The sequence below is a fragment of the Lysinibacillus sp. RU7 genome, from assembly GCF_057837305.1.
In genome coordinates this window covers 81,237-130,654 of sequence record NZ_JBYQFK010000011.1, presented here as the reverse complement: position 1 = coordinate 130,654, position 49,418 = coordinate 81,237, and the positions used below count along the sequence as shown (strand labels likewise).

The window sequence follows — 49,418 nt, the reverse complement described above, 5'->3', positions numbered from 1 at the left end:
CCACCAGATGAACTCGCCAATAAAGTAGACGTGCTCAGTAATGTCCTGCAGCAAATGATGCAAACCGGGCTCTTTCATATGCAACAAGACGATGAAAATGGCGCGATGCAAATTACCCTTAACCAGGACTATCTCGCGCAAAATATCCAATTGCTTTCATTAGAATCCACCCAGCAGCTGAGCGAAATACAGGAAAGAACAGAGAAGCTTACAGAAGAAAGCAAAAGCCTACAACAGCAAATCACAGAATTGAAAGAAGAAAAGGATATCGTTGTAAAGATCCGTGAACGACAAATTGAAAATGAAGTCGTATCCACATTACGTACAGAAGCGTTAGAACAGTTCTCCACGCAAAAAAAGTCCGGTATTTTCGCAAAACTTTTCCGTTCTACGCAAATCGAACTGGAAAAGGAACGCTTTATTAATCAGTATTTAGCTAAAAATCTATCCAAGCGTTTAGAAGAGGCGTTAACGGAGTATCATGAAGCTCCTTACAAATGAACAACACCAAACTGAATTAAGCATACTTACTGAGAAAAAAGACATCGAGCGCGATAAAGCATTAGTAGCACTCGAACGCATAAGCCAGGAACAACTCACAGCAGCCAACGAAAAAATCCGTGCCCTTTACGATGAAATCGCACAGCTAAGAGCTTCATATGAAGAATAAATAGGGGGCTTGAAGCAGGAGATAGAGAAGACTAGGGTAAAGGAAGATAACAACGAATAGTAAAAATGAAGCGTGCCATCACGAAAATTGGCCACGGCTTTTTATCTTCATTTTTGCGACAGTCAGTTTTATTATTAATTATTATAAGTATATAAGAGATGGTCTACGAGACGATTCGCAATGCTCACTCCCTTATATACTTAGATTTCAAGACATCTTATAATGTGTTTGACAACGCTACTTCCATCTGTTGTTATAAACATAAACTGTATATTAATTGTATAATTTTTAAAGCTGTTCACATAGCTACATTCATTCGCTTTCCATCGATTCGTTGGATAGATTCTCGTTTCATTGTTAGACTAGACAAGGTGCTTCTTTTCCCTTCTGCACAAAGGGAAAAGAAGCACCTTTTTGATAAGAAAGTAAGTTTTAGTTGTAAAATATAAACATAAACCATAATTTTATGAAACATTTATTATAATAATGTATAATTAAACTTTACTTTTGGTAAATGATTTGCACTAGTTTTTTGCATGTTTTAATGTCATAGAGTTAAGCCGACCAAAAGGACACAAACATTTTTTAAAATTAAAGATTGAGATCATCACGGCAAAATATTTTTTTGTTCGATATCTCAATAAAAAAACGCCATCTCCCTTGTATAAAAGGAAGAAGACGATTTTGTAACACTACCCGTAATATTCTAACAATAATCATTACAACTCAAAAATTAAGGTTTTAGTCGTTTACTAGATAAAATAAACCATGCTTATTTTTTCACGGAATCACTATTATTACATCTGGTTTATTAAAAAATCTAAAATATAACCTAAAAACATTACTATAAAAAAACTAAAGAAAGTTATGGTGTTCCCTATAATTAAAATGTTAGATTTAACACTCACCGATAAGAGAATACCAATCCCGGAAAAAACAAACGTAAAAATCCATAAAAATGATGCTTTTTGAAACACAATATTAGGTACCCAAAGCAATAAAGAAATGATTATCGTACTTACAGCTAAAACCTTAATAAATTTAACCATACATGTCCTCCCTCGCTATTAGAATGGATTACATAAGGTGTTATTAAAATATGTTTTTAATGCAGTAGCAGCGATTTTTTCTTTAAGACCCATCTTATGGAAATAAGTTTCTATATAAATAACAAGCTCCCAATCACAAGAACAGGTAAAATAACCTTTATCCTCATAACACTTATCATGTATCTGACAACCTCTATCTAATAAATCTTGTGGAGTACCAGAACCATGTCCGGGACCACACCAATTCCCCCAAACAGGTATACTTATTTTAGCTGCCTTTATAGTGTTTGCTTGATCATTAGAGTAACTACTACTAATCTGATTTACCATAAGTCCAATTTCAATATATTCCTCTGCTAAACCATCTGTTTCTAATTTTTCGATATCAACAAACGGTTTTCCATCTTCATAATAAATGTAAGCCCCTAACTGTTCATCAGCATTTAAAAGTTCTTCATTTGTCAAAGATGACTCTTCCCCTGTTGTTGCAAAAGCTTTTGTACCTCCCCACAAAAAAACTGAAGAAATTAAAAATGACATTGCAACAAATAATGAAAATATTTTTTTCATCTAACTTTATCTCCTTTGTATACTTTATTAGGCCCAGTACCAGCGTAGCTGCGTTGAGGAGCAAAGTAATTTATTTCGTAACATAAACGTTCATTTTTGTTACATGAAGTGTTTAAAAACAATAAATTCTATAACCCCTAAATTCGTTGTAACAAAATACTGTATCAAATATAATTCGTAACATTATTCATGTAGCAACTTTTTGTTACTAAAAAACATGTGTATATTAAGCATTTATTTTGCCCTTGGTTACAACAATACCGGTATTAGTCCTATTAGGTATTAATATCATTATTATGATTCAACACCGCAACTTGGGGTTGATCATGTAAAAAGAATTTAAAAGTTTTGCATTTTAGTATAGTAGCGAAAACTTACATATCGTAATTGTTGTCCAGACAAACTATCAAATCTATTTATTACTATAGCAATTCATTTACCCTCGAGTTACTCTGAGTCTATCATTTGTACAACCGACATTACAACCGACATTAAAATTGTCGGTATCTGTCGATATTGTGTCGGTATCCTACACCATTGAAGAAGGAAATTTCAGCTGTAGCTGTTTTCATCACGCAGCTTGGGACAGATTGTTGTTGCGGGCTTTGTAAGGATGTTGTGTGATGGATTGGATTGCGTATTACGGGGACAATTGTTAATTTATTTGTAGGCATAAGAATGACACTTCCTTCATTTGATAAGTCTATAATACCGGAGGTGCCAGGTGTTTTATATACATTATTTGATTACGGGCTTACGGACAACCCCACGACGGCGACGGTTATTCGACTGAATCTCCCATCGATTTTAAGGCTACAGATGATCTTATTGCTAAAAGACGAGTACCGCGTAAAGGGTCTCAAGCGCTTGCTTGGCATCGATGAAAATGGTTATATCGTCAAACAACCACCCGCTGCCACAACAGCAATCGCCCCACCAGATGAACTCGCCAATAAAGTAGACGTGCTCAGTAATGTCCTGCAGCAAATGATGCAAACCGGGCTCTTTCATATGCAACAAGACGATGAAAATGGCGCGATGCAAATTACCCTTAACCAGGACTATCTCGCGCAAAATATCCAATTGCTTTCATTAGAATCCACCCAGCAGCTGAGTGAAATGCAGGAAAGAACAGAGAAGATTACAGAAGAAAGCAAAAGTCTACAACAGCAAATCACAGAATTGAAAGAAGAAAAGGATATCGTTGTAAAGATCCGTGAACGACAAATTGAAAATGAAGTCGTATCCACATTACGTACAGAAGCGTTAGAACAGTTCTCCACGCAAAAAAAGTCCGGTATTTTCGCAAAACTTTTCCGTTCTACGCAAATCGAACTGGAAAAGGAGCGCTTTATCAATCAGTATTTGGCTAAAAACCTATCGAAGCGTTTAGAAGAAGCGTTAACGGCGTATCATGAAGTGCCTTGATTTCTTTCATTACACAAATATACTTTTCAATGGTTAACCTAAGATAACTAGGTTAACCATTGATATAACAATCTTTATAAGTTAACTATAAACAATTAATTCTATCATCTACCTTTCCTTGTTATAAAGGCAGCGCCCCCTCTAAAGAAAAACTAACCCCTTAACTCACGCAAATTCCAACTTTTCATAAAACAATTCATTCTCCCAAACCACTAAACCCTAATATCAAACAAAACACCCTATTTAATGTTTCCTCATTGTTTCCTTTTCCAAAAGAAGGTATAATATAAATAACAAAGGTTAACCATAGTTAACTAGGTTAACCTATTGATATTACTAGTTTTATTAGTTAACTAAAGGGAGGTCATCATATGGCAGATAAAACACTAGGAATCAAAGTAACTGAGGAAGTTTACGACAAAGCCAAAGCAACAATCGAAATGAGTGGTTTAACAGCGAAGGATTGGTTGGAAAAAGCAGTAGCCTTGTATGAATTAAACAGTCTAAAGGACGGCATTTCCGGTGATTATTCGAACGATTTAGCTGAGTTAGAAGTGCATACGACACGTATCTACTCACTTATTAGCAACATGGTCGCTCGTTCCACATATTTAAAGGACCACGCCGTAAAAGAAGTAACAAATAAACTGGAAAGTAAGGAAAGCATCATTACCGAACTCCAGGAGCAAAACAAGCTATTAAAAGCGAACATTAGCAACTTAGAGGAACAACATAAAATAGATACGGAAAATGCCGTAGCGCTAGAAGAAAAGTTAGTATCCATGCAAAACTCGCTGGATAATAACCAGGCGCTTATTAACGAATATAAAGAAAAGAATGATACATTAAGCGGGCTTGTAACGAAATATCAGGGATATGCTGAAGAAAATGAAACATTAAAAAAGAGTTTTTCAGCTGAAAAGGCATCACTTGTACAACAATTAAATGAACAACAAATAGCCTCTACAGAGCAAATTCATCAGTTAGAGCAAGCGCAACAGCAAGCTAACGAACGTGTACGTGAATTAGAAAAGGCTTTAGAAAATGCCCAGTTGAACTATACTCGCGAACTCGAAATCATGCAGGAACGAAAGGACCTTGAACGCGAGAAGGCACTTGTAGAAGTAGAGCGTGAATACCAAGCCAAGTTACAGGCTCAAAATGAAAAGTACAACGATAAAGTAGCTGGAATGCACGCAGAAAATGAGCGAATCCGTGCTAATTATGAAGCGAAATTAGAAGCTATAGAAAAGAACAAACCGAAGCAATAATTCAGAACAGGTAGCAAAACAGCACCATTTTCTCATGAACGTGGTGCTGTTATTATTGTTGCAACGACTGCGCTTTACGCTTTACCTAATATGAAAAATAAGGACAACTCGATATGACATCATTAAAGACTAAAGCACTTGATTGGCTTAATTCTCAATGCGAACTTTATTCCATAACTGATCCAATGAATGTTTCAATGGACAAATCATTTTATTTTAAACTTGAAGGATTTGCTGATGAGCCAGAGGTATATATAAGAGCTACGGAGATAGGGCTTGAATTTGGTTATGAGACGATTCAATGGGAGGGATATATGATTAGTACAACTCCTAGTATTTTTAAAAAGCATACATTAATTTGGGAGGAATTGAATTTTTCAAATAAAATGGAGCAGCTAGATATTATTGTAAACTTCCTAATAAAGACGATTAACTCAAGAAAAAGGCAATACCGAAAATGCCAATTTTGCAATGAAAAGGTTACTTTTGAACACCGTTTTGATAAGGATACTTGCCAGACTTGTGCATCAGATCACTTGGGCGTAGTCTATTAAATAAACGCACTCAAAATCAAGCGTTAGAACAGTTCTCCACGCAAAAAAGTGGGGGATTTTCGCAAAACTTTTTCGTTCTTCGCAAATCGAACTGGAAAAGATAATAGCAAACGGCGCAGAAACAACGCCCTTTGCTATTTTTTATTAGAAAAGAGACAGTACCTGCTGCTGTTTTAAGGTACATCATTAAGAAGTGGATGCAGTATTTTTTCATCAATAAACTTTGATTCAAAGGACAATAAAAATCTTTCATCACTTGTACCTAACTAAAAAAAGCTCTTCATCGTAACGATGAAAAGCTCAGACTGTAGACAAAGTCGATTTTTTCGATTTTGTCTACTATTTTTATATTTAGGGTGCTTTCTTATCGTCATTTGGATTTATAAAGAATCCTGTAATAGCAATGTTTCTGAAAGCCTGTGAATTTTAAAAATCTGCATTAATCAATAAAAGAGCGTCCGACCGTGCTAATTTTCTGCTCAGAAATTAGTTTGTCGACGCTCTGAGCTCTTCATCGTAACGATGAAGAGCTTTACTCTTTTCAGAGTGACAAAGTACATCTATCTTAACACAAAAAATATGAAGAAAACCTTCTATATAGACTTGGATTAATTTCATTAATAGTACCCGTCACTTTACTAAACAATCTTTTCATCAACTAAGCCTATATTCGCTATCATAAATCTTTTTTACATCATTAGACACAGTAAATAGACGCACCAAAGATAAAGATTTTACGGAAAATTGAAATGTTTCTTGATCAGTAAGTAAATCTTCAGGTTTTACAAAGTAAAAATCCCCTAGCACAAGTTTCTAGAGGGCTTCTATCTATATCAATTCAATTTTATCTTCAAGGACTGCGCCTAAAGGTGAGCCATTCTCCCAATTTATATGGACAGTGCCAATATCATCAACATAGCGAACTGTACCCGTTAACCCCTTTTCTAAGGGCGTATACGGGTCGTTCATTCGCTCAGTTAATCGAACCCAACTTCCTGGTACAAAAATTCGTTTACGGGCTAATACAACATCACAATTCATTTCAGCAATCCCTTTCGTAAGAAGTATAGAATAAATAGCAATCTGTATGCTCCGTATCTAAAGCAATCGCCAGTTCTGCCTTCGTCATGCCTTTGTACCAAGCATCATGAACCATAGCCAGCCATGAATCATACCATTCGCCAGTCCATTCATTATAAAAAAGAGAATCGCCATCTTTTAAAAGGCGTTTTGTGTCCTTTGTATAAGTTAAACTGCAATCCTCTAAAACTTGAAATTCCACTTGAACAAAGTTTTCTGTATCCAAAATGATTTCCTGGTTTAAATATTGGTTTTTAATATTAGCAATTGCTTCTTCTCTTGTTTCAGCTTGAACTGAATGAATAGCTGCTAATGTTTCCTTTACTTCGATTTTAAATGTTTTCATATCTATCCCCTACTCACCATCATGTAATTGTTTTAAATGCTTGCGAATATTTGTGATATAGCCAATTTTTTGGCGAAACTCTTGAACAAACGCATAAGCTTGATGTACTTCTGTTGTGACAAGCAAAACCTGCCCAAATTCGAATCCTAACAGATCCACTGATGCTAAAGATTCTCTAAACAAAAGCCCTTTCTTTTCATTAATTAACGAAACAATAAACGTGCAATTCACATTCACAACATCTAAAGCGGTATATTCGATTAATCGTTCTGAAGCTGGTGTGCAATTGAAATAAGTACGTTGCTCGACAAAACAAGTCGTAGCTGATTGGTGTTGCAAAATATAATCAATAACCTTCTCCATCATGCAGCCACCTATTTAAAAGCACTTTCATTTGGAGATACAAATATATGCTCATCATCAATGTCGATAAAATCACATGAGTAGATAAATAACTTTTCGCTTTTACCCTGTAAGACAAATACATATTCGTGTTCAAATACATAGATTTCTGCAGGTGTATCACAGCCAGACTTCTTTAGTTCCTCCATATGTGTATTCCCTAAACGGTAAGCTAGATGCTCTAATTCGAATGGTGTCATTTCAGATGAAAGCCATACGATTAATTCGCTTGCTGATGAGAAGTAAATGAACTCGCCTAAATACACAAAGTATTGCTCTCTCGCTAGTTGTTTGATTTGTTGTTTCAATGACAGATTCATAAGATGTCCTCTTTCTGTTTTTAGATTTATATACTTTTTGTTTTTTAGAAAAAAATAAAAAGGTATTTATAGAATTATCTATAAATACCTCTAGGGATTTTTATCGTACTCGACCTATGATTTCTATATCTAGCTCAGCTAAATCAACAAAATCAGCAGGTTGAAGTGGAACAGTCATCAATCCTTTATATTTACAATACTCATTTCGACCAATTGCAAATCGACCTGCAATTTGTTGAGTAATACCTTGAAATGTAATTTCGTATACAAGATTTTCTGATTTCAATAAACCCTCATCATCAACAATTAAACAAAAATCCTGTGTAAAATCGATGATATCGATTGTATCTACCTCTATCATATTCGCAAACAGCTTATAATGCGGCAATTCTTCACTCACATGACTGTAAAAGAAATCTTCTTCTACGATTTCTACATGGAACATTTGAAGCATTGGAACAAAGCCTAATGCCATAAAAGCTGATTCATTTGAAAGGACTTTATTTAACTTTGCCATATATAAAATGACCTCCTTACAATTTTGTACAACGGAAGCTTTTCGTTAGCTTCTTCGTTGCAATTCGTTGTAAAGTTTCTTCTGACCAAGCTAGCTTTTTAAGAGAGGTAGCAGACACTGACATCATTTCAAATGGATTAAATCCTTCTAAGGCAACCCATTGCATAAATTCCTTCATGTGATCTGCTTCAATTTTCCATGAGATTGATTCTGAATAACCCCATTGAACACCACCTGCTTGTACCTGACCATGCTGGTCTACAAATGCCTTCAGTCCATCTTTCATTTGTTTTAACGTAGACTCAATTTGAGCAATTTCATTGGCTACTTGCTGAGCCTGTTCCATCGTTGTAATTTCCATATATATCCCTCTTTCTTTGATTATATATTTATCTCTTTTTCAAAAAATATCTTTATACCTTTAAATATTTTTAGAAAAGAATATTTTTCTTTTTTTATTTTTATCTATTTTTGTATATTAAGCAGACACGATCACGGTATTACAGCGGCTCTGATAACACGCTATTGAGAACGGACAATAACGACATTTCGAGGATAATTGAGGTAGAAAAACATGCTCGTAATACTCGAAATCTAAACGTCCTAGTTGTTCTTGAATCTCAAGTGCTAAATCTAAAGCCCATGATTTTGCATAAGCAGTCGTTTGTCTGTCATAAACAAACTTACTTTCTTTTCTAAATCGTAAGAAATACATCCGAGCTTTTACTTCGTCATAGCCATACAGCTGTTGAAGCGCATCTGCATATAAAGCCATTTGCGTTGTGTCATGAATAGAAAACATTTGTCGATTAGATTTCCAATCAATAATTTCGTCTGAATTCACAACATCAATAAAACCCTGTAAAAAGATTGTTTCATTATGATTCAAAGGGATTTTGAAATAGACTTCCGTTTCGCCTGTAACCGCATCTGGCACATTCCCTAGCATGAATTCCATATCTTGATAAGGTACTTCTAAATTAAAATCGACAGATGCCATACCTTGAACCAATGCAGATTCAAAACTATCCCCTGCCATTTTACGTTCCACAGCTGCATGAATTGCTTTACCAAGTAATAAAGGCACGGTCTCTTTTTGTTCCATCTTCTCGATATATTGATAATAAAAACGACGAGGGCAATCCTCATACGTTGTTAATCGACTATATGAAAATGTATCCATTAGTTTCTATCCTTCTTTCTCTATTAAAAATAGAAAAAAGCACAATATAGCAGGTTCATGCTACATTGTACTTCCATGATTTTTATTTCAGCCTAAAACGGTAAATCCTGATTCACAGCATATTGTGCATTTGCCGGTTGCTGTTGTTGAATTGGATTCCCTTGTTGCACATACTGCTGTTGTACCGGCTGTTGCTGATACATAGCTTGTTGTGGTGCCATCTGGTATTGTGGCTGTGCAACTGGTGCTTGCTGTACATTCTGTGGCTGTTGCCCATTTTGATTGGTCTGTTTAGACTCTAAAAACTCTACTTCATTCACCACAATATCCGTCGTATACACTTTTTGGCCCTGCTGAGTTTCGTAGCTGCCCGTTTGAATACGACCTTGCACTCCGATTTTAGAGCCCTTTGTAGTATAGTTTGCTACGTTTTCAGCCGTTTTGCCCCAAGCGGTGCAGCGAATGAAGTCCGCTTCGCGTTCTCCTTGAGCATTCGTAAATGGACGGTTTACTGCAAGCGTAAATACTGCTTTCGCTTTTCCATCCTGTAAATACGAAATCTCTGCTGGCTTTGTTAAACGACCTGTTAAAATGGAATGATTCATGATTAGTTCCTACTTTCTTCGATAAATATCTATTTATCTCTTTTTATTTTTATATTTATTTAGAATTATATATTTTTCTAAAAATCTATAATGATTGTTCTCGATGTGGAATCTTTAGTATTTGACACACAAATTCTTCTAAATCCCAACGATCCATATCACTATCTATTCCTTCAGTTGAAAAGTATTGAAGGACCTGTTGCATTAACGGAACTCCAATATCTTGTTCTAGTTTTTTCACATCTGCAAAGCCTAAAGCAATATCCCCCTTTAGCATTTGAAGCCAAAGCTTTCGATACGCCACCTTTACTTGTGCATCAACAAACCGTTGCCAATCATCCCAAACACGCTCTCGATAAGCTACATACAAGTCGTAATCGAATTTACGATTAGCCATCCAATTAATGCGACCATAGCCGATTAATTGAAGTTGTCTTGTCGTAAGCTTTTCTGCATTATGCTTTTGATAATTAGAGCGTTTGTTTTCATTCCGTAATCGCTCTAAGATAGAACCTTCAGCTTCACCAGAAAGCAATGAAAGGAAACGTAGCACGCCACCTTGTTCATTACAGTACCAGCAACGAAAGACGTTCCTATCCTCATTAAGAGATAAATAATACCTTCTCGTTTTTTTATGATGGCCATTATCGCAAAACGGACACTTTCCTAACACCTCACGCTTACCTAAAGTACGGGGATCTATATCGATTTGATATTCCTGAGCTACGTTAACAATGTTTGGCAATATACTCATACAAAGTCCTCCCTCGATACAGGTTTCATATCTAATGATGGAATTGGAATCTGATGCCAATCTAGCTGTAACGTAACCTTTTCTTGTACCCAATTAAAGCCTGTGATTCGCTTTTTATGATGTACCGCCATATACCAAATGATGGACTGAATGATGGGACACTCCTCACGATAAAATCGGCAGCATTGGCATTGATGAGTAATTTCTAACACGCTATCTGCAACATTCTTTGCAATGACTAGCGTATTGCCCCCAAGAATACCCGGATACACACCCACCAATTCATCATTTTTCGTCACAAACATTGCTAACGGTGTCGATCTACTCATGTACATCACCTTTCTTACACTAGGAAGAACATATTATTTTGTTCTTGTAGCGATAAATTGTAATTCGTGCCTATTACTAGACTCTGTGCTTTAGCAAAGTTTTCATCACGAGCTAAAACGGTGAGTGTTTGCCCCGTTGTAGACTGCACTTGCATTTCCATATAGTTTTGACCATTACCAGAAACGCGAGGAATTAATGAAAGCACTTTATAAGCTTCTTTCGATTGATCAAATTCAGGCTGCTGCATCACCTGTGAAGCAGTTTGCACCTGAATAGGTTGAACTTGATTTTGAGAGGCTGGTGATAATGGAGTGACAGGTTGCTGCCCTGCTGCACTCGCTTTTTTCAGCCAATCCTTTACTGCCCGTTTGGCAGCACCGAAATAATCCGTTGTCAGCTTATCTAATGATTTCACTTGGAATTCATAAGAAAAGCGTTCCATTACTGAACTAAAATCAGCCTGACAAACTGTTGCTAATTGATTTAAAAGACCTTTCAATTCATTGACCTGAGCTTCTAAAATATAATCTACTGACAGCTGACCCGATTTCTTTTGAAAAGCATCTGGATCGTCAGAGTCTGTAGGTATATTAAAACTCTTGAGCAGGAAATATTTCTCCCCATAGGTCATTGCTTTACCGACACCTTTTTCTTGGTTGGTATCAATGCCTTGTGAATAGAAAGGAACAACATATGACTCTCCTGATTCACTATCAAACCATGTGAATTCAAAAAATAACTCAGTAAAATAGGTAATCGAATTTTTAATGTTGCCATACTTGTCTTTGTTGCTTGCAACCGTTTGAGTTACCTCGCGTGAAATAATCTTCGGAAACAGAACTAATCCCATTTCATCTAATTTGTCACGTACAGCTGCTAATACATTGGAAGAGCCAACGTACGCATATTGATATCCGTTTTGTGACTTCTGTAAATATGGAACTGCCTTTCTCACTTCCACCAATTTCTGTAATAACTTGGTCGGTGCTATTGTTGTCTGAATCTCTGTCATGCTGACATCTCTCCTTAAAATGAATTTTTTGCAATAAAAAAACGACCATCTATGTATCTACACATAGAAAAGTCGTTTAATATTACGCTATAAAAAAGACGCACTGAAATAAGTACACCGATTTAACAAAAGTTTTTGCAAGTCAATACTCACAAGGCCACTTTACTCCATAAAGAGCTTTCTAAATGGCAAAACAAAGGTTTTCGCTAGAACATTTTATAGATGAAATCCATCTGCCTAGCCATCAGCTATTTCAAATAAATTGAATATCCAAATTGGATAAATAAAAGCTTGATGATAAAGTAAAGTACACTATTCATTTTAACGACTTTTCGTTAAAAGTCAATCATTTTACATTTCTATAAATATATTTTTCTATAAAGGGAAATTTATCTGTGTTTATTTAATTTCAAAAAGGTAATAATATGTACAAACATTTGTACATATTTTGTACATATACTATACTAGGAGGTGAAAACATGAGAGAAGAGGGTGAGTTCATGCCAGCACTTATGGAACAGTTAGACATTAAACGTATCGAAAACGAATTACCGAATCGTAATCGACTTCAAGCTTCTGATTTACGTCACAGTAAGAAGTGGAAAGAATTGTTGCAGGACTATGCGACAATTGAAATCATCTCTAGTGGTGAAACGATTGCTCAACTAAATACACCGGATCTAATCCCTTCATTAATCCATAAAATTAAATTATTGGAGCAAGAAGTGGAACAGCTTAAAATTGAACGTTTATACAGTGAACGATTACAAGAGAAACAATTACTGAACGGAGCAGCTCTTGAAGATGCAGCAAACGCATTATTAGATCAGTATTTACAAAACGGAGAAATAAAATGACAGTTTCTGAACAATCCTTGCGAAATGCAATTTCTACAATTGCGAGCATTAAAGAAATATCCATGAATCCACAGCATTTACTATTAGATATTTTAGCTTTATCGAAAGTACCTGCATTTGCTGAAGATGAAAAATTTAATTCTGTACTTCACACCGTTACAAAGGCTCTACTTGAGATTGTTCAAAATCCCGCAATTGGTGACAACCTGAAAAATGATTTTGCCGGGTTTAAGTCGCTTCATAAAAAATCAGACTATCCAACGGACCCACCACATGATGACTTACGTATCGTTTATCATCCTGAAACAGGGCAAATTTGGATTGTTGCATTTGGTCATCGCTACTTACCAGATGACTTTTACAACCGTATTCGAGCAAGTAAAAGGGTATGACAATTTGACGTCATACCCTTTACTTTTATCTCTTTTTCTAAAAATATATTTTTCTATTTAGATAAAACCCAGCCACCTTCATTTAAGCCATAAAACCCAAACCCGCATACCTGTTCATACAACTGGCTATCTGTAACAGCTCTCACCTTAATATCATTCGTCTTCAAAGCCATTAAAAGACCATTCAAATGATTAATTTTCTCCGCTACTATAAATAAACGTCTTTCCTTACAAACACTTTGGTAACGCTCAATAAAATGCAGAAGCTCCGACGTATCCCCTCGGTCTATATACACCTCATACACATGTTCATTCATTTCAATTTGATAAACAAAGGGTTGAATGCTCGCTAACAGCTTTAATTCAAATGGAAGTTTCTGATTTAATTCATAATAGAAATCGACACCAACTAATCGTTTCAAAACGTCTTCTGTTTCATAGCCCAGCCAATAATTACTGGTATTGGCCAATGTATAGATCAACCATTCCTGCCCATTTTTTAGTAAGCAGTGCTTTACTAATAGCTTTTTACGCACCATATTTTCAATTTGCTTCTCGCCTGCTTTAAATCGATTCCTTAATTGCTTCTGTGTAATCACCTGAAATATTTTCAAGTGTCGCAGTATATGTTCCTCTTTCTCCATACGTCGCTGCATATCTCGATTAATAATACGGTCACTCATGACATTCCACTTAACCGACCACTCATGTCGTCCTAGAGAAAAAGGACTGACAAATGGCTTCTTCCCCATTTACATAGTCCCTTCTACTTTTATTTTTTCTAAAAATCTATAAAAAGAAAAATATATTTATCGCTTTTTATTTATTTCTACCTTTAAACACACCACATACTCACAATACACGCTTACTAGACAGGACTTTAACGACAAGCTATATTGATAGAAAAGGAGGGAGTCGAATGAAAGCAACGACTTGTCGAGAACAAATTTTAACTGCTGCTGAACAAATCACACAGTCTAAAAATCTAAATGAATTTACCATCTTAGACGTCCTCAACTATCTAACACATCAAAATACGCCGTATAAGGAAAGCACCATTCGCACACATATCACTTCAAAAATGTGTAGCAATGCACCGAATCATCATGCTGTTACCTACAATGACCTCACTCGTATTAAACCGGGTGTATACAGTCTAAATAAATAAAATTCTATATTTCTATTTATATTTTTTTCTCTTTTTCTACTGTTAGTATAACGGGCTCATCACTCGCACAATTTTCGCATGAATCTTATTCGAGCCCTTTGATTCTACTTTTGTAATGCGTACAAGCACTTTACTACCCTTCTCAACATGCTGGAACTTTAAATGCTGTGCTAAACAATCGACACCTTCTTCTAACGCCACAAATACACCGTACGCTTGTACACCTGAGACAGTTCCAACATATTCACCATTTGGTACATAACGAGATAAACATTCCGGAAATGGATTCTCCATCAACGGCTTTCTTGATACTTTAATCTTATCTAAATTCATTTCTACAACCTGTACGCGAATATGATCACCAGGCTTATACATTGAACGTAAATCATCTACCCAACCATATGATAATTCAAAGGCTGGAATATGAACGTCGATTCCCCCAATATCACCAATTAAATGACCTTTTTCAACTTCACGCACAACACAATAAATATTGTAGCCTTCTTTGATTTTACTTAACGTAATACCAGCTGTAATTTCACGGGCTTTCTTACGAGAAGCAACAAACATCTCAGCTTCCATGCTATAACGTAAAATAATAAACTGAATTTCACGATTTGCTAAGGCTCTGAACTTATTTAATGCGTAAGGGTCCTCTGGATTAATACCTGATTCATCTAAAGGAATTAAACCTTTCACTTTTCCTATACGCACAACACCGCAAACAACCTTTTGTTCGTTAATTTTGTGTGTTTCAAAGCCAATTAGTTGTTCACCAACAATACGCTCTGTTTGCTGAGCCTTCGCAATATCGTTCCATACATCATACTGTCTTTCACGTTCTAGCTCTGCTACAATTTCAGGATTAAACCCTTCGATTAAAATATCATTTAGACCACTCATATTAAAAATACCTCTTTCGCTTTTTCTAGATGACAATCATGCTGTCATTTCATTCATATGGGATTTTAAATTTAAAAGAATGTATCGCCATTCTCATACGCTTCATCATCTGATACGACAAATTTAGATGAGTCCGTTGAACTGCTATCACCAGCAGTCGCTTTCTCTACTTTTGGAACAGACGTTGGCACGACTTTCTTACATACATCTACCTGTTCTATAGTTGAAAGCACTTCTAAATCATTATTCTGTTTAACTAGCTCTTTTGGAGATACTTCTTGCAGCTTACTTTGAATTTCTTCTTGTACAGGCACTTGCTGAACGACAACTTGTTTATGCTGTCCTAGTAAAATCGCATTTTCCTCTACAAATTCACGACTTCCCTCTTTATCTGGATTCACTGAAAAAATGGCTGATTTAGTAGGAAGTACTTTTGTTTCACGTGAAAAACTATGTGAAAATAATTTTTTAATTAACCCACGATTTTCTTCTTGGATAGGCTGATTAATGGGCTGTTCCCAGCTTCTTTGCTCTTTCCAATTACGAGGAACAAATGCTCCAACCCCTTCAATCGGCTTCTGAGGAGTCCCATCATTTAAGATTTTGCAGATAAAATGGAATCGCTTCATCTGATCCTGTAAGTAGGTCGGTCGATACCGATATTCTTCTGTTTCTGTATCTCGGTAGCTCTCTGGGAAAAATTTTGACGTCAGAATCTTATTTTTGTAAGTAGACTGCCGCATAATCACAACATCCTTACCGAATTCCTCTGCAAACTCTTTTGCATCAGCTGAAGATAAACCACAGAAAGCAATTTTGTTTCGACAGTTCGTCATAATGGCCTGTTTCATTGCCTTCGCACCAATGCGACCAGATTCAATTTCTAATTGGCCAAGTGATTGAATCGCAAAAATACCAGCCACACGAGAGCTCGCTGCAACAGATAAAAACATTTCTACATCAGGATTAATGTATCGGGCATATTCATCCACAATCATAAAATGCGGTGTACGTGTTTTCTCCATACCAGGACGACGTAATGCAGCTGATTGAATATGCATCGTTACAAACATGCCAAAAGCATCTCCAGCCTTCTTTAAACGCCCTAAATCCGTATTAACAAGTAAAACACCACCATTGGCTAAATGCTCATCTAAATTGATGCTGCTCTTACCTGAAATAATATGACGTAACTGTTCATTACCGGTCATATTTTCAAGTTGTGCACGTAATCCGATGATTAATTTACGATACTGATCTGCAAGTGAACCAAACATTTCATTTTCAAAAAATGAAAGTAAATCTGAAGCTTCACCTTGATCCCTTAAATCCTCTACATAGCGCCTTAACAGCTTTTCATCACGTAATGTTGCCAATAAATCTAATAAGGTTAAATTATCACCCTTCAATAGCTTTAAAAGCTTCGTAACATTACGTGTAGAGAGTTCAGCTAATGTTTGGAAAAACGCCTCCTGCTTACCAAATAAAGATTGTAAAACAGCTACTGTCGCCTCTATTACTACATCCGTATCGCCTTCCATTACATTAAAGAAATCAGTATTCGAATTAGATGGATCAAGCAATACATAAGGAATATCCATCTCCTTACAAAACTCCTCAACCTCCCAAATCAAATCACCTTTTGGCTCCACTAATGAAAAACCTAATTTCTTTCCACGCTTCTTTTGTTCTAATAACTGAAATATTGTCGGTAACAAAATCGTTGATGTTTTACCACAACGTGTAGGACCAGTAATTAAAAAATGCGTAAACGGATCATTGCCACCAATAATTATGGGGTTATCTGTTTTAGCCATACTATTATCCCTCTTTTAACGAATTTTCGTTATTTTTAAATAAAAAAATATAAAATACTCACTAGAACATTCATTACTAATATTTTAACGAATTTTCGTTATTTTATTCTAACACAATGATTTATCTAATGTAAATATGCTAAGATATACTTGTCTGAATTTCTGGAACTGACATATACAATTCGTATTGTATACTCATTCTTGAAAGCAAAAGGGCTTAGTGACAGGGTAGCTGCTCTAGACCGCAAAGTATTGTTTTCATCCTCCAATCAATAGATTACACTCAAATTAGTAATTACTTTAGATTAGGGGAAGAGGATTTATGAAACGAAATTGGAATGAAGACGAACTTCTAGAACATTTTACCTTATTACCAATTGAAAGAAAGCTGATTGGAAATAAAACAGGGGCAAGTCGTTTAGGCTTTACAGTATTATTAAAGTACTTTCAGCAAGAGGCACGATTTCCTGCAAAAAAACAGGATATTCCCAAAGTGGTCATTGAATTTATAGCACATCAATTAGGATTTTCTCCAACGCTCTTTGAAGAATATCGTTGGGGAGCAGAGGAAAGAAATTTTACTTATCATCGAAAGCAAATTAGGGAATTCTTCGATTTTAGAGAGCTAACGGCAAAGGACAATGATCTTTTGACAGATTGGTTAAACGAACAAGTTCACTTTATACATGATACTGACTATTTAAAAAATCAGGCATATAGTCTGTTTCGCAAGTGGAAAGTCGAACCTCCTTCAAACGGGAGTTTAAAGCGAATGATTGATTCTGCCATCGATATTTTTGAAAAGAATTTGTACGAATCGATTTATCAGCAGCTATCTCCTAAGACTTGGTCACGATTAGATGCGTTACTGGAATCTTTTGCTGATGAGGTATCAGCAGAAGGCTTTGAAGAAGAATTTCATAAGGAAAGGGAATCCGATATTTTAACTTTTCGCCAACTTTTATCTTCTCCTAGCAAACCAAGTGTAAACACTATGGAAATAGAAATTTAAAAATTGTTTGCGATTCGGCATCTACACATTCCTCCAAGATTATTTCATCATTTGACTCCGAAATTAGTAAAGAAATATCGACTTCGTGCAGCTACAGAAACTGTAACGGAATTGCGTGCACACCCTGCACCCATTCGCTATACCCTTCTTGCCATTTTATTTTCGCATCGTCATGAGGAAGTTATTGATTATTTAGCTGATTTATTGGATGAAATTACGCTTAAATTCGGAAATAAGGCCAAAAATACAACTCGAAAAGAAGCAGTAGAAGAATTAGAAAGAGTCCAAGGAAAAAACAAATATATTGTCAATCTATTAAAAGCATCCGTAGATCATCCAGAAGGGGTCATTCAAGATACCTTATTCCCTATTGTTAGCTCTGATATGATTCGAGATATTATTAAGGACATGACAAAAAATAACCGGGAGTACAAAGAAAAAATCTATACAAAAATGCACTCTTCTTACCAAGGGCATTATCGGAAGTCTCTTTCTAAAATTTTAAACAACCTTACTTTTCGCTCAAATAATCAATTTCACCAGCCGATTATTGAGGCTATCCAACTTATACGAGAGTATGGAGAAAGTGGGCAACGTTATTTTGCTGCTGGGGATGAGGTTCCCGTTGAGGGAGTCATTCAGCCTAAGTGGAAGGATATTATTGTTGAAACGGATAGTAAAGGGATGGAGAGGGTGAACCGAATCAATTATGAGATTGCTGTTTTACATTCGCTTCGCACTCGACTTCGTTGTAAGGAAATTTGGATCGAGGGCGCTGATCGTTATCGAAATCCGGATGAAGATCTGCCTCAAGATTTTGATGAGCACAAGGAAGAATATTTTCAAGCACTTAAAGCTCCTCTTGATGTAGAGCCTTTTATCAAAGATATTATACAGATGATGAAAGATAAACTCCAATTATTGAATCAAGGGATAGAAGATCAAAGTAATGAAAAAGTAGCGATTACTACCAGAAATAACAAGGGATGGATTAGAGTTACTCCACTCGAAAAGCAACCTGAACCTCCACATGTGACAATGCTTAAACAGGAGATTAAGAACCGTTGGACCGATATTAACCTATTGGATTTATTAAAAGAAACAGATTTTCACACGGAGTTCACCAAACACTTTAAGACCACAGCCAATCGAGAGATTTTAGATCGAGAAACTGTCCAACGACGGCTTCTTCTAAGTTTATTTGGATTAGGAACAAATACAGGTTTGAAAACTGTTTCAGCAGGGAACCGCCTAGATGGTTATCGGGAACTTCGGTATATACGTCAAAAATTTATTCATAAGGATCATTTGAGAAAAGCCAACGCAGAGGTTACAAACCATATCATCTACAATCGAATGAAAGAGGTATGGGGAGAAGCTACCACTGCATGTGCTTCCGATTCAAAACATTTTGGCTCTTGGGATCAGAACCTGCTCTCGGAATGGCACCCTCGTTATAAGAAACATGGAGTCATGATCTATTGGCATACAGATCGAAAGTCAGCTTGTATCTATTCTCAGCTTAAGTCCTGCCTTTCTTCGGAGGTGGCAGCAATGATGGAAGGGGTTCTTCGTCACTGTACGGACATGGAGGTTGACCGAAATTATGTCGATACACACGGACAAAGTGTTGTTGCTTTTGCTTTTTGTCATCTACTTGGTTTTAAGCTGATGCCACGTTTTAAAAATATTGGGTCTCAAAAGCTATATCGTCCAGAAGCCGGCATGAATGAGGAATATCCTCATCTACAACAGGCTTTAAGCAGACCGATTAACTGGGATCTTATTCGGCAGCAGTATGAACAAATTATTAAGTTTGCAACTGCTCTACGGTTGGGTACTGCTTCTGCCGAATCCATATTAAAGCGATTTACAAGGGATACGAAACATCCAACCTATCAGGCTTTATGTGAATTAGGAAAAGCTATTAAAACAATCTTTTTATGTGATTATTTACACTATGAAGAGATTCGTAGGGAGATCCATGAAGGATTAAATACAGTGGAACAATGGAACTCGGTGAATACCTATATTTTCTATGGAAAAAACAGTGAAATTCGTTCCAATTCGATAGAAGATCAAGAGGTGTCCGCCTTATCACTTCAATTGTTGCAAAATTGCTTAGTCTATATGAATACCTTAATGGTGCAAGAAGTTCTTTATGACAATAATCAATATTGGTTGAAGAAAATGACTCCGGAAGATTTTAGGGGAATAACACCTTTATTTTATCATCATGTCAATCCATACGGAACTTTTGAACTTGATATGGATCAGCGAATACCTATTAAGTTGAAAGTCTCATAGTTGTCATAATTTGGGACGGTAATAAAACCAGCTAATAAACACCTGTCAAGATATTAGCTGGTTTCCCGTTAATCAGAGACTAATCCTTACTTCAGAAAAGCGCCCTTTAACAGAAGACTCAATTTCAAGATAATATTAAAGACAATTAATTCCTTTTCACTTAATGCTGTTCGTTACTTAAAAAAAGAAGTGGTCAGTAAATGACCATCTCGAATTTATACATTAACTTTATAACTCAGCTTTAACTCATCTCCAGGTAATCCTCTTATACCCCAGTTATGTTTTGGTGTTTCAAAAATTGTAATCTCAATATCTTGTGGAGATATATTCAATTCACTATTAATACGTTTAAATAGTAACTTTAGTAATTGCTTTTGGCTTCTACCGAACGACCTTCGAACATACTAACTTCAATTACTGTATATGATTCAGTTCTTCCACTCGCGAAATAAAAATCTTCCTTATCCAAAGGGAAGAAACGATGAAACCTCTTATCAGATGGAAAATCAAGTGCTTCCACCATACACGAACGAATAACATTCGATAGTTTTTTCTTAATTGGATTTAAGCTGTCCTTTACTCCATAAATTTCAATTTACCCCATTCTCATCTAACTTTTCTCTTCTCAGCTAAATTGCTAACAATAATACCTATTCTATATTTAAATAAAAATCCCTTCCTCAAGGATATGGCCTTTTAATGAAAAGTGACGCAATCCTAATTAAAGAAAGTGCTGCAAAAGTAATAATGGAGGAGCTAAATGTTCGACATAAAACACAAATTGAAACATGGGTACGCTGATATAAAGGCTGCGGGATGCATCGTTTTGAACAGCCTGTCGGTAAACAATATACGTATGGAAAAGGACCTGAAAGTCTTACTCCAATGGAACAGTTACAATATGAAAATCAGTTTTTAAAGCAACAAATTGAAGTTCTAAAAAAGTAAGCAGAATTGGAGAGGAAATGGTTAAACAAGTAATTGTAGATATGTTTGAGCAATGGAAAGGAAAATTAACGTTCAAAAGCTGTGTGCCATTTTAGAAATTCCACGCGCTACATATTATCGTTGGAAGAAGGAATCCAAACGGTTTCATACATCTCAACTACTAAAAGAGATGATTCGTGTATTATAAATAAATATCGATATGGGTATCGCAAAATTACAGCTATTCTACGAAATGATTAACGCATCAATCACAAAGCTGTACAACGTATCATGCAAAAATATAATTGGCAATGTCGTGTGAAGGTGAAGAAAAGAAAACAAACGGGACAACCATATTTTATCGCTCCCAATACACTAAATCGTGAATTTGCGGCGCAAAATCTTTTGAAAAACTAGTAACAGACATTACGTACTTACCTTTTTGGTGAGAAAATTTTATATCTTTCAAGTATACTCGATGTATTTAATAGTTAAATAATTGCTTATAGGGGTACCGTCAGGAAAATGCGGATTTACAACGTTAAGCCCGTTTCCGAGATGGTCCCCCCCAATTTTAACAACGCTAAGTAAGTTTCAGTGGTCTTAGAGAATCTAATGAGACCACTTTCTCTGAATTAAAATGGTATTCTCCTAGCAAATTAATATGTTCCCAACCTAGAGGCGACATATGGTGCAATAATTCTTCATTAAAACTACCATACTGTTTTTGATATTCAACTGCTTTTGCTAGATGTAAGGTATTCCAGATACTAATGGCATTGATAATTATGTTTAAAGCACTGGCCCTTTGAAGCTGATGCTGTATGGTTCGTTCCCTAAGCTCTCCTTGTTTTCCAAAGAAAATAGCTCTTGCCAGCCCATTCATGGCTTCTCCTTTATTCAATCCTCTTTGTATTTTTCTTCTTAGCGATTCATCTGAAATGTAATTAAGAATAAAGATCGTTTTTTCTATTCGACCCATCTCACGTAAGGCTGTAGCTAAGCTGTTTTGTCTTGAATAGGAACCTAGTTTCCCCATAATTAGGGATGCTGAAACCGTTCCTTCCCTTATAGAATGAGCTAATCGCAAAATATCCTCATAATTTTCTTTAATGGCTTTTGTATTTATTTGCCCACGTAAAATGACTTCCAATTTTGGATACTCATTAGCTTTATCTATTGTAAATAATTTTGAGTCCGATAAATCTCTTATTCTAGGAGCAAATTTAAATCCTAATAAATGAGTCAATCCGAAGATTTGGTCTGTGTAACCAGCAGTATCTGTATAATGCTCCTCTATGTTTAGATCCGTCTCATGGTGCAACAACCCATCCAAAACATGAATGGCATCCCTTGAGTTAGTATGGATAATTTTTGTGTAGTAAGAAGAGAATTGATCACTCGTAAATCGATAGATGGTTGCTCCTTTTCCAGTTCCGTAATGTGGGTTTGCGTCTGCATGTAGTGATGAAACACCTAGTTGCATTCTCATACCATCTGACGAGGATGTTGTACCGTCGCCCCAATAGGAGGACAATTGTAATTTATGATGGAAATTTACTAATATGGCTTGGGCCTTATTCATTGCATCTTCATACAGGCGCCATTGAGATACATTGGCTAGTTGCTTATATGTAAGTCCGGGTGTGGCTTCAGCCATCTTGCTTAAGCCAATATTCATTCCCATTCCTAAAAGGGCAGCCATGATAATGATTGTTTCCTCCTTATCTGGTTTTCGATTATTGGAAGCATGAGTGAATTGCTCATGAAATCCTGTTATATGAGCAACATCCATAAGTAAATCAGTTAATTTTATTCTTGGTAGCATTTGATAAAGGCTTGCGCTAAATTTTTTTGCTTCTTCTGGAACATCTTTTTCTAAGCGTGCAAGTGACAGTTTTCCTTTTTCAAGAGAAACCCCATCTAACTTGTTGGAATTGGCAGCTAACCATTTTAACCTTTCATTAAGGCTACTGGTTCTCTCTGTTATATAATCTTCGAATGATAAACTAACTGTTAATCTCGTATTCCCCTTCGATTGATTCCATATATCTTCCGAAAACAAATATTCCTCAAAATCCCTATATTGTCTGCTGCCAACAATAGAAACATCTCCTGCCCGAACATGCTCCCGAAGTTCTGTTAAAACAGCCATTTCATAGTAATGACGATTAATTGTTGTACCATCATCCTCGTATAAATGCTTTTTCCATCGTTTTGAAATAAAATCCACAGGTGAGTCATCAGGCACTTTTCGCTTTCCGGATTCGTTCATTCCTCGAATAATCTCAACAGCCTGTAAAAGTGGCTCATTTGCCTTTGTAGAATGGAATTCCAATACTCTTAATAGCGTTGGCGTATATTTTCTTAGTGAATAAAACCGTTTTTGCAGTAAGTCCAAATAATCATAGTCGGCAGGACGGGCAAGCTCCTGAGCCTCTTCTACTGAAGAGACAAAGGTATCCCATTCAATAATCGATTCTAAAACCTTAAAAACGTCTAATTTTTCCTCTCTTGCTTTAATTAATGCTTGTCCGATGTTCGTAAAGTGTATAACTTTCTCATTTAGTTTTTTACCGTTTTGTTTCTGGATTTCCTCTTGAGCCTTACGACCTTTTGATAACAAACTAAGTATTTGCCTATCATGAATTTCAAACGCATTATCTGTTAGCTCCTGAGTAAGTTGTAATAAATAGACGGTTAATATCGAATAACGTTTATTTTCTTGAAAGTCACGGAATGCATACGGCTCGTATCTTGAACCTAAGCGAGATAGCTGTAACAGACGATTGCGATGCAAATGGCTAATTTGTACCGTTTCTAATTCTATTCCACGTATGTATTCAAGTCGTTCTATTACTTTTAGAAATGTTTCGGGCGAAGGATGACCCGGTGGTTCCTTTAACCAACCCAATATCGTTTTATTGGATTCGGATGGATGCTGCGAAGTAATGATCTCTTCAAGCTTTTCTTTTTGTTCATTTGTAAGAGATTTACTTACCGTATTAAATAGTTTCTTTTCAGCCATTGCCCTTGCTTCCCACACCATTCTTTCAAGTGTAGTGATAGCAGGCAGTATGATTTTGTTTTTTCTTAGAAAATCTATGCATTCATGCAGTAGATGAATGGCATCACCATTTTCCAAAGCTAATTGATGAAGGCGCTTAAATGTCATTCGATATTCACTCAGGGTAAAAGTTACAAAGTCGTATTCACTTCGAATTTCTTTCAAATGATCCCAAAGTGTATTTTCCCTTTGAGGATAATAGCTAAGCGAGGATCGACTAGCACTGATTTGTTTCGATATATATTGTATAACCGAATCTGGGATGCTTTTAATATGAGTGTATGGCCAACCGGGATACCGAAGAACAGCTAATTGAACGGCAAACCCTAAACGGTTTTCTTCCCTCCTTCGCTTATTAATTATTTCTAAATCTCGTTTGGAAAAGGTGAAGTAGGTCCCCAATATCCATTCATCTTCAGGGATTTGCATAAAAGCCTGTCTCTGTTCCGGTGTAAGCAATTCTCTACCTCTCGCAATTTTCATTCAGTATCATCCCATTTCTGTATTTTTCAATTTATTAGCTCAATTATATATCAATAGAGTGTACTCTATTGATACAGGTGTAGTGGACTGTAACTTTGACCGATAATTTGCGTATATTTCAAGTGTTATTTTGCACATCAATTTATGAAAAGGGTGTAGTTTTGTAATAAAGATTGATTAAAAAATGTCATTAAACCTTATTTATCAACAAATACAAAAACCCCATTTTGAAAAAAGATTGATCAAAATGGAGTTAATAATTAAGCATTTAATTTTAAAATAAAGTTTCAATTCGCCTTATTCCACAAAAGGTGCTTAGTTCAGATTTAAATTTTTATTCTTTAACTTTCAATAACCTTAAACTGTTTAGTGTTACAAGTAATGTTGCTCCCATATCGGCAAATATCGCTATCCATAGCGTTAACCAACCAGGCATAACCAACAATAATGCGACTAATTTAATCGCTAAAGAGAAGGTAATGTTTTGCTTGATGATCACTAAAGCCTTACGGCTCAATTTGATGGTATATGGCAATTTACTTAAATCATCAGACATTAAGGCAATATCAGCTGTTTCTAGTGCTGTATCAGTCCCAGCACCACCCATCGCCACACCAACCGTGGAAGCCGCAAGCGCTGGCGCATCATTCACGCCATCCCCAACCATTGCTACATTTTGATGCTTTGAACGAAGTTTTTTAATGAAATTCAGCTTATCTTCTGGTAATAAATCAGCTTTAATATCAGAAACACCGACTTGTTTTCCAATGGCTGTGGCAGTTCGTTTGTTATCGCCTGTCAGCATCACTGTTTCAATTCCTATATTGTTCAATTTACTGATCACTTCTTTTGAAGATTCTCTCATTTCATCTGCTACGGCAATTAATGAAAGGATTTCTTCTTCGGTTCCTAACACCATTACAGTTTTTCCTTGGGTTTGCATTTCAGTAATCTTTTGTTTTCTATCACTTTCAATCGATTGATGCAATTCTTCAAACAAATTTGGACTTCCTACATAATACATAACATTATTTACTTTGGCTTTTACGCCTTTACCAGTAATAGATTGGAATTCTTCAATCGTCACACCATTAAAATTTAATTCATTTTCTTCTGCTTTTCGTATAATCGCTGAAGCAAGTGGATGTTGCGAACCTTTTTCAATGGCTGCTGTTATAGTCATCAATTCATTTTCATTCCCACTATACGTTACGATGTCTGTTACAGCAGGAATACCTTTTGTTAATGTTCCTGTTTTATCAAAAGCAATGGCTTTAAGGGCTCCTGCTTGTTCTAAATGAATACCACCTTTAATTAAAACACCATTTTTTGCAGCATTTCCTATTGCAGTAACAACAGCCACTGGCGTTGAAACAACTAAAGCACACGGACAGCCAACCACTAATACAGCTAAACCTTGATAAATCCATTCACTCCAATCACCACCAAATAGCAATGGCGGAACAACAGCGATTAAAAGAGCCAAGATGATAATAGCTGGTGTATAGTATTTCGCAAATTTATCAACGAACGCTTGAGAGGGTGCTCGTTCTGCTTGAGCTTCTTCGACCAGATGAATGATTTTTGAAAGAGTGGTATCTTCCACTCGTTTTGTTACTTTAACTTCAAGCAACCCTTCTTCATTTAAAGTTCCTGCAAAGACTTCATCATCAACTGTTTTATTTACTGGAACACTTTCCCCTGTAATGGCAGCTTGATTTAACGTAGATGTACCTTTAATTACAGTTCCATCCATCGCCAATTTTTGACCAGGCTTTACAATCATAATATCGCCAACTTTAATATCTTCAACATGAACCGTCATTTCTGCATTTCCACGGCGAATTAACGCTTCTTTTGGAGCAATATCCATCAATGATTCAATGGATTGGCGAGCTTTATCCATTGAATAACGCTCTAAGGCTTCACTGACAGCAAAGAGAATAACAACGGTTGCTCCTTCACCCCATTCACCAATTACTGCAGCTCCTAGAATGGCAATAGTCATCAACGTATTCATATCGAAATTTAATCTGCTTAAATTTTTAAGACCTTTAATAAATAGCGAATATCCACCAATTAAAATGGATGCTGCATAACCAGTTGTCGGAAGAATATGCTCTTCTCCGTATTGCTCCCCTAAAAACCAACTAATCACAAGTAATAACGCTGAAATATATACTTTAATGTTTTCTTTTTGCTTCCAGAAAGGTTCACGTTCTACTCTCTGTTCTTTTTCATTCCGAATTTTTAAATTTTCAAATGCTCCTGCTTTTTCTAGTTCTTCAATCGTTGTATTTCCTTTAACATAAACTTTAGATGCTCCAAAGTTTACTTTCGCATCCTGAACTCCAGGGAGTTCTTTAACATTATTTTCAAAAATGGATGCACAGTTTGTACAAGTGAATCCTTGAACACGATATGTTTTCATTTCTTGTTCAGATAATTTTGATTGCTGCTCAGACATTGACCTTCACCTCTTTTTTATGTGCTAATGCAATCATCATTATCTGCTTGATATTTTCATCATCTAACGAATAAAACGCGAGTTTTCCTTCTTTTCTAAACTTCACAACTCCTTGCTTATGAAGTTTTCGTAAGTGGTTAGAAGCATTTGCAACTGTTGAACCGATAATATTTGCTATATCACATACACATAATTCTTCATCTTGACACAAAGCATAGGTAATTTTCGCTCTATTTTCATCAGCGATAGATTTTAAAATTTGGGTAACACTAACAATATCAACTGTTTGTAAATCGTTTTGTATTCGATTGACCTTTTCTTCGTCATAACAATAAATCTCACAAGTATCTTTCTTGATCATTTTCTCTCTCCGTTCTCATTCAATTATTTACTTGAATATAGTATACCCTTTTTATTCACCAATATTCAAGTGAATAATTGAATGAAAGATAAAAATGAACTGTATCTTTATAAAAAATTTTGAACACTGATTTAATTTAGAATAGAATTCCTCTTATTCCCTTGTAACAAAACTCGTCCTTTTCTGAACACGCTCCTTTTTAATTTATAAGGGGCGTTTTTTACCGTTTGGAATGTAATAAAACTCCGTTCATTAATCTATGTTCATTAACCATATATTTAACATCTTATGTTACAATGAAATCAAAGGTAAAATGAGGAAAGAGTGATTTTGGTGTTAATTGGATATGCACGTGTGTCAACAGGATTACAAAATTTGGATTTGCAATCAGATGCTTTAACGCAACATGGTTGTACAAAAATTTTTCACGATAAAATGAGTGGAACAAAAAAACAACGTCCCGGTTTAGAAGAAGCTCTTAAGTATGCACGTAAAGGCGATACAATTGTCGTTTGGCGATTGGATCGACTAGGTCGCAATATGCAAGATTTAATTCAAATAGTGAACAACTTAAATGAGAGAGGTATTGGCTTTCATAGCCTGCAAGAAAACTTAACAATGGACAAAAGCAATGCAACGGGGCAATTAATGTTTCACTTGTTTGCAGCGTTTGCGGAATTTGAACGTAATTTGATTGAGGAGCGCTCTGCTGCTGGACGAGCAGCCGCAAAAGCACGTGGGCGTCTAGGTGGACGCCCGGAAAAGTATGGTTCAAAAGATATTGAAATGATGAAAGCTTTAATTGAAAGTGGCACACCGATTAAAGATGTTGCGGAAAAGTGGGGTGTGTCTCGCACTACGATTTATCGCTATTTAGAAAAACAATAAATCGGAAAGGTTGATATCTATGCAAAATGAACAACCTCCATTAACAGCTTTTTCAGAAGAACAGCGGCAAGCAGCAGTAGTAAAGTATAAAATTATTGCGCCTTATCTTATCAACGAAAAAAGATTAACGGCCATTACAGAAGAAACTGGCATTGCCAAAAGAACCCTACAATACTGGATTCAAGATTATAAAAAATTCGGATTAAAAGGTTTAATTCGAAAAACAAGAAGTGATGATGGCAAAATACATTTAGAATCAGAAGTAGTTGTGGCAATTGAGCGACTGATTTTGAAGTACAGAAGGAATTCACTAACGTCTATTCATCGAATGATTTGTGAGCAATGTCAGAAAAAAGGCTGGCAACAACCGAGTTATTATCAAGTTTATAAGGTATCGCAATCCCTTTCGCCAAGCTTGAAAAAGTTAGCGCATGATGGTCAAAAAGCATATGACAATCAATATGATTTAATTCACCGACGAGAATCAAGCTATCCCAATGAGATTTGGCAAGCTGATCACACTCCATTAGATATTATAGTTTTAAATGAAAAAGGAAAACCTGAAAGACCTTGGCTAACAATTATTTTAGATGATTACAGTCGTGCAATTGCTGGGTATTTCTTAACTTTTCAAAATCCCTCTGCCATAAACACATCATTGGTCTTACATCAAGCAATATGGAGGAAAAATAATCCTGATTGGCAAATATGCGGTATACCAGAAATTTTTTATACAGACCATGGAAGTGATTTTACGTCCAACCATTTGGAGCAAGTAGCAATTGATTTAAAAATTAATCTAGTCTTTTCCGCAATTGGTGTTCCAAGAGGACGAGGGAAAATAGAAAGATTCTTTTTAACTGTTAATCAATTGTTTTTACAAGATTTGTCTGGATACTTGGGGAATCAGACTACTACTCCACTTCTTACCCTAAAGGAATTAGATGAAAAATTATTGAATTTCATCATATATAATTACCATCATAGGGTTCATGGTACAACAAAAAAAGAACCGATACAGGCGTGGAATAATTCTGGATTTCTTCCCAATATGCCTGAGAGTTTGGAATGTCTTGATTTATTATTGCTAAATGTAGCAAAACCAAGGAAGGTTCATTCTGATGGTATTCATTTTCAAGGATTGAGATATTTAGATACAAACCTAGCTGCATACGTTGGTGAAACAGTCATTATTCGTTATGATCCTAGAGACATTGCGGAGATTCGAGTGTTTTATCAAGATAAATATCTATGTACTGCTATTTCCCCTGAGATTTCAGATTATACAGTAGATTTAAAAGAAATTGTTTCAGCACGAAATAAAGTACGGAGAAATCTAAAAAAACAACTTGATTCTGGAAAAACAGTTGCAGAAGAAATTGTCTTATCAAAGCAACACGAGCTAGGGAATAAAACGAATGAACCTAATTCTAAAAAGCCGAAACTAAAGAGGTATTTCAATGAATAAAGGGCAAAAATTTATTGAAACAAAAGAATATAAGAGGTTTGCCGAGTTCTGTGATGCATGTATTAGATACAAATATATAGGTATTTGTTATGGATTACCGGGTGTAGGAAAAACATTGTCTTCAAGGTACTATTCGAATTGGGATTCCATCGAAAAACAAATAGCTTATAAAACAGCAAAAAATATTGGCCTAGATGCAGATGAAAAGATACTTGAAGCTAGAACAATTTTTTATACAGCTCCAGCAGTACGAGCGACTAAAATGACTGAACAGATTAATCTTATTGAATACAGAATGAATATGGTAAGAACTATGTATAAAGTACTCACTAAAGGAGAAGAAGAAGATTACACCACTAACGCTTATGAAGGTATTGACTTGATTATTGTTGATGAAATAGACAGACTAAAAGTGCAAAATTTAGAACAGCTTAGAGATATCTATGATCGAAATGACTTGGCAATGATATTAATTGGAATGCCTGGCATTGAGAAGCGATTAGCTCGATATCCTCAACTCTACTCTAGAATTGGATTTGCTCATGAATTTGATAAACTAAGTAAAGATGAAACTCATCATATTCTAGAGTATAAATGGGAAGAGTTAGGACTTTCTATAAAGCTTGAAGACTTTTCCGATTATGAAGCAATAACCAGCATAATAAAGATTACTGGAGGGAACTTTAGGCTCATACAGAGACTATTCACTCAAATTGAAAGAATACTCGAAATTAATAAGCTTGAAACAATAACAACGGAAGTTGTTGAAGCCGCACGAGACAGTTTAGTAATCGGAATCAAGTAAATATTAAACCAGAGTAACGATAAAAGCCCAATTTCTCAATTTTAATGCTGAGAAATTGGGCTTTTTTATATTTACTTATAGTGCAAGATAACGATTGAAATAGGTGCAAAATAACTCCTAAAGTGACATATGATATTAAAGTGTTAAATGAAAAAGGAATAGGTGATATAAAAAACTTAATAGCGGGAATAGAATGGGCTATAGATGAATCGGTAGATATTATAAATGTTAGTTTAGGTATACATAAAGATAATCAACTGTTAGAGAATACAATTAGGAATGCTTTGCAGAAAGATATTATAGTTGTTGCTTCATCTGGGAATAATTATGGTCTTTCTATTGATTACCCTGCTAAGTATGAAGGGGTAATTTCTGTATCCTCGTTAAAAAATAATAATGAGAAGGTTTTCAGCAGTGAAACTGGTAAAATTGATTTAGTTGATTATGGAATGAATATTGAATCAATAAACATTAATGGTAAAACAGATTACTTTTCAGGTACTTCCTTTGCAACTGCTAATGTTACAAAAAAAATAATTACATTGATTTTGGCAGGAGAAGTCCCTAAATCAAATAAGGGATTAATGGCTAAATTAGAGGAATATACAATCGATTTAGGGGCAGAGGGGAAAGACGAGAAATTTGGATACGGTTTATTAAAACAATTAAACTAAGGGGGATGAAAAGATGAAAAAAAATAGGTTTAAAAGTTTAATCTTATTAATTGCTTTTGTACTTTTGGTTTCGACTGTTCCAGCAAACTTTGCAGTAGCAGAAGTAAACGCAGTAGATATTATAAATACTGATGAAATGATAGAACAAGAATTTGACAATATAGATATAATCACCAATACTTATGACAGTTATAACGAAGTACAAGACCTTCAAATAGAGGTAAGTACAGAAGTTGAAGCGGAAGCTGAAATATCGTTAGATTACTCAACAAACCAAGGTTTTTTAAATGGTACTTTTGTTGATGAGAATGGTATTGAACAAAATGAAAGCTATGAAATTCAAATTAATGAAGAAGATTGGATTTTAGTAGATACAATTACCAATGAAACATTTACTATAAGTGATACAGAGATTAGTGCATCTGGATGGTGGATTCCTGTATTAGTCACAATAGCCAAAATCGGAAAGGCTGCAGCTAAAGCAAAGAAATTAAAAGTAGACGAAGCTCTAAAGTTCATTCCAAAGAATACTAAAGTACTGAATGATAAATATTTGAAAAAGCATGTTGGAGATGTACACAAGTTTAAAGAAGATAATATTCCAGATGGTACTCCTGTAGCTAGATTTGATGTTCATTTGGATAAGGATACCGGCAGATTATGGCTTTTTGAAAAACAAGGAGCAAAGAGAAAAATTCCTACTGATGAATTTATAGAATAGAGGAGTGGTTTTTATTGTCAATAACTAATATATATTGTCTTTTTAGATTCTTCAGCGATAGTGAAAAGTTTGAGTTAAGTGACTTCTCTGATCATCTGGAAATTGATAAAACCAGTTCATGGGCGCTAGGAGATTTAAAAGATAATACGACTAATAATTTTCGACTAACAAGTTCAGCAGTCATTAAATCTAAAGTATCTGACGACTTTGATGGCGAGCAATTAATTATTGAATTTATTGATTATTTGATTTCAAAGAAAGAATGCATACTATCACTAAAACAAAAGTATACTGCTGAAACTTTTTTTGAAATTGTAATAAATTTAGAGTCAGAAGATAAGCCTGTTGTCATACTTAATAATAAACAATTAGAATTTTTATCCTTAACTACTACAAGATTAGATTACGTTATCTATGATTACCGTGAATAGGGATACCACCAACATTTCGCAAAAAAATATACGCTAAGTAAATATCAACAATAAAAGCCGATTTTCCTAAGCTGAGGAAAAATCGGCTTTTATTGTGCACCGTCATGTGGGATAACTTAGTGATGTAAATTCACTATAGGCTTTGCAATAGGAACTGTTAGCAGATGGCAATGATACCAACCATTTAAAGGAATCTGAAGGAAACCGATGCAAACTGTCGAACTGCAAACAGAAATTATATACAAGGATGGATTCGGCGGACAAGTCTAGAATACAATACAAGGTAAATTTCAATAATTCTAGTCCCTTACGATAAATATAGCAGTTGCACGAACGGAGACTTGGACTTAACAAGCTAAATTAACAGCTCTGTTTCTTATGCAGATTTTTACTCTTTTAGGTTGAAATTTACTTGGCGTATAATATCCGCGTTTTGTCGGCAGTACCCCCTAAAGTCAGAGTCTAAAAATTAGTGGGATAACTTAGATAAATATTACAGTGGAAAAATGGTATCAGTTGGAGGCTGAAGCGATAACTTTACTTCACTAACGGATGCGTTCATTTTCAGATGGAGATGGAGCAAAAAAAGTACAAGTACTATATTAAGATAACGAGACCTTATCTACAACAAGGATTGAATCCCCAATCGTTTTAACAGACACGGCTATTGAAGATAAGCAAGTAATATAAGCTTGTAACAATGATTCTTCGAAATCTTCGATACAAGCTTAATAATCGATAACAAATTATTTATTAATACATATCAATTCTTATGCTGCTTTACCATCTATAAACGCTTTCGCATGTATTAGCTTGGGGTTCATAATAACAATGTTGTTTATATTGACCTGCTAATGGTTGAGCGTACCAAGTAGGTGGGCATTTACCATATGGATTGAAATACCAAAGAGCATATTTAGAAGGATGCTCTCTCCAATAATCTAATGCTTTTCGTGCTAATCTTTTTTCGACATCTCTTGCACGTTGATAAAAAACATTCCCTTTTTGTACTGCTTCAAAAGAATAATTTCCTCCTTGTACTTGAAAAATCACGTCCCTTATTGACCTTAAATTTAAAAAATCTAAACAATCTGCTTTTAGTCGGTTTACAATGACATTACCAACCAAAAGCATCCCTAGTCGGTAAGCCCCCATTCAAACAACGCATATAAACACGCAGCACCTCCTGGTACGATACATGTATCAATCAAAGGAGGTGTTCGTATGCAACATAAAAAGTATTCACTGTATAAAAATGGAGTATACTTACATGATTTTGATACTATGACTAAATGCTCCAAATGGTTAGAGAATATTATAGGAGGTTCTTTGTATCAGGGCTTGAGCAGGATTAGAGATGGAAAATGGATACCTGATGAAAGGTCACAGCTATTTGGATATGAGGTTAAAACTAATGACACTGAGGAGAGCTAATTAGGCTCTCCTTTTTCTGTAATAGGATGCTTTTCTAAAACTGACTCAGCTTATCCCTTAAATGAATAATTACATAGTAAAATGTAAAAGATATATTTGTTAAAAATAACTAAGGAGATGATACAAATGGCATTAATACCTTATGATCCATTTAGACAATTAACTAACATTAGGAGAGATTTTGACAGATTATTCAATGATTTCCCTTTTCATTTAGACAATGAAATGAATCAATTGGGGAATATAAGAGTGGATGTTCATGAAACAGATAAAGAGGTAGTTGCAACTTGTGACATTCCAGGCTTACAGAGTAAAGAAGATGTAAACATTGATATTGAAAATAATGTATTGAGAATTAGTGGCTCAATTAACAGAACTAATGAGATTAAAGAAGAGAATATGCATAGGAGAGAAAGATACACAGGTAGCTTTCAAAGAGCTATTACACTACCAACTCCTGTTTCTGAGGAAGGTATAAAGGCTTCTTATAAGAATGGTGTACTAGAAGTTATCATGCCTAAACAAACTCAAACAAATAAAAAGAGAATTGATGTGGATTTCCATTAAAAATGAGCAGTTTGCTACCTGTTATGAAAGAGTTTGGCAGGGATTACTTGCAGGAAATTGCTGAGGAACAACCTGACCTAGTTGATTTGCTAATTTTAAGCTGCCATTTACCTCAGGGAAAGAAAAAAATTATTTTAAATGAGCTGACTAATAATATTAAAAATTCCTATCAGAGGCTGGGACATAACTAGCTTCGAATAGTAAGAAGGTGAATTTGAGCATGCTCAAATTCACCTTTCTCTCTTTTCGCCTGTGAAAATCTTCTATTACCTTAGTTGTTGGTCGTGAATTTTCTTAAATTCACGGCCATTAACGCGAGGCCCATTTCGTTTTCTACCTTCGGTTTTCCCCGTACAGAAAATCGAGTGAAACGCAAATTAGCCTTCAAGGATTCAAAAACTGGTTCCACATCGGTTTTACGTTTTCGATAGATGGCACTCGTTTTCTCTTCTGAAAGCTTCGCTGTTACATATTCTTTTTGCTGTTCCCATTTTTCATTCACCATTAGTTTCCGATTGTTGCCTTCCTTTGCTTTTGTACATGATGAACGGAATGGGCAACCCGAACAGTCTTCGCACTCGTAGATTTTGAATTTCCGTTGGAAGCCTGTTTGGTCATTACGAACAGAATGATAACGAAATTCAAGACGTTTCTGATTAGGGCATGTATATGTATCAGTTTCTTCATCATACTGCCAGTTATCGGGATTAAATCCGATTTGTTTGTACTTCTTTTTTTGTTCCTTCAAATACATGTTATACGTAATAAGTGCTTCTCGTTTTCTGTTCGAAAGGATATCGTTATAGTTTTGTTCACTACCATAACCTGCATCTGCGACAATGTGTTTCGGTAACTCGAAATAATGCTTCTCGATTTCATTAACGTACGGGTATCTGTTGGGTTTGAAAATAACTATAGGCAAGTGCGTATTGTCCTTCTGTTGCGATTTGTACATTATAGCCAGGTTTTAGTTGTCCATTCTGCATGTAATCGTCTTTCATTCGCATAAATGTCGCATCTTTGTCCGTTTTTGAATAGCTGTTACGTGTGTCAAAAATCTCAAAATCTTTTTCGTACTTCTCCTTACGCGTAATCCAGTCATATACTTGTTTTAAAATTTGCTTCGGCGTTTTTCGTTCACTACGAAGCTGTTTACGCATAGCGACATCATCCGTACTTTCTATTTTTTGCGTATAGTCCTCGACAACTTCCTCTAACTTTTCAGCGATTTGCGTGAGTTCTTCAATAGAAAGCTGTTCCTCATCTTCACGTTGTAATTCTGGTATGATTTGTTTTTCAAGTAGCTCGTTGTACAATTGATTGGATTTTTCAACGAGATTATTATGGTGTTTTTCCACAGATTTCTTCCAAACGAACGTGAATTTATTGGCATTTGCTTCAATTTTCGTACCATCAATAAAAATGGCCTCTTGGTCGATGAGCTTTTCTTGTATGAGCTGGACCCGGAACTGCACGAAGCACTCGCGAATGAGATCTTTCATATCGGGATGAACGCGGAAACGATTGATCGTACGGTAGCTTGGTTCATAACCTTGTGCAAGCCACATCATGCGAATGCTGTCTTTTGTTAGGTCTTCAATTTTACGGCCAGAGAAAGCAGATTGCGTGTAGCCGCATAAAATAATTTTAAGCATCATACGTGGGTGATAAGATGGGCAACCTGTTTGGCGTTGAAATAAGTCGAAGGCTCTCTCTGGGATACTTTCGATCAAATGATGGATGGCAAAGGCGATATCATTTTCTTGTAATTTAACTGCTAAATCTAGAGGCAAAACTAATTGATTCATGTTATAATTTTTAAACATAAGGACCCTTCTTTCGTATAAAATTTGGTGTGGTAACTTTATTTTATCAAAAGTGGTCCTTATTTTTATTCAAAAATTAATTAAAGCCGGAGGTGGGTTTTGTCCCAGCCTCTTTCTTACGATTAGTCAAGTGTAATTCTTTATTTTCTTTTATGTTTTTGATTTAGGTTTAGTGGGGAGGGCTTCCCTACTTACTAAACCTAAATTAACGTATGCCAAAAAGACCTTACGATTTTTATTTTTTTCGAAAGGTCTATATGTTATAGTTTGAGGTAGGTAATTACGATTTCCAAGCCTGTATTGCGGACTCATAATCGTAAAGAATGTCCTGCTTCAATAACTGAAACGTCACTTTCAGAAACTTATTGATGCAGGCGACAATTGCAACCTTATGAGGCTTCCTCTGAGGTTGCTTTTTTAATTTGTAATAATAGTCCACAAAATGATTTGGTTTTCCTTTTGCCATAAGCATTGCGCACACCATGAAATATAAAATTTTTCGTAAATGCTTGTTTCCTCTTTTATTAATTCGGTCTCTATATTGCATAGTCCCGGACTGGTAGCGCATAATATCTATGCCTACATAAGCGTTCAATTGTTTTGCATTTTTAAAGCGGCGGATATCACCAATTTCTCCGATCAATCTGCACGCTGTTGAATCGCCAATACCCGGTATCGAACGGTATATAAGATATTCTTTTCGTCCTTCGGACAATTCCACCATTTGTCTTACAAGTAAATCCTTCTTCTCTAGTAAATCCGCAATACGAGCTGCATAATCACGTACTTGACTGCATCGAATATCATTCACTTTAATTGCTGGATAGCTATTTTGTGCTGCTTCTAATAAAACGTCTGCTTTCGCTTCAGCCCGTGCTAACGAGAGTTTTTTGCGTGTATTGGCCTTTAAGCGATTTTTAATAATTGTTTTTGAATGGACCAATAAAAGTTCGGGATGAGGATAGAGTTGCACAATATTTAAAAACAGAGCAGAACTTGGTGTAATTAACTGTTCTAATTCAGGAAAACTTAGATGTAAAATGGCATGCATACGGCTTTTTAAAAGAATGATTTCTTCCTCTAATTCATCGTAATAACGCGTCATGGCACGCATCTGTTCATAATAGTCATCTTGTATGTACGTTGTTTCTCTTTCCATTTTGAAATGGGTTTTCGCAAGTTCATGGGCGTCACTGATATCTGTTTTATTTCGACGCATCTTCGCCATCTGCAAATTCGCTTCAAGTGGATTCATTCGACAGTATGCATAACCGTACTCTTTGAAAAACGCTTCGACAGGTTTTGAATAGACACCTGTTGCTTCAAATACGATGTCTGGTAATTGTCCATCAAGTAATTTGATGTCTTCAATTCGTTTATGTAGTCGATCAAAATCAACACGGGTATGGTACAACTCTCCTTCATATTCACATTGGCGATAGCCATCATAAATCGCAACGGTACTTTTTCCTTTACTTACATCTAAGGCAATAACATGTTTCATTTTAACCTTCTCCTTTTAACCAATCATAGAAGCCTTCACAGTACCGTAAGCCCGAAATATAAAATAGCGTACCTTCCGGCACGCACGACGAATAGCCTCCAATCCGATGCTTTTTGGGATTGAAGGCTATTATTTTGCACACACTTCTTGAATCGATTTCGACCAAGGCATGTAGTTTTGTAAAATCTCAGGTTGTTGATGAATTGGTAAGTTGGGTAGCTCTGTAAATAACTTCACTAAATATTGATAGAAGTCGATGCCATTTGCTTTTGCAGTTTCTGCTAAACTCAAACAGATCGCATTCGCTCTAGCACCAGCTTCACTGACAGAGAATAACCAATTTTTTCGGCCGATTACATTCGGGCGAATCGCATTTTCAGCTGGATTATTATCAATCTCAATCCGACCATCGAACAGAAAAGCTTTTAACCCCTGTACACGATTTAATGTATATTCGGCAGCTTTAGCCAAGGCGTTTTTTCCGAAGAAAGGTGATTTATCTACCCATTCTAGAAACTTTTCTACAATCGGCTTCGACTGTTTTTGCCGTGCTTTACGACGTTTTCCTGGTGATAGATGCTTAAACTGACGTTCTAAGCGATACAATTGATCACAGTAATCTACACCGATGTGTCCGTTTTTGCTATCGGCTTTCAGCCAATAACGTCTTACATGCGCCCAACAGTTAGCGAATGAGATATCAGGTAGATTGCCGTATGCAGAATACCCATCACAAATTACAGTTCCTTTAAAGCCAGCTATAAAGCTTTCCAAGACAGAACGACTTCTCGATAAAGCACTTTGGAAAAGAACGATGATGGGTCCTTGGCTTGGTACACTACGGAACACCCAATTGTAGGCATTCGTTTGTCCTGATTTTCCGTCTGACCGATTAAGTACTTGCGCATACGTTTCGTCCACATGCAAAACCGATTTCGCAATTAATATCTGCTTCATCAATTCATAAATCGGTAGAAGCCAATCTTCAGCTGCACGAATAACCCAGTTTGATAAGTTCTTATCATTCGTAAGCAGGCCATATCGTTCCCACTCATTTACCTGACGGTAAAGAGGCAAGTACTGGATGAACTTATCATAGATGAGTTTTGCTAGAACGGTAGGTCCCGCAATGCTTCGCTGAATGGCAGCTTGCGGTGCTTTCCCACGTTTCATTTGTGATTTTTGCAAGGCATCTTTTTTACAGTTCTTGCATTCATAGGCATGCTCAATATGTTGGACACGCATCATTTTTGCTGGAATAAATTTCGCTTCTTCACGTGCGAGAGTAGTACCTGCTTCGGTCATTTGACCAAGGCAACAGTCACATTGCGTATTTTCAGGATGATGGTGAATTTCTTCTATTTCAATTCCGTCACGAAAAGAATCATTACGTTTTTTCTTATGTAGTTTACGGACAACGGTATACATAATCGTCGCCGTGATAGCAATAGGTAAGATTTTGATGTTATCGCTATCTTTTCCCCTGCTCCACACCGTACGTGAGATTTTCACCTCATACGGCGTTCCATCTTAATATTTTTGGATAATTTCAGCCAAATTACAGTTCTTACGATATTTGTTTAGTTTCTCAAGTTGTTTTTCATTCAACTTAAGTTCATTAATGTATCGTTCAATCGTTTCATCTGTTGTTGCGTGTATTAATTTATGAATGGATTTATTGACTATAACTAGGTTTTTAAATTCATCTGTCCCACCCAATGACTTAGGTTTGATATGGTGGCAATGAACATCATGACTATAAACAAATACTCCTGTTACACTACAATTACCTTTTTGCATTGAATACTTTGACAGTTTATTATCGATATACTCGATCGTACGTTCTTCGTGCATATTTTGCATCATCAAATGTAATTCGATGGCTATGCTGCCTTTCAAAGTTTTGTGTTCAGCTCTACCTTTACTGGTATAATTACAAATACTTTGGTTGAAATTCATATTATTTACTGTTCTTATATCCGCTATAGGGTGTAAATGTATCCCCATTATTTCAAAGGTACGATAGTTATTTTTATTGTACAGTTTATAGATTTCCGATGGTCTTTCAGGAATACCATATTTCCCTACAGATTTTAAACGATTGTATAGGGTTCGAGATAGTTGATAGGCAATTTCGGAGAAATCAATATTTACATGCGTTGCATTTCTGTAGTAGTTTTTAATACCTATAACATAACTATTATAATGAGTTACTTTTTTAGCTGTGGGATTCTTTTGTATCCCCTTAATGAGACTTCTAAGCTTTTTAAGTATCTCAGTTTTCCTTTCAGAAGAAACGTTGGTTATAGCTACAAATTTATGTTTCTTTCGTTTAGCTATTAATGTGAATCCTAGAAATTCTGATTTATTCTTTCTAATATTTGTTACTTTTGATTTTTCAGGAGATATATCTAAATCTAAGTTATCTTTAAGATATTTGCGGACTGCATGATAGATTTTATAAGCAGATTTATGATTTCTTGTGAAAATTTTAAAGTCGTCTGCGTATCTAACAATATACATTTCCTTAAGCTTTGTTTCCTTCAGGGCTTTATGTTTTTTCCCGTTACTACTGTAATTATGCCTAGTTTTAATAGTTTCCCATTGATTTGCTATCCAGACATCTAAATCATTTAAGACAATATTAGACAACAAAGGTGAAAGTATGCCACCTTGAGGTGTCCCCTTTGTTGGAATTCCTGCTCCTTCTATCGAAGCTTTTAGCATTTTGTTAATAATAGCCAAAACTCGCTTATCTTTTATTCCTATGGTATACAGTTGTTTAAGGAGTTTATTGTGATTTACATTATCGAAAAATCCTTTTATATCTATATCTACTACGTAGTGCAACTTATTTCTATTCACCAGATGTTGACTTCTAGCGATTGCATGTTTTGTACTTCTATTTGGTCTGAATCCATAGGAGTGTTTGTAGAATTTAGCTTCACAAATGGGTTCTAAAATCTGTTTAAACATTTGTTGAATAAGCCTATCTTGCATCGTTGGTATTCCCAGTGGTCTTGTTTTACCATTACTTTTAGGAATTTCCACTCGACGTACACTACCCGGTTTGTAATTGCTTAGGCTGTCTCTAACCATATTGATTAGTTCCTCTTCAGATTCCATTTTGAAGTCCACTATCGTTTTACCATCTGTACCTGCCGTTTTAGAACCAGTGTTACTTTTTATTTTTCTATACGCAGGTAGGATGTTATTTCTTCCTGTAATTTTGCCATACAAGTCATATCCTTCTAATCTATTATGTTTACTTCTATCATAAAGTTCATCAAAAATATCTTGCATATTATAGTATTCATTATATCGTAGTTGTGTACTCACTGATGGATTGTTTCCCCTTTCCTTCGAAAAGTCCCATCATCCTACTCGACCCTGTGAGTTGCATTTGTGTTGTAATTATTTTTCGAACATTAAGACTTGGGGCTATCCCTCCACAGTTTATTTTCACTGTTTCACCGGTACTGTGCCCCTACTCTCACAAGAATCAAAATTATTTCGGCTTATTTATAGCCTTATAAATACCGTCCCGATTATAGTCGTTTGAGTAGACGTATCTTGCTTTCCACGTTCCAATTAACTTAGCTATACATATATCTTTAGGTGGTTGCTCTAAGCCTGTGAAATTATAGATTCATTGTTATCTATCCCGAATTTCATAACAAAGATTCTTACTTTTCGGTATTTCACCCCATTGAGTGGTATACATCTTTCGAATGTATTGAAGATTTAGACCCGTACATTCACAACTTCGTCAGTTCCTATAGAACATTCTAACCATGGATATTTTTTAGCATCCCGACCTATCAATAACCTTATTGCTGTAGTAGCTAACTTAGGTTATTTTCAGTCGACTTCACCTGGCTTCATACGATTTAAAAACTATAATTCTTAACCGCATGCAGGAGTATCAGATAATTCGTTTCAGCTCAACATGACGGCTTTCATTCCGAATTTCAGTTAATTAGTTATATTTCTATCGTTCAAGAAATCTCACATTTCATGCCTTAGCATTTATGGTGAAACGTGTCGCACCTTTGTTCTTCTGTCTGCTCAGGTTCGCTAAAAAACGGATCGTCTTCAAATAAAGAGCCTTGCCCATCTGGTGCTTGATACTTCGATTTTTCTGATTTAGAACCATATAAAGCTTTCGTTAATTGGCGAATTTGTTCAGTTAACACTTCAATTTGTTTGGTTAAACTTTTATTTTGTTCTTTCGTGTAGGCTAGTTGTTCTTCCAATAGTTGAATCACTTTTTCATTTGAAGTCTTTCCCAAATCATTCACCACATTTCGTTCAGTATAAGTTATGGATCATTATACCATTTGAAATCAGATGATTAAAAGACACCTTTTGCAGATTTTGCAATCGCCTTTGGTTGCTGCAACGATAACCCCTCCAATAACCAGCGAAGCTCCTGTTGGGAAAGATTCCTTACTTCACTTTCATCTTTTGGCCATTGTAGTTTGCCATTATCTAATCGCTTATAAAGTATGGCGAAGCCATCGCCATCAAAATATAAACATTTATAGCGGTCCTTGCTCCATCCCGAAAATAAAAAGATGGAATCACCATAAGGATCCAATTCAAATGAATCTTGAATGAGTGTTGCTAGACCGTCAATGCCTTTCCGCATATCGGTCTTACCACAAATGATATAGATGTTTTTCACGCTCGTAAAATCATGCTTCATTGTTTGTTCAGCTCCTTCATGATTGTATGGATGATGTGCTCATCTACGCCAGTGAAGAAGGAAATTTCAGCACTTGCTGTTTTAATAATACAGCACGGGCCAGGGAGAATTTGAGGTGAATTGATAGAAGAAGGTTCGTCAGTGATAGGATCTAGTGTCACGGGAACAATCTTAAGTTTATTCTCTAGCATAAAGAAACACCTCCTTGAATTGATATGTCTATCGTACCGGAGGTGCCTGTTTGTTTATATGCGTTATTTGATTACGGGCTTACCCTAGTCGTCCTTCTCCTTCAGCTTCTGCTCTCATCATCCTTGCCATCAATGCAACATCACTTTCGGTATATTTTACTCGTGGCACTTTTATCACTCCCTATATCTAATTATATGAACGTTGTTCATCAGAAATACCTTGTTGAAGTTTACTAATGAGCGAGTTAAAATGAATTGTGAAAAAATTAGGAAAATAATACATAAGCTAATAATTTCATGAGAAATGAAGAGAATATGAATGATAAATGAAGGAGGAATGTAACTATGGCATTAACACCTTATGACCCATTTAGACAATTAGTAAATATAAGAAGAGATTTTGACCGTATCTTTTCTGACCTACCGTTTGATTTTAGTGGGGACAAGGAGCACTTTGGAAGTATTAAGGTAGATGTGCATGAAAGTGAAAATGAAGTTGTTGCAACTTGTGATATACCGGGACTTGAGAAAAAAGAAGACGTAAACATTGATATTGAAAATAATGTATTATCGATTAGCGGTTCTATAAACAAAACAAATGAAACAAAAGAAAAAAATATGTATAGAAAAGAACGTTACACAGGTAGTTTTCACCGAGCTATAACACTTCCGAGTCTTGTATCTACCGAGGGAGTATCAGCAACCTATAAAAATGGTGTATTAGAAGTAAAAATGTTAAAGACTACACCAAATAATAAAAAGAAAATTGATGTGGAATTTCATTAAAATGAGCAAATTATATGAAGTTATGAAAGAATTTGATAAGGATTATTTGCAGGAGATATCTAATATGCAACCAGAATTAGTGGATTTGCTTATATTAACTTGTCATTCTTCAAATAATAAGAAGAAAGCTATATTAGATGAACTTGCTCATAACATTAAGTCATCATATATTAAAAACAATATTAACTAATCTTCCGATTAGAACTATTTAAACAAGGGGGTGTCGAATTTGGCATCCCTATTGTTGTAACAAAGTTAAGAGGTAAAAAAATGCCCTTACTGTATTTTCTTTATTTTTTGTGAGTTTTCACCTAAAGATACATAAGAAACTATGTATAGATTGTTGTAAGAACCAAATCTATTATACTAGAGTAATACAGGGTATTTATTTTGAATAAATTCAAACTTCGTTCAATTAATTACCTCGGTAGATAGTATTTAACATAAGGATAACTTATACCCCCCCATTCCTTGCTTATTATTGCATAGAGGTAATTTCTTTTTCTACTTCTTCTTGAATTACATTGTTGAAAATAAGTGTACTTTAACTAAACTGTTTTAATTCAATAACTACATATAGAAAGCTCAAAAATACATTATTTTACTTATTAAAATGTATTATTGTCTCTTTGTTACTTATCTTTGCCTTATAAAATCAGAAAATGATTAACAGATGTCTTGTTATTAGAGGATGCAATTCACTATAAAATGTGAATGATAACTTCCAGTAATGTGTTTCAGTTATTATAGCAGAAATTGTGTCATTCTACTTGATGTTCACAATTGGCTAAAAGAATGAACCATGCGTTAAACTTCATTGAAAATAAAGAAATAGACTACAAAGAAACTGCAAAAGTAGCTAAATTTTCCGAGTTTCACTTTTCAAGAATGTTCTCTTCAATCTCAGGTGTATCGCTCTCAAAATATATTAGACGTAGACGGTTAACACTCGCAGCATTTGAAATTCAAAAAAGTGATATTCGGATCATCGATGTGGCAGTTAAATATGGTTATGTTTCTTCTGATACTTTCTCACGTGCTTTTCAAAAAATGCATGGAGTAACCCCTTCCAATGCTCGTAATAGAGGGGTACAGTTAAAAGCCTTTCCCAGAATATCCTTTCAAATTACTATTAAAGGAGATACCGAGATGGATTACAGAATTGAAAACCTTGATTTTGAATTAAGAATTGTTGGAAAAAGTAAACCAGTAAAAACAAGCAGAGCATTTAAAACAATCCCTACGCTTTGGAACACTGCGAAAAAAGATGGATTTATGCAAGAACTAGTAGATATGTCATGGGAAAATCCCAAATGCACGCTTGAAAGCCTTCTGGGGGTTTGCGGAAAAGAAGCCGCCATAACAGATGAAGAGTTTTCCTATTTCATGGGCGTAAGATACGATAGGGAATCCCCTGAAAATATGGAGACGCTTATTATTCCCGCAAGTACATGGGCAGTTTTTCCGAACATAGTAGATGCATGGAAACGTTTATATTCCGAGTGGGTCCCTACCTCCGATTATGAACTTGCAAATTTACCGTGTATAGAATGTTATTACGGTCCAAAGCATAAACCAAGACACGAACTCTGGGTCCCTGTTATCCCGAAGTAAATTATATATTCAGTAATTGAATGCTGTTTATGGGGTCCTGTTGACAAAACGCGAGTAATATACTTTATCAGAAGTATACTTAAAAAGTCAATTCCATACATTAAGAATTGACTTTTGTGAAATTTAGCTAAATCACTCTAATTATTAGCTTCTTGGTATTTCAATTTTCCTGAGTTTACTAAATTAACTTGAATGTTGATTTGCTCGATACTATCCTTATTTAAAAAAAATGGCTTTTCTTTTATCTCTTGATTCCATTTCTGGGGGTTCTCACGAAATAATATTTCGCCTAACCTATAAACATCCGAATTTATCTCTACCCCTTTTTCAAAAGTCTTTAAAATCTCATCTCTAATTATTTTTTCAGTGTTAGCAACTAACTTGTTTTCACTAATTTCTTTTAACTTTTCATTTATTCCGGCTTGTAAGGATACGTTAATGTTATATATCACTTGTTCGTTAGTGATAACTGGAGTTATCCTCACCTTTGGTTTTTCTAATACTATGGAAACAACCGGTTGATCATCTTCAACTATCCACAAAGGAGTTCGAACAGTTTTTTCATCTATCCATCTAAGACCGTTTAAATCATATTCAGAAAGCCATCCCTGTAGATGGTTATTTCTTATAAAGAAAGCACCGTCATTTCTTAACAATGGTGCTTTTTTATCTTCCTCTTTCCAATTTTCAGTGGATATTTTTATTGAAGGAATGAAAGCTGTTTGCCCAACAGGATTGCTATCTCGAATAAATTGGAAAAATTTTATGGGTTGTATGAAGGATCTTTGCTTATACCATTCACTTGGTTCGTGAAGAATCGTCGAGAGTCCAGATAAAGTGAAAAATGATTTTGTTTTAAGTACATCTTCAATGGATTCATTTGTAGCATACATTATGATATTATATCGTATTTCCCTATACCGATTAATAAAATCAATAGAGGATTTAATGTCTTGCTCAAGTAGTTTATTACTCAAAATTAGTGTAGACACATGTCCCCAAACAAGTCTTTGTTGTGAATCCTTGTATAATTGATTTAATGCTTCTGTCATCGTAATTCCTTCACCCCTCCCAACCCAAACCGGGGGTTGCTTATCAGGGCTGGCGCCTTCAAGTTTAGCCACATTAGAAAATTCCAGTAATTGAACATAGGCTATATATTTTCCATCTTTATAGTCTATTCCAAGTGCTGAAACATAGTAATTATCTTGTACTTCTTTGATATTCCAACATCCCGATAACACCAAACTAAAAAAAGGGATTATGCTTATTAAAAAGAGTCTACGTAGTTTCAGTATTGTCACTCCCCCTCATCCGTCTTTGTACAATCCCGAGTACGAACATAACTTACACGTTCTCTATAACTTTTCCATGGTAACCGAAACAGTGCCTTGAAAAGATCTGAACTAGACTTCGGAAATACTAAAGCTAAGTAAGGGATTCCGAAAGAACGTAACCGCGCTATATAAATAACGATAACAAATCCTGCAATCATAAAACCGTATAGACCCATAAAAATCGAACAAACAAGAACAAAGCCTCTGAGGATAGATACTGTGTTTGATAATAACTGGTTTACTAATGTATACCCTGAAATGGCAGAAAGAGCCGTAATAACAATGACTGAAGGAGAAATAAAACCCGCCCGAATTGCAGCATCTCCAATGATGAGTCCGCCCACCACAGAGAGAGTTTGTCCAAGAGGTGAGGGTAATCTTTGGCCAGCTTCACGGAACATTTCAAACAAGAATAAAACAATGATAAGTTCTAATGGTGCAGGAAATGGTAAACCTGATCTTGCAACAGTTACAGTCGCAAGAAGAGGAAAAGGAATCTGATCTGGATGGTATGCAAGCAGTGCCATCCAGAAACCGGGTAGGTAAACAGCTAAAAAAAATCCTATCCATCGATAAAATCGAGCTAACGAAATGGGTAAATAGTTAAAATGTGAATCTTCTGCTGCTTTAATTAAGAAAGTAATAGTTATAGGAGCAATAATGACTAACGGAGAGCCATCTACTATTATGATTATTCTACCTTGTAATAAACAATCTACTGCAAAGTCAGGTCTAGATGTATCAGCAGAAAGTGGGAAAATAGAAAGTGATTGTTTGGACACCATCTCCTGCAATTGAGTTGAACTAATAATTCCATCAATCTCAACATTAGATAATCGTTCCCGAATAGTATCTAGCATCTCCGTATTAACCACATCTTCTAGATATAATAATCCCACCTTAGTTTGAGTTCTTGTTCCTATCGTATAAGTTTGATAAGATAGCGTTGGCGACCTTAGTCTTTTTCGAATTAGTGCAATATTTGTTGAGATATCCTCTGTGAAATTATCTCTTGGGCCACGTAAAGATATCTCATAATCGGATTCTTCAGTTGAACGGTTTGGTTTATTGGATGCACTGACAGAAAAAAAAACACTAAATTCCGGAAAATAAATGACTAAATTACCATCGAAGATCTCTAAAGAGATGGAATTTAACCCTGTTTCCACATTTAAAGGTGTCCATTCCAGATTATCTTGATTCCATTCCACTCCCTCTTTAAATATTTTAGGGTGATTATTTGTTATCATTTTTTTTAGTTGCGGAAGAATATATTGATTTATTTGTTTCTTGTCCACTAAATTATCACAATATATAAAAATGGCATCTATTTCTTGTTGTTCATTAGCAAATTTATGGAGTACAACTTTAACATCTTCACTTTTTTGATAAGTTGAACGAATTTTTTCTTCATTTACTTCATCTGTATTTTGAAAGGTAGTATGATACGAGTTCAGTTCCTTTTGTTTTTTATATTTATTACATTTCAAGAATTAACTCCCCTTCTCCCCTTTAAAAAAGGCTAATAACCCAATACTTAAAGAAAAGATAAGTAAAAATAGAAGTGATAAATAAAAATAGACATTTTGCAAAAAGCGAACAAATTGCATATCACTAATAGGTAGAAGAACAATCAACGATGTAATTAGTGAGCTAAACCCTATTAATAAATGTCTATTCTTATCGTTTTCAAATGGAAATAGCTGTCCAATTATAAACAAACCTAAACTTATTCTTATAAATCCACCTGCTAGCCATTGATAAATAGAAAAAAAATCTACATGTTCAATATATTTACCAATTTTTAATAATCGCCATTCCTCGTATGCCGGATACCTCTGATTAGCAGCCTCTTCTGGACCAAAAATAGCAATCGAACCTAATAAGGGACCTAGGGTTAACCCTATTAAGATAATTCCGAGGAAAAGTAAACTTCGAACCTTAATGTTGGGTTTTAATTTGTGTTGTAAGAAAAGTATAAGTGCAACTTCCAATAGAGAACCTGAACTATAGATCATGCCTTTCAAAACAGGATTCAAACCATTTTCTAATATAGGGAATATTTGAGCGTAATCCTTATGAGGAATATTTAGGCTCATGACAAAAAAACCTAAAGCAACAACAAAAACAAGTAAAAAACCTGAAATAATAGATAGGGTGGCAAAGCTAGATGTCGCAGCAAAAAAACAAATGATTAGAAAAACTACGGCTAGGATAAAAGCTGGACTTTGAGGAAAATAGGAAGTAACTGTCCAAACAATCATATCCTTTAAGGTAACTCCAATTAATAAAAGGATAAAAACATAGGCAACCGAAGAAAGACCCCAAGCAACACCTTTACCAACTCGGTCCTTCATCCAAGTAAATAAATGGGAGTAATTTGTTTTTTTAATAATTACTCTTAGAAAAACAAGCCACCCCAAAAATAAAACTCCTGAAATTAGTACAGATATCCAAGAATCCCTCTTTGCTGTGCTTAGTAACATGGGTATCACCATTACATGGTTCATTAATCCTATACTCATCATAGAGAGAACAAATATAGTAGAAAAACTTGCTTTATTTTGATCCATTTTCAACCCTCTTACCCCATTATTGTTTTAACTATCCAT

At 35.4% G+C, this 49,418-nt stretch carries 48 protein-coding genes and 6 pseudogenes; 21 read left to right on the top strand and 33 right to left on the bottom strand.

The genetic code is table 11. The features are described from left to right. A pseudogene (locus tag AC3II9_RS10210) lies at positions 1–501 on the top strand (hypothetical protein); the annotation flags it as partial. Continuing rightward, on the top strand, positions 482–670 hold the full coding sequence (locus AC3II9_RS10205) for a hypothetical protein (RefSeq protein WP_391374976.1): 189 nt from the start codon (positions 482–484) through the stop codon (positions 668–670). The pseudogene AC3II9_RS10210 and the gene AC3II9_RS10205, both read left to right, overlap by 20 nt. 797 nt (positions 671–1,467) lie before the next feature. Here the strand turns inward: AC3II9_RS10205 and AC3II9_RS10200 are convergent. The 3 genes from AC3II9_RS10200 to AC3II9_RS10190 form a co-directional block, all read right to left on the bottom strand. Beyond that, the gene (locus AC3II9_RS10200) at positions 1,468–1,719 is read right to left on the bottom strand and encodes a hypothetical protein (protein WP_391374978.1); all 252 of its coding nucleotides are present in this window, start codon (positions 1,717–1,719) and stop codon (positions 1,468–1,470) included. A gap of 18 nt (positions 1,720–1,737) precedes the next feature. Beyond that, positions 1,738–2,289: a phospholipase A2 family protein gene (locus AC3II9_RS10195; RefSeq protein ID WP_391374981.1), complete on the bottom strand. Its 552-nt coding sequence runs from the start codon at positions 2,287–2,289 to the stop codon at positions 1,738–1,740. A 491-nt stretch (positions 2,290–2,780) separates the two neighbouring features. Beyond that, positions 2,781–2,963: a hypothetical protein gene (locus AC3II9_RS10190; protein WP_391374983.1), complete on the bottom strand. Its 183-nt coding sequence runs from the start codon at positions 2,961–2,963 to the stop codon at positions 2,781–2,783. Positions 2,964–2,967: 4 nt separating this feature from the next. Here AC3II9_RS10190 and AC3II9_RS10185 point away from each other — a divergent pair, with 4 nt between their 5' ends. The 3 genes from AC3II9_RS10185 to AC3II9_RS10175 all read left to right on the top strand — a co-directional run bounded on the left by AC3II9_RS10185 (position 2,968) and on the right by AC3II9_RS10175 (position 5,542). Then, complete coding sequence (locus AC3II9_RS10185; protein WP_489155204.1) at positions 2,968–3,717, top strand: hypothetical protein; 750 nt, start codon at positions 2,968–2,970, stop codon at positions 3,715–3,717. 371 nt (positions 3,718–4,088) lie between these two features. Then, entirely contained in the window at positions 4,089–4,988 is a 900-nt protein-coding gene (locus AC3II9_RS10180) for a hypothetical protein (RefSeq protein ID WP_489155202.1), read from the top strand. Between the two features lie 113 nt (positions 4,989–5,101). Then, entirely contained in the window at positions 5,102–5,542 is a 441-nt protein-coding gene (locus tag AC3II9_RS10175; protein WP_391374992.1) for a hypothetical protein, read from the top strand. A gap of 828 nt (positions 5,543–6,370) precedes the next feature. Here the strand turns inward: AC3II9_RS10175 and AC3II9_RS10170 are convergent. From AC3II9_RS10170 to AC3II9_RS10120, 11 genes are all read right to left on the bottom strand, one after another. Continuing rightward, positions 6,371–6,583 carry a DUF4314 domain-containing protein gene (locus AC3II9_RS10170; protein WP_391374995.1) on the bottom strand — a complete coding sequence of 71 codons (213 nt, stop codon included), beginning with the start codon at positions 6,581–6,583 and terminating at the stop codon, positions 6,371–6,373. A 1-nt stretch (position 6,584) separates the two neighbouring features. Then, positions 6,585–6,968 (bottom strand): DpnD/PcfM family protein, encoded by a 384-nt coding sequence (locus AC3II9_RS10165; RefSeq protein ID WP_391374998.1) that lies wholly within the window; start codon positions 6,966–6,968, stop codon positions 6,585–6,587. A gap of 9 nt (positions 6,969–6,977) precedes the next feature. Next, positions 6,978–7,331, bottom strand: coding sequence for a hypothetical protein (locus AC3II9_RS10160; protein WP_391375001.1), 354 nt, complete (start codon positions 7,329–7,331; stop codon positions 6,978–6,980). Between the two features lie 11 nt (positions 7,332–7,342). Next, positions 7,343–7,690: a hypothetical protein gene (locus AC3II9_RS10155; protein WP_391375004.1), complete on the bottom strand. Its 348-nt coding sequence runs from the start codon at positions 7,688–7,690 to the stop codon at positions 7,343–7,345. Positions 7,691–7,790: 100 nt separating this feature from the next. Continuing rightward, entirely contained in the window at positions 7,791–8,207 is a 417-nt protein-coding gene (locus tag AC3II9_RS10150) for a hypothetical protein (protein ID WP_391375006.1), read from the bottom strand. Positions 8,208–8,223: 16 nt separating this feature from the next. Further along, positions 8,224–8,568, bottom strand: a complete 345-nt coding sequence (locus tag AC3II9_RS10145) for a hypothetical protein (RefSeq protein WP_391375009.1) — start codon at positions 8,566–8,568, stop codon at positions 8,224–8,226. Between the two features lie 117 nt (positions 8,569–8,685). Next, a complete protein-coding gene (locus tag AC3II9_RS10140) occupies positions 8,686–9,390 on the bottom strand; it encodes a PD-(D/E)XK nuclease family protein (RefSeq protein WP_391375012.1) in 705 nt (234 codons plus the stop codon). A 92-nt stretch (positions 9,391–9,482) separates the two neighbouring features. Beyond that, a complete protein-coding gene (locus AC3II9_RS10135; protein ID WP_391375015.1) occupies positions 9,483–9,995 on the bottom strand; it encodes a single-stranded DNA-binding protein in 513 nt (170 codons plus the stop codon). A gap of 85 nt (positions 9,996–10,080) precedes the next feature. Then, positions 10,081–10,749, bottom strand: a complete 669-nt coding sequence (locus AC3II9_RS10130) for a hypothetical protein (protein ID WP_391375018.1) — start codon at positions 10,747–10,749, stop codon at positions 10,081–10,083. Next, positions 10,746–11,078, bottom strand: coding sequence for a hypothetical protein (locus AC3II9_RS10125; protein WP_391375021.1), 333 nt, complete (start codon positions 11,076–11,078; stop codon positions 10,746–10,748). Before AC3II9_RS10125 ends, AC3II9_RS10130 begins: the two co-directional genes overlap by 4 nt. Positions 11,079–11,092: 14 nt before the next feature. Continuing rightward, positions 11,093–12,091 carry an ERF family protein gene (locus AC3II9_RS10120; protein ID WP_391375024.1) on the bottom strand — a complete coding sequence of 333 codons (999 nt, stop codon included), beginning with the start codon at positions 12,089–12,091 and terminating at the stop codon, positions 11,093–11,095. Positions 12,092–12,570: 479 nt separating this feature from the next. Here AC3II9_RS10120 and AC3II9_RS10115 point away from each other — a divergent pair, with 479 nt between their 5' ends. Both AC3II9_RS10115 and AC3II9_RS10110 read left to right on the top strand, forming a co-directional pair. After that, positions 12,571–12,948 (top strand): hypothetical protein, encoded by a 378-nt coding sequence (locus tag AC3II9_RS10115; protein ID WP_391375027.1) that lies wholly within the window; start codon positions 12,571–12,573, stop codon positions 12,946–12,948. Beyond that, a complete protein-coding gene (locus AC3II9_RS10110) occupies positions 12,945–13,340 on the top strand; it encodes a hypothetical protein (RefSeq protein WP_391375028.1) in 396 nt (131 codons plus the stop codon). Before AC3II9_RS10115 ends, AC3II9_RS10110 begins: the two co-directional genes overlap by 4 nt. A gap of 53 nt (positions 13,341–13,393) precedes the next feature. Here AC3II9_RS10110 and AC3II9_RS10105 read toward each other — a convergent pair whose 3' ends face one another. Further along, positions 13,394–14,092 carry a hypothetical protein gene (locus AC3II9_RS10105; protein ID WP_391375031.1) on the bottom strand — a complete coding sequence of 233 codons (699 nt, stop codon included), beginning with the start codon at positions 14,090–14,092 and terminating at the stop codon, positions 13,394–13,396. Between the two features lie 167 nt (positions 14,093–14,259). On the opposite strand from AC3II9_RS10105, the gene AC3II9_RS10100 reads away from it, so the two are divergent. Beyond that, on the top strand, positions 14,260–14,508 hold the full coding sequence (locus AC3II9_RS10100; RefSeq protein ID WP_391375034.1) for a DUF7669 domain-containing protein: 249 nt from the start codon (positions 14,260–14,262) through the stop codon (positions 14,506–14,508). A 42-nt stretch (positions 14,509–14,550) separates the two neighbouring features. Here AC3II9_RS10100 and AC3II9_RS10095 read toward each other — a convergent pair whose 3' ends face one another. Then, a complete protein-coding gene (locus AC3II9_RS10095) occupies positions 14,551–15,411 on the bottom strand; it encodes a 30S ribosomal protein S1 (RefSeq protein WP_391375037.1) in 861 nt (286 codons plus the stop codon). A gap of 71 nt (positions 15,412–15,482) precedes the next feature. Beyond that, on the bottom strand, positions 15,483–17,228 hold the full coding sequence (locus AC3II9_RS10090; RefSeq protein WP_391375039.1) for a type IV secretory system conjugative DNA transfer family protein: 1,746 nt from the start codon (positions 17,226–17,228) through the stop codon (positions 15,483–15,485). 322 nt (positions 17,229–17,550) lie between these two features. Between AC3II9_RS10090 and AC3II9_RS10085 the strand changes: the two are divergent. Beyond that, a pseudogene (locus AC3II9_RS10085) lies at positions 17,551–20,547 on the top strand (Tn3 family transposase). 215 nt (positions 20,548–20,762) lie between these two features. Here the strand turns inward: AC3II9_RS10085 and AC3II9_RS10080 are convergent. Continuing rightward, positions 20,763–21,142, bottom strand: a pseudogene (locus AC3II9_RS10080) (tautomerase family protein). 221 nt (positions 21,143–21,363) lie between these two features. Here AC3II9_RS10080 and AC3II9_RS10075 point away from each other — a divergent pair. Further along, positions 21,364–21,495 (top strand): hypothetical protein, encoded by a 132-nt coding sequence (locus AC3II9_RS10075; RefSeq protein ID WP_391376565.1) that lies wholly within the window; start codon positions 21,364–21,366, stop codon positions 21,493–21,495. 562 nt (positions 21,496–22,057) lie between these two features. Here the strand turns inward: AC3II9_RS10075 and AC3II9_RS10070 are convergent. From AC3II9_RS10070 to AC3II9_RS10060, 3 genes are all read right to left on the bottom strand, one after another. Further along, the gene (locus tag AC3II9_RS10070; protein ID WP_489155200.1) at positions 22,058–25,024 is read right to left on the bottom strand and encodes a Tn3 family transposase; all 2,967 of its coding nucleotides are present in this window, start codon (positions 25,022–25,024) and stop codon (positions 22,058–22,060) included. A gap of 334 nt (positions 25,025–25,358) precedes the next feature. Next, entirely contained in the window at positions 25,359–27,491 is a 2,133-nt protein-coding gene (locus AC3II9_RS10065) for a heavy metal translocating P-type ATPase (RefSeq protein WP_041114487.1), read from the bottom strand. Next, the gene (locus tag AC3II9_RS10060; RefSeq protein ID WP_041114488.1) at positions 27,484–27,852 is read right to left on the bottom strand and encodes an ArsR/SmtB family transcription factor; all 369 of its coding nucleotides are present in this window, start codon (positions 27,850–27,852) and stop codon (positions 27,484–27,486) included. Before AC3II9_RS10060 ends, AC3II9_RS10065 begins: the two co-directional genes overlap by 8 nt. Positions 27,853–28,185: 333 nt before the next feature. Here AC3II9_RS10060 and AC3II9_RS10055 point away from each other — a divergent pair, with 333 nt between their 5' ends. The 6 genes from AC3II9_RS10055 (at position 28,186) to AC3II9_RS10030 (ending at position 32,839) form a co-directional block, all read left to right on the top strand. Beyond that, positions 28,186–28,740, top strand: coding sequence for a recombinase family protein (locus AC3II9_RS10055; RefSeq protein ID WP_041114507.1), 555 nt, complete (start codon positions 28,186–28,188; stop codon positions 28,738–28,740). Between the two features lie 19 nt (positions 28,741–28,759). Then, positions 28,760–30,208, top strand: a complete 1,449-nt coding sequence (locus AC3II9_RS10050; protein WP_041114489.1) for a Mu transposase C-terminal domain-containing protein — start codon at positions 28,760–28,762, stop codon at positions 30,206–30,208. Beyond that, positions 30,201–31,013: an AAA family ATPase gene (locus tag AC3II9_RS10045; RefSeq protein WP_041114490.1), complete on the top strand. Its 813-nt coding sequence runs from the start codon at positions 30,201–30,203 to the stop codon at positions 31,011–31,013. The genes AC3II9_RS10050 and AC3II9_RS10045 overlap by 8 nt, the downstream gene beginning before the upstream one ends. 140 nt (positions 31,014–31,153) lie before the next feature. Further along, positions 31,154–31,687 (top strand): S8 family peptidase, encoded by a 534-nt coding sequence (locus tag AC3II9_RS10040; RefSeq protein WP_489155198.1) that lies wholly within the window; start codon positions 31,154–31,156, stop codon positions 31,685–31,687. A 13-nt stretch (positions 31,688–31,700) separates the two neighbouring features. Further along, entirely contained in the window at positions 31,701–32,408 is a 708-nt protein-coding gene (locus AC3II9_RS10035) for a hypothetical protein (protein WP_489155196.1), read from the top strand. A gap of 14 nt (positions 32,409–32,422) precedes the next feature. After that, on the top strand, positions 32,423–32,839 hold the full coding sequence (locus AC3II9_RS10030) for a DUF4279 domain-containing protein (RefSeq protein WP_489155194.1): 417 nt from the start codon (positions 32,423–32,425) through the stop codon (positions 32,837–32,839). Positions 32,840–33,619: 780 nt separating this feature from the next. Here AC3II9_RS10030 and AC3II9_RS10025 read toward each other — a convergent pair. Continuing rightward, positions 33,620–33,994 (bottom strand): cell wall hydrolase, encoded by a 375-nt coding sequence (locus tag AC3II9_RS10025; RefSeq protein ID WP_489155192.1) that lies wholly within the window; start codon positions 33,992–33,994, stop codon positions 33,620–33,622. A 69-nt stretch (positions 33,995–34,063) separates the two neighbouring features. On the opposite strand from AC3II9_RS10025, the gene AC3II9_RS10020 reads away from it, so the two are divergent. Together AC3II9_RS10020 and AC3II9_RS10015 are read left to right on the top strand one after the other, a co-directional pair. After that, positions 34,064–34,273 carry a hypothetical protein gene (locus AC3II9_RS10020; RefSeq protein WP_126294920.1) on the top strand — a complete coding sequence of 70 codons (210 nt, stop codon included), beginning with the start codon at positions 34,064–34,066 and terminating at the stop codon, positions 34,271–34,273. Positions 34,274–34,399: 126 nt separating this feature from the next. Then, positions 34,400–34,840, top strand: coding sequence for an Hsp20/alpha crystallin family protein (locus AC3II9_RS10015; RefSeq protein ID WP_126294921.1), 441 nt, complete (start codon positions 34,400–34,402; stop codon positions 34,838–34,840). 134 nt (positions 34,841–34,974) lie between these two features. Here the strand turns inward: AC3II9_RS10015 and AC3II9_RS10010 are convergent. The 8 genes and pseudogenes from AC3II9_RS10010 to AC3II9_RS09975 form a co-directional block, all read right to left on the bottom strand. Then, positions 34,975–36,666 (bottom strand): annotated as a pseudogene (locus tag AC3II9_RS10010) (IS1182 family transposase). A 280-nt stretch (positions 36,667–36,946) separates the two neighbouring features. After that, on the bottom strand, positions 36,947–38,170 hold the full coding sequence (locus AC3II9_RS10005) for an IS110 family RNA-guided transposase (protein WP_489155190.1): 1,224 nt from the start codon (positions 38,168–38,170) through the stop codon (positions 36,947–36,949). A 129-nt stretch (positions 38,171–38,299) separates the two neighbouring features. Continuing rightward, positions 38,300–39,604, bottom strand: a pseudogene (gene tnpC / locus AC3II9_RS10000) (IS66 family transposase); the annotation flags it as partial. Between the two features lie 96 nt (positions 39,605–39,700). Continuing rightward, a complete protein-coding gene (ltrA, locus tag AC3II9_RS09995; protein WP_489155188.1) occupies positions 39,701–41,509 on the bottom strand; it encodes a group II intron reverse transcriptase/maturase in 1,809 nt (602 codons plus the stop codon). 683 nt (positions 41,510–42,192) lie between these two features. After that, positions 42,193–42,462 carry a transposase domain-containing protein gene (locus AC3II9_RS09990; RefSeq protein WP_489155186.1) on the bottom strand — a complete coding sequence of 90 codons (270 nt, stop codon included), beginning with the start codon at positions 42,460–42,462 and terminating at the stop codon, positions 42,193–42,195. 62 nt (positions 42,463–42,524) lie between these two features. Beyond that, positions 42,525–42,878: an IS66 family insertion sequence element accessory protein TnpB gene (gene tnpB / locus AC3II9_RS09985; protein WP_489155185.1), complete on the bottom strand. Its 354-nt coding sequence runs from the start codon at positions 42,876–42,878 to the stop codon at positions 42,525–42,527. Next, a complete protein-coding gene (locus AC3II9_RS09980) occupies positions 42,875–43,069 on the bottom strand; it encodes a hypothetical protein (protein ID WP_489155183.1) in 195 nt (64 codons plus the stop codon). Before AC3II9_RS09980 ends, tnpB begins: the two co-directional genes overlap by 4 nt. A gap of 82 nt (positions 43,070–43,151) precedes the next feature. Then, positions 43,152–43,238: pseudogene (locus tag AC3II9_RS09975) on the bottom strand (cell wall hydrolase); the annotation flags it as partial. Between the two features lie 176 nt (positions 43,239–43,414). On the opposite strand from AC3II9_RS09975, the gene AC3II9_RS09970 reads away from it, so the two are divergent. The 3 genes from AC3II9_RS09970 to AC3II9_RS09960 all read left to right on the top strand — a co-directional run bounded on the left by AC3II9_RS09970 (position 43,415) and on the right by AC3II9_RS09960 (position 45,469). Continuing rightward, positions 43,415–43,855 carry an Hsp20/alpha crystallin family protein gene (locus AC3II9_RS09970; protein WP_031536672.1) on the top strand — a complete coding sequence of 147 codons (441 nt, stop codon included), beginning with the start codon at positions 43,415–43,417 and terminating at the stop codon, positions 43,853–43,855. 64 nt (positions 43,856–43,919) lie between these two features. Continuing rightward, on the top strand, positions 43,920–44,045 hold the full coding sequence (locus tag AC3II9_RS09965; RefSeq protein ID WP_255256528.1) for a hypothetical protein: 126 nt from the start codon (positions 43,920–43,922) through the stop codon (positions 44,043–44,045). A 605-nt stretch (positions 44,046–44,650) separates the two neighbouring features. Beyond that, positions 44,651–45,469 (top strand): AraC family transcriptional regulator, encoded by an 819-nt coding sequence (locus AC3II9_RS09960; RefSeq protein ID WP_489155206.1) that lies wholly within the window; start codon positions 44,651–44,653, stop codon positions 45,467–45,469. 137 nt (positions 45,470–45,606) lie between these two features. On the opposite strand, the gene AC3II9_RS09955 is transcribed toward AC3II9_RS09960, so the two are convergent. Genes AC3II9_RS09955 through AC3II9_RS09945 form a run of 3 tightly spaced genes read right to left on the bottom strand, consistent with a single transcriptional unit; the run spans position 45,607 to position 49,379 of the window. Further along, positions 45,607–46,773 (bottom strand): Ger(x)C family spore germination protein, encoded by a 1,167-nt coding sequence (locus tag AC3II9_RS09955; RefSeq protein WP_489155181.1) that lies wholly within the window; start codon positions 46,771–46,773, stop codon positions 45,607–45,609. Then, positions 46,770–48,296, bottom strand: a complete 1,527-nt coding sequence (locus AC3II9_RS09950; protein WP_489155179.1) for a spore germination protein — start codon at positions 48,294–48,296, stop codon at positions 46,770–46,772. The genes AC3II9_RS09955 and AC3II9_RS09950 overlap by 4 nt, the downstream gene beginning before the upstream one ends. Before the next feature lie 3 nt (positions 48,297–48,299). Then, entirely contained in the window at positions 48,300–49,379 is a 1,080-nt protein-coding gene (locus tag AC3II9_RS09945) for an endospore germination permease (protein ID WP_489155177.1), read from the bottom strand. Positions 49,380–49,418 lie beyond the last annotated feature (39 nt).

What these genes read in the sequence shown, in the direction of transcription:
- AC3II9_RS10205 (WP_391374976.1), top strand. Translation starts at nt 482, where the DNA reads ATGAAGCTCCTTACAAATGAACAACACCAAACTGAATTAAGCATACTT.
- AC3II9_RS10200 (WP_391374978.1), bottom strand. Translation starts at nt 1,719, where the DNA reads ATGGTTAAATTTATTAAGGTTTTAGCTGTAAGTACGATAATCATTTCT.
- AC3II9_RS10195 (WP_391374981.1), bottom strand. Translation starts at nt 2,289, where the DNA reads ATGAAAAAAATATTTTCATTATTTGTTGCAATGTCATTTTTAATTTCT.
- AC3II9_RS10190 (WP_391374983.1), bottom strand. Translation starts at nt 2,963, where the DNA reads ATGCCTACAAATAAATTAACAATTGTCCCCGTAATACGCAATCCAATC.
- AC3II9_RS10185 (WP_489155204.1), top strand. Translation starts at nt 2,968, where the DNA reads ATGACACTTCCTTCATTTGATAAGTCTATAATACCGGAGGTGCCAGGT.
- AC3II9_RS10180 (WP_489155202.1), top strand. Translation starts at nt 4,089, where the DNA reads ATGGCAGATAAAACACTAGGAATCAAAGTAACTGAGGAAGTTTACGAC.
- AC3II9_RS10175 (WP_391374992.1), top strand. Translation starts at nt 5,102, where the DNA reads ATGACATCATTAAAGACTAAAGCACTTGATTGGCTTAATTCTCAATGC.
- AC3II9_RS10170 (WP_391374995.1), bottom strand. Translation starts at nt 6,583, where the DNA reads ATGAATTGTGATGTTGTATTAGCCCGTAAACGAATTTTTGTACCAGGA.
- AC3II9_RS10165 (WP_391374998.1), bottom strand. Translation starts at nt 6,968, where the DNA reads ATGAAAACATTTAAAATCGAAGTAAAGGAAACATTAGCAGCTATTCAT.
- AC3II9_RS10160 (WP_391375001.1), bottom strand. Translation starts at nt 7,331, where the DNA reads ATGGAGAAGGTTATTGATTATATTTTGCAACACCAATCAGCTACGACT.
- AC3II9_RS10155 (WP_391375004.1), bottom strand. Translation starts at nt 7,690, where the DNA reads ATGAATCTGTCATTGAAACAACAAATCAAACAACTAGCGAGAGAGCAA.
- AC3II9_RS10150 (WP_391375006.1), bottom strand. Translation starts at nt 8,207, where the DNA reads ATGGCAAAGTTAAATAAAGTCCTTTCAAATGAATCAGCTTTTATGGCA.
- AC3II9_RS10145 (WP_391375009.1), bottom strand. Translation starts at nt 8,568, where the DNA reads ATGGAAATTACAACGATGGAACAGGCTCAGCAAGTAGCCAATGAAATT.
- AC3II9_RS10140 (WP_391375012.1), bottom strand. Translation starts at nt 9,390, where the DNA reads ATGGATACATTTTCATATAGTCGATTAACAACGTATGAGGATTGCCCT.
- AC3II9_RS10135 (WP_391375015.1), bottom strand. Translation starts at nt 9,995, where the DNA reads ATGAATCATTCCATTTTAACAGGTCGTTTAACAAAGCCAGCAGAGATT.
- AC3II9_RS10130 (WP_391375018.1), bottom strand. Translation starts at nt 10,749, where the DNA reads ATGAGTATATTGCCAAACATTGTTAACGTAGCTCAGGAATATCAAATC.
- AC3II9_RS10125 (WP_391375021.1), bottom strand. Translation starts at nt 11,078, where the DNA reads ATGAGTAGATCGACACCGTTAGCAATGTTTGTGACGAAAAATGATGAA.
- AC3II9_RS10120 (WP_391375024.1), bottom strand. Translation starts at nt 12,091, where the DNA reads ATGACAGAGATTCAGACAACAATAGCACCGACCAAGTTATTACAGAAA.
- AC3II9_RS10115 (WP_391375027.1), top strand. Translation starts at nt 12,571, where the DNA reads ATGAGAGAAGAGGGTGAGTTCATGCCAGCACTTATGGAACAGTTAGAC.
- AC3II9_RS10110 (WP_391375028.1), top strand. Translation starts at nt 12,945, where the DNA reads ATGACAGTTTCTGAACAATCCTTGCGAAATGCAATTTCTACAATTGCG.
- AC3II9_RS10105 (WP_391375031.1), bottom strand. Translation starts at nt 14,092, where the DNA reads ATGGGGAAGAAGCCATTTGTCAGTCCTTTTTCTCTAGGACGACATGAG.
- AC3II9_RS10100 (WP_391375034.1), top strand. Translation starts at nt 14,260, where the DNA reads ATGAAAGCAACGACTTGTCGAGAACAAATTTTAACTGCTGCTGAACAA.
- AC3II9_RS10095 (WP_391375037.1), bottom strand. Translation starts at nt 15,411, where the DNA reads ATGAGTGGTCTAAATGATATTTTAATCGAAGGGTTTAATCCTGAAATT.
- AC3II9_RS10090 (WP_391375039.1), bottom strand. Translation starts at nt 17,228, where the DNA reads ATGGCTAAAACAGATAACCCCATAATTATTGGTGGCAATGATCCGTTT.
- AC3II9_RS10075 (WP_391376565.1), top strand. Translation starts at nt 21,364, where the DNA reads ATGCATCGTTTTGAACAGCCTGTCGGTAAACAATATACGTATGGAAAA.
- AC3II9_RS10070 (WP_489155200.1), bottom strand. Translation starts at nt 25,024, where the DNA reads ATGAAAATTGCGAGAGGTAGAGAATTGCTTACACCGGAACAGAGACAG.
- AC3II9_RS10065 (WP_041114487.1), bottom strand. Translation starts at nt 27,491, where the DNA reads ATGTCTGAGCAGCAATCAAAATTATCTGAACAAGAAATGAAAACATAT.
- AC3II9_RS10060 (WP_041114488.1), bottom strand. Translation starts at nt 27,852, where the DNA reads ATGATCAAGAAAGATACTTGTGAGATTTATTGTTATGACGAAGAAAAG.
- AC3II9_RS10050 (WP_041114489.1), top strand. Translation starts at nt 28,760, where the DNA reads ATGCAAAATGAACAACCTCCATTAACAGCTTTTTCAGAAGAACAGCGG.
- AC3II9_RS10045 (WP_041114490.1), top strand. Translation starts at nt 30,201, where the DNA reads ATGAATAAAGGGCAAAAATTTATTGAAACAAAAGAATATAAGAGGTTT.
- AC3II9_RS10035 (WP_489155196.1), top strand. Translation starts at nt 31,701, where the DNA reads ATGAAAAAAAATAGGTTTAAAAGTTTAATCTTATTAATTGCTTTTGTA.
- AC3II9_RS10025 (WP_489155192.1), bottom strand. Translation starts at nt 33,994, where the DNA reads ATGGGGGCTTACCGACTAGGGATGCTTTTGGTTGGTAATGTCATTGTA.
- AC3II9_RS10020 (WP_126294920.1), top strand. Translation starts at nt 34,064, where the DNA reads ATGCAACATAAAAAGTATTCACTGTATAAAAATGGAGTATACTTACAT.
- AC3II9_RS10015 (WP_126294921.1), top strand. Translation starts at nt 34,400, where the DNA reads ATGGCATTAATACCTTATGATCCATTTAGACAATTAACTAACATTAGG.
- AC3II9_RS10005 (WP_489155190.1), bottom strand. Translation starts at nt 38,170, where the DNA reads ATGAAACATGTTATTGCCTTAGATGTAAGTAAAGGAAAAAGTACCGTT.
- tnpB (WP_489155185.1), bottom strand. Translation starts at nt 42,878, where the DNA reads ATGAAGCATGATTTTACGAGCGTGAAAAACATCTATATCATTTGTGGT.
- AC3II9_RS09980 (WP_489155183.1), bottom strand. Translation starts at nt 43,069, where the DNA reads ATGCTAGAGAATAAACTTAAGATTGTTCCCGTGACACTAGATCCTATC.
- AC3II9_RS09970 (WP_031536672.1), top strand. Translation starts at nt 43,415, where the DNA reads ATGGCATTAACACCTTATGACCCATTTAGACAATTAGTAAATATAAGA.
- AC3II9_RS09965 (WP_255256528.1), top strand. Translation starts at nt 43,920, where the DNA reads ATGCAACCAGAATTAGTGGATTTGCTTATATTAACTTGTCATTCTTCA.
- AC3II9_RS09960 (WP_489155206.1), top strand. Translation starts at nt 44,651, where the DNA reads ATGAACCATGCGTTAAACTTCATTGAAAATAAAGAAATAGACTACAAA.
- AC3II9_RS09945 (WP_489155177.1), bottom strand. Translation starts at nt 49,379, where the DNA reads ATGGATCAAAATAAAGCAAGTTTTTCTACTATATTTGTTCTCTCTATG.